Origin of the sequence: Rhodococcus sp. 5A-K4 (assembly GCF_046097995.1) — a bacterium.
In the GTDB taxonomy this organism is placed as follows: domain Bacteria; phylum Actinomycetota; class Actinomycetes; order Mycobacteriales; family Mycobacteriaceae; genus Rhodococcus_F; species Rhodococcus_F erythropolis.
The window spans coordinates 56843-112866 of the sequence record NZ_JBJURM010000007.1 but is presented as its reverse complement, the minus strand read 5'-3'; the positions used below and the strand labels follow the sequence as shown (position 1 = coordinate 112866).

Annotated in this window: 57 protein-coding genes, 2 tRNA genes and 1 riboswitch (2 of these 60 running past the window's edge); of the genes, 36 read left to right on the top strand and 23 right to left on the bottom strand. The window is 61.9% G+C overall.

What is annotated here, in order from left to right; genetic code table 11:
* The 3 genes from ACKAMS_RS11840 to ACKAMS_RS11830 all read left to right on the top strand — a co-directional run.
* Positions 1-333: the 3' end of a 16S rRNA (uracil(1498)-N(3))-methyltransferase gene (locus tag ACKAMS_RS11840; RefSeq protein WP_021333396.1), read on the top strand. Its footprint begins 429 nt before the window's first position; only the last 333 of its 762 coding nucleotides appear in the window; its start codon lies beyond the left edge, outside the window; it ends in the stop codon at positions 331-333.
* A 163-nt stretch (positions 334-496) separates the two neighbouring features.
* Positions 497-1735 (top strand): Ig-like domain-containing protein, encoded by a 1239-nt coding sequence (locus tag ACKAMS_RS11835; protein ID WP_020908192.1) that lies wholly within the window; start codon positions 497-499, stop codon positions 1733-1735.
* Between the two features lie 14 nt (positions 1736-1749).
* Positions 1750-2526, top strand: coding sequence for an alpha/beta hydrolase family protein (locus tag ACKAMS_RS11830; protein ID WP_408989069.1), 777 nt, complete (start codon positions 1750-1752; stop codon positions 2524-2526).
* Here ACKAMS_RS11830 and ACKAMS_RS11825 read toward each other — a convergent pair.
* On the bottom strand, positions 2518-4122 hold the full coding sequence (locus tag ACKAMS_RS11825) for an MFS transporter (RefSeq protein ID WP_021333394.1): 1605 nt from the start codon (positions 4120-4122) through the stop codon (positions 2518-2520). The two genes, ACKAMS_RS11830 and ACKAMS_RS11825, sit on opposite strands and share 9 nt — an antisense overlap.
* A gap of 128 nt (positions 4123-4250) precedes the next feature.
* On the opposite strand from ACKAMS_RS11825, the gene ACKAMS_RS11820 reads away from it, so the two are divergent.
* From ACKAMS_RS11820 to era, 5 genes are all read left to right on the top strand, one after another.
* Positions 4251-4946: a TetR/AcrR family transcriptional regulator gene (locus tag ACKAMS_RS11820; RefSeq protein WP_078377511.1), complete on the top strand. Its 696-nt coding sequence runs from the start codon at positions 4251-4253 to the stop codon at positions 4944-4946.
* A 112-nt stretch (positions 4947-5058) separates the two neighbouring features.
* A complete protein-coding gene (locus tag ACKAMS_RS11815; protein ID WP_019749020.1) occupies positions 5059-6147 on the top strand; it encodes a PhoH family protein in 1089 nt (362 codons plus the stop codon).
* A gap of 48 nt (positions 6148-6195) precedes the next feature.
* Positions 6196-6738, top strand: a complete 543-nt coding sequence (gene ybeY, locus ACKAMS_RS11810) for an rRNA maturation RNase YbeY (RefSeq protein WP_003944525.1) — start codon at positions 6196-6198, stop codon at positions 6736-6738.
* Between the two features lie 21 nt (positions 6739-6759).
* On the top strand, positions 6760-8064 hold the full coding sequence (locus ACKAMS_RS11805) for a hemolysin family protein (protein WP_019749019.1): 1305 nt from the start codon (positions 6760-6762) through the stop codon (positions 8062-8064).
* Positions 8065-8088: 24 nt separating this feature from the next.
* Positions 8089-9006, top strand: coding sequence for a GTPase Era (gene era / locus ACKAMS_RS11800; protein WP_019749018.1), 918 nt, complete (start codon positions 8089-8091; stop codon positions 9004-9006).
* Between the two features lie 49 nt (positions 9007-9055).
* Here the strand turns inward: era and ACKAMS_RS11795 are convergent, their stop codons facing one another.
* Both ACKAMS_RS11795 and ACKAMS_RS11790 read right to left on the bottom strand, forming a co-directional pair.
* On the bottom strand, positions 9056-9610 hold the full coding sequence (locus ACKAMS_RS11795) for a TetR/AcrR family transcriptional regulator (RefSeq protein WP_019749017.1): 555 nt from the start codon (positions 9608-9610) through the stop codon (positions 9056-9058).
* Positions 9611-9614: 4 nt separating this feature from the next.
* Positions 9615-11033 (bottom strand): amidase, encoded by a 1419-nt coding sequence (locus tag ACKAMS_RS11790; RefSeq protein ID WP_019749016.1) that lies wholly within the window; start codon positions 11031-11033, stop codon positions 9615-9617.
* Between the two features lie 329 nt (positions 11034-11362).
* Between ACKAMS_RS11790 and kdpF the strand changes: the two genes are divergently transcribed.
* Genes kdpF through ACKAMS_RS11760 form a run of 6 tightly spaced genes read left to right on the top strand, consistent with a single transcriptional unit; the run spans position 11363 to position 19130 of the window.
* The gene (gene kdpF, locus ACKAMS_RS11785; RefSeq protein WP_007731078.1) at positions 11363-11461 is read left to right on the top strand and encodes a K(+)-transporting ATPase subunit F; all 99 of its coding nucleotides are present in this window, start codon (positions 11363-11365) and stop codon (positions 11459-11461) included.
* Positions 11461-13146 carry a potassium-transporting ATPase subunit KdpA gene (kdpA, locus tag ACKAMS_RS11780; protein ID WP_020969964.1) on the top strand — a complete coding sequence of 562 codons (1686 nt, stop codon included), beginning with the start codon at positions 11461-11463 and terminating at the stop codon, positions 13144-13146. Before kdpF ends, kdpA begins: the two co-directional genes overlap by 1 nt.
* On the top strand, positions 13143-15248 hold the full coding sequence (gene kdpB / locus ACKAMS_RS11775; protein ID WP_020969963.1) for a potassium-transporting ATPase subunit KdpB: 2106 nt from the start codon (positions 13143-13145) through the stop codon (positions 15246-15248). The genes kdpA and kdpB overlap by 4 nt, the downstream gene beginning before the upstream one ends.
* A 6-nt stretch (positions 15249-15254) precedes the next feature.
* Positions 15255-15905, top strand: a complete 651-nt coding sequence (locus ACKAMS_RS11770) for a potassium-transporting ATPase subunit C (protein ID WP_019749013.1) — start codon at positions 15255-15257, stop codon at positions 15903-15905.
* Between the two features lie 7 nt (positions 15906-15912).
* Entirely contained in the window at positions 15913-18453 is a 2541-nt protein-coding gene (locus ACKAMS_RS11765) for a DUF4118 domain-containing protein (RefSeq protein ID WP_408989068.1), read from the top strand.
* Complete coding sequence (locus ACKAMS_RS11760; protein ID WP_019749011.1) at positions 18450-19130, top strand: response regulator; 681 nt, start codon at positions 18450-18452, stop codon at positions 19128-19130. The genes ACKAMS_RS11765 and ACKAMS_RS11760 overlap by 4 nt, the downstream gene beginning before the upstream one ends.
* 23 nt (positions 19131-19153) lie before the next feature.
* On the opposite strand, the gene ACKAMS_RS11755 is transcribed toward ACKAMS_RS11760, so the two are convergent.
* Both ACKAMS_RS11755 and ACKAMS_RS11750 read right to left on the bottom strand, forming a co-directional pair.
* A complete protein-coding gene (locus tag ACKAMS_RS11755; protein WP_019749010.1) occupies positions 19154-20134 on the bottom strand; it encodes a zinc-binding alcohol dehydrogenase family protein in 981 nt (326 codons plus the stop codon).
* Positions 20131-20592, bottom strand: coding sequence for a MarR family winged helix-turn-helix transcriptional regulator (locus tag ACKAMS_RS11750; RefSeq protein WP_019749009.1), 462 nt, complete (start codon positions 20590-20592; stop codon positions 20131-20133). Before ACKAMS_RS11750 ends, ACKAMS_RS11755 begins: the two co-directional genes overlap by 4 nt.
* 121 nt (positions 20593-20713) lie before the next feature.
* Here ACKAMS_RS11750 and dinB point away from each other — a divergent pair, with 121 nt between their 5' ends.
* Positions 20714-22012, top strand: coding sequence for a DNA polymerase IV (gene dinB / locus ACKAMS_RS11745; RefSeq protein ID WP_408989067.1), 1299 nt, complete (start codon positions 20714-20716; stop codon positions 22010-22012).
* Here dinB and ACKAMS_RS11740 read toward each other — a convergent pair.
* The gene (locus ACKAMS_RS11740) at positions 22009-23289 is read right to left on the bottom strand and encodes an LLM class flavin-dependent oxidoreductase (protein ID WP_408989066.1); all 1281 of its coding nucleotides are present in this window, start codon (positions 23287-23289) and stop codon (positions 22009-22011) included. The genes dinB and ACKAMS_RS11740 overlap by 4 nt on opposite strands.
* A complete protein-coding gene (locus ACKAMS_RS11735) occupies positions 23289-24080 on the bottom strand; it encodes a 3-oxoacyl-ACP reductase (protein ID WP_060939208.1) in 792 nt (263 codons plus the stop codon). Before ACKAMS_RS11735 ends, ACKAMS_RS11740 begins: the two co-directional genes overlap by 1 nt.
* Positions 24071-24164: riboswitch (TPP riboswitch) on the bottom strand. (Overlaps the previous gene by 10 nt.)
* Before the next feature lie 138 nt (positions 24165-24302).
* On the opposite strand from ACKAMS_RS11735, the gene ACKAMS_RS11730 reads away from it, so the two are divergent.
* Together ACKAMS_RS11730 and ACKAMS_RS11725 are read left to right on the top strand one after the other, a co-directional pair.
* Positions 24303-24743, top strand: a complete 441-nt coding sequence (locus ACKAMS_RS11730) for a DoxX family protein (protein ID WP_060939209.1) — start codon at positions 24303-24305, stop codon at positions 24741-24743.
* A gap of 104 nt (positions 24744-24847) precedes the next feature.
* On the top strand, positions 24848-25837 hold the full coding sequence (locus tag ACKAMS_RS11725; RefSeq protein WP_019749004.1) for a diiron oxygenase: 990 nt from the start codon (positions 24848-24850) through the stop codon (positions 25835-25837).
* Here ACKAMS_RS11725 and ACKAMS_RS11720 read toward each other — a convergent pair.
* Positions 25834-26583 (bottom strand): TetR/AcrR family transcriptional regulator, encoded by a 750-nt coding sequence (locus ACKAMS_RS11720; protein ID WP_019749003.1) that lies wholly within the window; start codon positions 26581-26583, stop codon positions 25834-25836. The genes ACKAMS_RS11725 and ACKAMS_RS11720 overlap by 4 nt on opposite strands.
* Before the next feature lie 96 nt (positions 26584-26679).
* On the opposite strand from ACKAMS_RS11720, the gene recO reads away from it, so the two are divergent.
* Genes recO through ACKAMS_RS11705 form a run of 3 tightly spaced genes read left to right on the top strand, consistent with a single transcriptional unit; the run spans position 26680 to position 28689 of the window.
* On the top strand, positions 26680-27495 hold the full coding sequence (gene recO / locus ACKAMS_RS11715; protein WP_019749002.1) for a DNA repair protein RecO: 816 nt from the start codon (positions 26680-26682) through the stop codon (positions 27493-27495).
* Complete coding sequence (locus ACKAMS_RS11710) at positions 27452-28270, top strand: isoprenyl transferase (protein ID WP_019749001.1); 819 nt, start codon at positions 27452-27454, stop codon at positions 28268-28270. Before recO ends, ACKAMS_RS11710 begins: the two co-directional genes overlap by 44 nt.
* Positions 28267-28689 (top strand): YbjN domain-containing protein, encoded by a 423-nt coding sequence (locus ACKAMS_RS11705; protein WP_019749000.1) that lies wholly within the window; start codon positions 28267-28269, stop codon positions 28687-28689. The genes ACKAMS_RS11710 and ACKAMS_RS11705 overlap by 4 nt, the downstream gene beginning before the upstream one ends.
* A 5-nt stretch (positions 28690-28694) precedes the next feature.
* Here ACKAMS_RS11705 and ACKAMS_RS11700 read toward each other — a convergent pair whose 3' ends face one another.
* Both ACKAMS_RS11700 and ACKAMS_RS11695 read right to left on the bottom strand, forming a co-directional pair.
* On the bottom strand, positions 28695-29126 hold the full coding sequence (locus ACKAMS_RS11700; protein ID WP_020908177.1) for a Fur family transcriptional regulator: 432 nt from the start codon (positions 29124-29126) through the stop codon (positions 28695-28697).
* An 11-nt stretch (positions 29127-29137) separates the two neighbouring features.
* Positions 29138-29521: a metalloregulator ArsR/SmtB family transcription factor gene (locus ACKAMS_RS11695; protein WP_003944457.1), complete on the bottom strand. Its 384-nt coding sequence runs from the start codon at positions 29519-29521 to the stop codon at positions 29138-29140.
* Positions 29522-29719: 198 nt separating this feature from the next.
* Between ACKAMS_RS11695 and ACKAMS_RS11690 the strand changes: the two genes are divergently transcribed.
* Both ACKAMS_RS11690 and ACKAMS_RS11685 read left to right on the top strand, forming a co-directional pair.
* Entirely contained in the window at positions 29720-31111 is a 1392-nt protein-coding gene (locus tag ACKAMS_RS11690; protein WP_003944491.1) for a glycine--tRNA ligase, read from the top strand.
* Positions 31112-31203: 92 nt separating this feature from the next.
* On the top strand, positions 31204-31785 hold the full coding sequence (locus tag ACKAMS_RS11685; protein WP_029255634.1) for a dihydrofolate reductase family protein: 582 nt from the start codon (positions 31204-31206) through the stop codon (positions 31783-31785).
* On the opposite strand, the gene ACKAMS_RS11680 is transcribed toward ACKAMS_RS11685, so the two are convergent.
* Positions 31760-32221, bottom strand: coding sequence for a MepB family protein (locus tag ACKAMS_RS11680; protein ID WP_020969952.1), 462 nt, complete (start codon positions 32219-32221; stop codon positions 31760-31762). The two genes, ACKAMS_RS11685 and ACKAMS_RS11680, sit on opposite strands and share 26 nt — an antisense overlap.
* A gap of 48 nt (positions 32222-32269) precedes the next feature.
* A complete protein-coding gene (locus ACKAMS_RS11675) occupies positions 32270-32635 on the bottom strand; it encodes a nuclear transport factor 2 family protein (protein WP_408989065.1) in 366 nt (121 codons plus the stop codon).
* Between the two features lie 137 nt (positions 32636-32772).
* On the opposite strand from ACKAMS_RS11675, the gene ACKAMS_RS11670 reads away from it, so the two are divergent.
* Entirely contained in the window at positions 32773-33576 is an 804-nt protein-coding gene (locus ACKAMS_RS11670; protein WP_408989064.1) for a helix-turn-helix domain-containing protein, read from the top strand.
* On the opposite strand, the gene ACKAMS_RS11665 is transcribed toward ACKAMS_RS11670, so the two are convergent.
* Both ACKAMS_RS11665 and ACKAMS_RS11660 read right to left on the bottom strand, forming a co-directional pair.
* Positions 33551-34288, bottom strand: coding sequence for a polyprenol monophosphomannose synthase (locus ACKAMS_RS11665; protein ID WP_003944487.1), 738 nt, complete (start codon positions 34286-34288; stop codon positions 33551-33553). The two genes, ACKAMS_RS11670 and ACKAMS_RS11665, sit on opposite strands and share 26 nt — an antisense overlap.
* A 99-nt stretch (positions 34289-34387) precedes the next feature.
* A complete protein-coding gene (locus tag ACKAMS_RS11660; protein WP_021344666.1) occupies positions 34388-36454 on the bottom strand; it encodes a TPM domain-containing protein in 2067 nt (688 codons plus the stop codon).
* Positions 36455-36634: 180 nt separating this feature from the next.
* Between ACKAMS_RS11660 and ACKAMS_RS11655 the strand changes: the two genes are divergently transcribed.
* Complete coding sequence (locus ACKAMS_RS11655; protein WP_128638009.1) at positions 36635-37213, top strand: YdcF family protein; 579 nt, start codon at positions 36635-36637, stop codon at positions 37211-37213.
* Positions 37214-37218: 5 nt separating this feature from the next.
* Entirely contained in the window at positions 37219-38517 is a 1299-nt protein-coding gene (locus ACKAMS_RS11650) for a deoxyguanosinetriphosphate triphosphohydrolase (protein ID WP_408989063.1), read from the top strand.
* A gap of 13 nt (positions 38518-38530) precedes the next feature.
* Here ACKAMS_RS11650 and ACKAMS_RS11645 read toward each other — a convergent pair whose 3' ends face one another.
* Positions 38531-40069, bottom strand: coding sequence for a serine/threonine-protein kinase (locus ACKAMS_RS11645; protein WP_408989062.1), 1539 nt, complete (start codon positions 40067-40069; stop codon positions 38531-38533).
* An 84-nt stretch (positions 40070-40153) separates the two neighbouring features.
* Between ACKAMS_RS11645 and dnaG the strand changes: the two genes are divergently transcribed.
* Positions 40154-42073, top strand: a complete 1920-nt coding sequence (gene dnaG / locus ACKAMS_RS11640; RefSeq protein WP_003941578.1) for a DNA primase — start codon at positions 40154-40156, stop codon at positions 42071-42073.
* Between the two features lies 1 nt (position 42074).
* On the opposite strand, the gene ACKAMS_RS11635 is transcribed toward dnaG, so the two are convergent.
* On the bottom strand, positions 42075-42326 hold the full coding sequence (locus tag ACKAMS_RS11635) for a hypothetical protein (protein WP_003941570.1): 252 nt from the start codon (positions 42324-42326) through the stop codon (positions 42075-42077).
* A gap of 136 nt (positions 42327-42462) precedes the next feature.
* On the opposite strand from ACKAMS_RS11635, the gene ACKAMS_RS11630 reads away from it, so the two are divergent.
* Positions 42463-42535: transfer RNA gene (locus ACKAMS_RS11630), tRNA-Asn, on the top strand.
* A gap of 56 nt (positions 42536-42591) precedes the next feature.
* Here the strand turns inward: ACKAMS_RS11630 and ACKAMS_RS11625 are convergent.
* Together ACKAMS_RS11625 and ACKAMS_RS11620 are read right to left on the bottom strand one after the other, a co-directional pair.
* Positions 42592-42828, bottom strand: coding sequence for an HAD-IA family hydrolase (locus ACKAMS_RS11625; protein WP_241896077.1), 237 nt, complete (start codon positions 42826-42828; stop codon positions 42592-42594).
* Between the two features lie 181 nt (positions 42829-43009).
* Positions 43010-43207, bottom strand: coding sequence for a hypothetical protein (locus tag ACKAMS_RS11620; protein WP_003941659.1), 198 nt, complete (start codon positions 43205-43207; stop codon positions 43010-43012).
* A gap of 177 nt (positions 43208-43384) precedes the next feature.
* Here ACKAMS_RS11620 and ACKAMS_RS11615 point away from each other — a divergent pair.
* Positions 43385-43458: transfer RNA gene (locus tag ACKAMS_RS11615), tRNA-Ile, on the top strand.
* 827 nt (positions 43459-44285) lie between these two features.
* Here ACKAMS_RS11615 and ACKAMS_RS11610 read toward each other — a convergent pair.
* Positions 44286-45248, bottom strand: a complete 963-nt coding sequence (locus ACKAMS_RS11610) for an HTTM domain-containing protein (protein ID WP_080910074.1) — start codon at positions 45246-45248, stop codon at positions 44286-44288.
* Positions 45245-45736, bottom strand: coding sequence for a hypothetical protein (locus ACKAMS_RS11605; protein WP_408989061.1), 492 nt, complete (start codon positions 45734-45736; stop codon positions 45245-45247). The genes ACKAMS_RS11610 and ACKAMS_RS11605 overlap by 4 nt, the downstream gene beginning before the upstream one ends.
* A 366-nt stretch (positions 45737-46102) precedes the next feature.
* Between ACKAMS_RS11605 and ACKAMS_RS11600 the strand changes: the two genes are divergently transcribed.
* Positions 46103-46819 (top strand): SGNH/GDSL hydrolase family protein, encoded by a 717-nt coding sequence (locus tag ACKAMS_RS11600; protein ID WP_024487644.1) that lies wholly within the window; start codon positions 46103-46105, stop codon positions 46817-46819.
* A 624-nt stretch (positions 46820-47443) separates the two neighbouring features.
* Positions 47444-47791, top strand: a complete 348-nt coding sequence (locus tag ACKAMS_RS11595) for a hypothetical protein (protein WP_141488784.1) — start codon at positions 47444-47446, stop codon at positions 47789-47791.
* Between the two features lie 193 nt (positions 47792-47984).
* Here ACKAMS_RS11595 and ACKAMS_RS11590 read toward each other — a convergent pair whose 3' ends face one another.
* A complete protein-coding gene (locus tag ACKAMS_RS11590) occupies positions 47985-48326 on the bottom strand; it encodes a hypothetical protein (RefSeq protein WP_259119345.1) in 342 nt (113 codons plus the stop codon).
* A 243-nt stretch (positions 48327-48569) separates the two neighbouring features.
* Between ACKAMS_RS11590 and ACKAMS_RS11585 the strand changes: the two genes are divergently transcribed.
* Entirely contained in the window at positions 48570-49088 is a 519-nt protein-coding gene (locus ACKAMS_RS11585) for a DinB family protein (protein WP_047887967.1), read from the top strand.
* Here the strand turns inward: ACKAMS_RS11585 and ACKAMS_RS11580 are convergent, their stop codons facing one another.
* The gene (locus ACKAMS_RS11580; RefSeq protein WP_408989060.1) at positions 49089-50561 is read right to left on the bottom strand and encodes a mannitol dehydrogenase family protein; all 1473 of its coding nucleotides are present in this window, start codon (positions 50559-50561) and stop codon (positions 49089-49091) included. It lies immediately after the preceding gene.
* 7 nt (positions 50562-50568) lie between these two features.
* A complete protein-coding gene (locus ACKAMS_RS11575; protein ID WP_031331962.1) occupies positions 50569-51579 on the bottom strand; it encodes an NAD(P)-dependent alcohol dehydrogenase in 1011 nt (336 codons plus the stop codon).
* A gap of 139 nt (positions 51580-51718) precedes the next feature.
* Here ACKAMS_RS11575 and ACKAMS_RS11570 point away from each other — a divergent pair, with 139 nt between their 5' ends.
* The 5 genes from ACKAMS_RS11570 to ACKAMS_RS11550 all read left to right on the top strand — a co-directional run.
* On the top strand, positions 51719-52717 hold the full coding sequence (locus tag ACKAMS_RS11570) for a sugar-binding transcriptional regulator (protein ID WP_021334180.1): 999 nt from the start codon (positions 51719-51721) through the stop codon (positions 52715-52717).
* A gap of 63 nt (positions 52718-52780) precedes the next feature.
* On the top strand, positions 52781-54133 hold the full coding sequence (locus ACKAMS_RS11565) for a sugar ABC transporter substrate-binding protein (RefSeq protein WP_019748979.1): 1353 nt from the start codon (positions 52781-52783) through the stop codon (positions 54131-54133).
* A complete protein-coding gene (locus ACKAMS_RS11560) occupies positions 54130-55080 on the top strand; it encodes a carbohydrate ABC transporter permease (protein WP_019748978.1) in 951 nt (316 codons plus the stop codon). The genes ACKAMS_RS11565 and ACKAMS_RS11560 overlap by 4 nt, the downstream gene beginning before the upstream one ends.
* Positions 55080-55946, top strand: a complete 867-nt coding sequence (locus ACKAMS_RS11555) for a carbohydrate ABC transporter permease (protein ID WP_408989059.1) — start codon at positions 55080-55082, stop codon at positions 55944-55946. Before ACKAMS_RS11560 ends, ACKAMS_RS11555 begins: the two co-directional genes overlap by 1 nt.
* Before the next feature lie 27 nt (positions 55947-55973).
* Positions 55974-56024: the 5' end (the start) of an ABC transporter ATP-binding protein gene (locus ACKAMS_RS11550; protein ID WP_019748976.1), read on the top strand. Its footprint extends 1044 nt past the window's final position; only the first 51 of its 1095 coding nucleotides appear in the window; it begins with the start codon at positions 55974-55976; the stop codon falls past the right edge of the window.

Genomic DNA, 56024 nt, shown 5'->3' with positions numbered 1-56024 from the left:
GCGTTCGTCCCGGAGATTTCGGATCTGCACAAGACGGCGGCGGTGATCGCGTTGGTTCGCGACGCCGTTGCCCGCGGCGCTGTGGTTGCGGTGCTTCACGAATCGGCGACGACGCCGTTGGCTGGCTTGCCGTTGGCGAGCGCGGACGAGGTATTTCTCGTTGTCGGTCCCGAAGGTGGCCTCGACGATTCGGAGATCAGTGCGTTGTCGGAGGCCGGGGCCACTCCGGTGCTTCTCGGGCCGACGGTCCTGCGCACGTCGACCGCCGGGGCTGTTGCTCTCGGCGCGATCGGAGTGCTGACCGATCGCTGGGGACCACGGCCACTGCACTGATCTTGTTGTGACTGCACTGATCTTGTTGTGACTGCACTGACGTTGGTGTGATCCCGAGCTGAATCGGATCCGGCGCTCAGCGAAGTGTCAGATTTGCGCACTATCGTAAGGACGTCGGGGGTCGCCTTCGGCGTGAGTTGGTTCGGGGATTTCAGGAGGCCAGATGTTGTCACGTGCGCATATGCGAATTGCCGGAGCGGTGTGTGCCGCGGCGGCGATGATGCTGGTTGCGGGGTGCACGGTCTCCACCGGAGACAACCCGGGCTCTTCCGGTAATGCCGTCACCACCACACCGACCAGCGAGGCGCTCGTCACCGTCACTCCCGCCGACGGCGGAACCCCCGTGAGCCCCCTCGATCCCATCGAGGTCCAGGTCGCGAAGGGAACACTGACGACCGTCGCGCTGACCAATCCCGAAGGTAAGGAAGTCGCCGGTATCACGACGCCTGACAAGACGTCCTGGAAGCCGAGCGAACCACTCGGATACGGCAAGACCTACAAGCTTGTCGTCGATGCCGTCGACGCGAATGGTGTTGCCACGACCAAGAACACGACGCTGACCACCGTCGCGCCGAGTAATCAGACTCGCGCGTACATCAACACCACCGGTGGCGCCTCGATTTCGGACGGTGGCACGTACGGCGTCGGCACGGTCGTCGCCGTTCATTTCGACGAGTTGATCGGTGACAAAGCCGCGGCCGAGAAGTCTCTGGTGGTCACCACCAATCCGCCCGTACAAGGATCGTGGTACTGGGTCGACGGTCAGAACGTTCACTGGCGCCCGCAGAATTACTACGCACCAGGCACGACGGTCTCGGTGAACGCGAACATCTACGGCAAGCAACTCGGCAACGGACTGTACGGCCAACAGGACGACACCGTGTCCTTCAAGATCGGCGACTCCCACGTCTCGGTCGCCGACGACAACACCAAGATGGTGACCGTCTACGAAAACGGTCAGGTGATCAAGGAGATGCCGACCTCGATGGGAATGGGCGGCACCGAAACGATCGGCGGCACGACGCTCTCGTTCTGGACCCAGCCCGGCACGTACACCGTGATGGACAAGGCCAATCCCGTCATCATGGATTCGTCGACCTACGGTCTGCCGATCAACTCGCGCCTGGGCTACAAGGAATCCATCAACTGGGCCACCCGCATCAGCACGGACGGTATCTATCTTCACGAGTTGGAGAGCACCGTCTGGGCGCAGGGAAACACCGACACCTCGCACGGTTGCCTCAATCTCAGTGCGGCCAATGCCAAATGGTTCTTCGATTTCTCGCAGCCAGGAGATGTCGTCGAGATCAAGAACACCGGCGGGGCTCCGCTGGAGGTGTGGCAGAACGGCGACTGGACCCTCTCGTGGGCAGACTGGGCCGCAGGCAGCGCCCTCGCCTGAGATAGATTTCCTCGGTGCCTCGATTCAAGATTCCGTACGGCCGACACGAGCAACAGTTCGGGCATCTCTACGTTCCCGACGAGGCGGTTGACGGCCCGATCCCGATCGTCATGCAGATCCACGGCGGCTTCTGGAGCGGGCAGTACGGATTGAATCTGGGCACCGCATTTGCCGTCGAACTCGCGCGGCACGGCGTCGCAGTGTGGAACATCGAATACCGCCGCCTCGGGGCGGGCGGTGGTTGGCCGGAAATGTCCGCCGACGTGAAAACGGCGTACGACGAAATCCCCGGACTGGTTGCCGCGAAGTCCTCGGCCGAATTCGATCTGAATCAGATTCGCCTGCTCGGGCATTCGGCCGGCGGACATCTTGCAGTGTGGCTGGCGGGAGAGAAGGACACGTTCACCCGGCCTGAACGGGTAATCGCGCAGGCTGCCGCACTCGATCTGGCGTCGGCAGGCGAGCGTGGACGACGGATCAGCTTCATCGAGGATCTGTTCGGCGTTCCGTTCGAAGCGGACCCGGATCTGTATCGCAATGCGTCGCCACAGCATCGACTGCCGATCGGCGTTCCCGTTGTGTGCGTCACGGGTGCGGAGGATCTGCAGGTGCCGGCCAAGGTGAGCTACCGGTATGCGAAGGCTGCCGAAGCGGCTGGTGATCCCGTGGCACTGCGTGTGATCGAGGGCGAAGGGCACGACGCATTTCTCTCACCCTCGACCGAGTCCTGGCGGGTCTCCCGCGAGTTGGTTCTCGCCGAAGACCCGCTGGCTCCGAGCACGTCAGACTGACACGGGGCCTTCTTGCACAGGGGCCTTCTTGCCCGGCAGGATGAACGCCACGACAACTGCCCCCACGAACAGTGCAAGGCCGCCCGCCCAGCTGGCCGCCGAAATCGCGTCGGCGTAGGCACTGCCGGCGGCGTCGAGCAACGGCGCTGCCTGAGCTGCAGCCAAGGGGTTGCCTGCCATCTCTTCGGCGACCAACGAAGCGCCGCCGACGGATTCTCCCGACACCTCCATCGCGTACGCGGCCTGTTGCGCCAGCTCACCCGTCAACTGTGGAACCTGCATACCGCTGATGAATCCTGCGATCGAATCCTTGTAGCTCGCAGCGAGGATCGAGCCCAGGATCGCGATTCCCAGAGAGCCGCCGAGTTCGATGGCGGTGTCGTTGAGGCCACCAGCAGCGCCGAGATCGTCCTCGGAGAAGTTGTCCATGATGGCGTCGGTGGCCGGCGGTTCACTCAAGCCGATGCCCAGGCCGAGCAGGATCAGTGGGACAGCGAACATCCAGTAGCCCGAATCGCCGTCTACCTGCGTGAGAATCAGAACACCGACCGCGGCGACGACCATGCCGCCGACGATGGATGCCCGGACGCCGATCAGCGGAGTGATCCGGCCACTGACCACGGCGCCGATCGAAACGGCAATTGCCAAGGGCAGCAGACGAACACCGGTTTCGAGTGCGCCGTAGCCGAGGATGAACTGGAACTGCTGTGAGATGAAGTAGATGGCACCGAAGGCGGCCAGGAAGAGCAGAAGTACGGCGAGTGTCGCGCCGCCGACCATGCGCTGGCCGAGTTTGCGGACGTCGAGCAGTGGCTGCGGGTGACGCAGTTCCCAGACGACGAACGAGACGAGACCGATCGCAGCGAGCACGGCGGTGCCGATGGGTCCGCCGGTCCACCCGAAGTGGAATCCGTTGATGATCGAGTACACGAGCGAGCCGATGGTGACCACCGAGAGTGCGCCGCCGATCCAGTCGATCCGGCCCAGGTGCTCGGCCTTGCTCGGCGGCACCAGGATTACGGCGGCGACGGCAGCGACGGCGGCGATCGGGACGTTGATCAGGAAAGTGATGCTCCAGGAATGACTGTCGAGAATCCAGCCGGCCAGTAGCGGACCGAGGGCAATCGCCAGACCCGACGTCGCCGCCCACGCCGCGATGGCGCGTGATCGCTCCGCTTTGGGAAAGGTGGCGACCAGAAGCGAGAGCGTCGCGGGCATGATGATCGCGGCGCCGACGCCCATGATCATTCGTGCCGCGATGACGGCGTTGGTGGTGTCCGCGATACTGCCGAAGACGGCGCCGCCGGCGAACACGGCGAGTCCGGCCAGAAGCGCTCCGCGGCGACTGTACTTGTCACCGATCACGCCGAACAGCAACATCAGCGCGGCGTAGGGGACTGTGTAGCCGTCGATGACCCATTGCAGTTGAGTGCTGGTGAGCCCGAGGTCTCTGGTCATGTCCGGCGCCGCGACGATCAGCGCGGTATTCGCCATCACGACGATCAGCAAACTCAGGCATAACACCCCGAGCGCGGCCCACCGCCGTGAGTACGGCTGGTCCATCTCCGAGACAGGTTTGCTCATGAGTGTCGTCATGACGCGACTCCGTTCCTGATGATCGAAGAGACTCCTCGATCTATTTGCACACTGATGTGTAAGTTAATAACTTGCACACCGATGTGCAACTATGATTGACCTAGATCACAGTTGGGCAGTCGAAAGAGGTGGAACGCGCGTTGACGCATTCGGGCACAGTCGTTTCGGGAACTGCCGAATCGGGCGGAAGGCAGCGTCGTAGTCAGGCCGCGGCGAATCGCAATCGCATCATCGAGGCGGCGATCACGGCGTTCGCTGCTGATCCGGATGCGAGCATGGACGACGTCGCAAAGGCTGCCGGTGTGGTCAGACGAACCGTGTACGCGCATTTCGACAGCCGTGAGGCGCTGATCAACGGCATCGTGGACGAGGCGTCGACCGATCTCGTTGCTGCGCTGAGCCAAGCCGGTGAGCCGCCCGAGCGCCCCGATCTGGCGACTGCCGTACTGGCATTGCTGTCATGGCCGGTCGGTGATCGATTCCGGATGCTGCTCAGTTTTGCCCGCAAAGAGTTGGGGGAGCAGCGGATTCTCGATTTGATGGAGCCCGCGCGCGCCGTGAGTGTCAGCGTCGTCGAGCGAGGTCAGCGTGACGGCACCTTCTCGACATACCTGCCGGCCGAGACTCTGGTAGCGATGACCGAGGCGATCACGATCACTTTGTTCGATCAGGCCAACAGTGGGCTCATCACCGACTCTGGCGAATCCTTTGCCGCCGTATGCCTGGTCATCGCGGGTATCAGTCCGGACAGAAGCGCCGAGGTCGTCGCCGAAGCGTCGGAATGGATCCGAGAATCGCTGCCGTCCGGTCGCCGCGAGGATTAGGCCGGGACGATTAACAAGTGGGCCGTGTCCGACTCTGGCGCTAGACTTCGAAGTATCGAGGCTCACGAGTCGAGTGGGCTGATCGGACCAGAAAGCAGGCCATATTCACCACGTGAGTGAACACAGTGAACTCGACGGGAACCGTGTAACCACCATCACCGATCGCGCTCTGCCCGCAGAGCGCACCGTCCGTTCGAGTATGGATCTGGCGCCGGAGACCGTGCGCCAAATCCTGGGGGCGACGGACGAGAATCTCACCGCGATCGAACGTGAGCTTCGTGCCGACATTCACGTACGTGGCGGAACTGTCTCCTTGTCGGGGACGGCTGCAGACGTTGCGCTGGCAGAACGTGTGTTCAGTGAATTGGCGTCGCTGGCCGGTCGGGGGCAACCCATCGCACCGGATGCTGTTCGACGAACCATCGGCATGCTCACCAACGAGGTCGGCGAGTCTCCGGCCGAGGTGCTCTCCCTCGACATTCTTTCGCGTCGGGGCAAGACGATTCGGCCCAAGACCCTCAACCAGAAACGCTACGTCGACGCCATCGACGAGAACACCATCGTGTTCGGAGTCGGCCCGGCCGGTACCGGCAAGACCTACCTCGCCATGGCCAAGGCCGTTCAGGCGTTGCAGGCCAAGCAGGTCTCTCGGATCATCTTGACCAGGCCGGCAGTCGAGGCAGGCGAGCGACTGGGCTTTCTGCCCGGCACGCTGCACGAGAAGATCGATCCGTACCTGCGCCCGCTGCACGACGCATTGCACGACATGATGGATCCCGAGGCGATTCCGAAGTTGATGCAGGCCGGAGTCATCGAGGTCGCTCCGCTCGCCTACATGCGCGGCCGGACGCTCAACGACGCCTTCATCATCTTGGACGAAGCGCAGAACACCACGGCCGAGCAGATGAAGATGTTCCTGACCCGTCTCGGGTTCGGTTCCAAGATCGTGGTCACCGGAGACGTGACCCAGGTCGATCTACCTGGTGGGGCCCGTTCGGGTCTGCGTGCGGCATCCGAAATCCTCACCGGGATCGACGATATTCATTTCGCCACCCTCGACAGCAGTGACGTCGTACGGCATCGGCTGGTCTCCCACATCGTCGACGCTTACGAGCGTCACGAATCGGATCGGTCCGGCGAGTTAGCGGTCGGAAACCGGGCGCAGCGCCGCGCTGCACATGCTCATTCACCGCGACGGTAGGCTGATCGACGCATCAACCCCTACTTTTCCCAGGAAAGAGCGTCGCACATGAGCATCGAGGTCTCGAACGAATCGGGCATGGACATCTCCGAACCGGAGTTGATCAGCGTTGCCCGTTTCGTGATCGCTCGGATGGATGTCCATCCGGCGGCCGAGCTGTCGATGGTTCTCGTCGACTCCGCGACGATGGCGGATCTGCACGTTCGCTGGATGGACCTGCCGGGCCCGACCGACGTCATGTCGTTCCCGATGGACGAACTCGAGCCGGGTGGCCGTCCTGATTCCCCGGAGCCTGGACCGTCGATGCTCGGCGACATCGTGTTGTGTCCGTCTTTTGCCGCGGATCAGGCTGACAAGGCCGGGCATTCACTGGCTCACGAACTTGCCCTCCTGACCGTCCACGGTGTGTTGCACCTCCTCGGCTACGACCATGCGGAGCCGGAAGAGGAGAAGGAGATGTTCGGCTTGCAGAACAGCCTCCTCGAAGAGTGGTACGAAGACCTTCGCCGTATCGACCGCGAAGCAGCACTGGCCGAACGCGATCAGAAGCTGCTCGGCAAGACCGGTTTCGTCGACGGAGTGGACCGATAACAGTTATCCGGGGGTTCTGTAGTGAGTAGCGCCATAGCGCTCTTTGTTCTGGCGATTGCTCTTGTCCCGGTCGGTGGTGTCTTCGCGGCCGTCGACTCGGCGCTCAACACCATTTCGTCGGCGCGCATCGACGAGATGGCAAAGGAAGAGCGAGCCGGCGCCGCGCGCGTGCAGCGCATTCTGACCGATCGTCCGCGATACGTGAACCTGATGGTCCTGCTTCGCATTTTGTGCGAGATCACGGCCACCGTCGTACTCGTGGGCGGTCTGATCGACATCCTCTCGTTGGGCTGGGCGCTGACCGTCACCGCGGTGATCATGGTTCTCGTCTCGTACGTGGTCATCGGCGTCGGACCGAGAACGCTTGGGCGCCAACATGCGTACTCCATCGCGATGGCCGCGTCGTTGCCACTGCTGTGGATCGGTGTTCTGCTCGGGCCCATCAGTCGCGTCCTGATCCTCGTGGGTAACGCCTTGACCCCGGGTAAGGGCTTCCGCAACGGTCCGTTCGCTTCGGAAATCGAGTTGCGTGAACTCGTGGACATGGCGCAGGAACGCGGCGTCGTCGCCGACGAAGAACGCCGAATGATCCAGTCCGTCTTCGAACTCGGAGACACGTCGGCACGCGAGGTGATGGTGCCTCGCACCGACATGGTGTGGATCGAAAATGACAAGAATGCCGGACAGGCGACGTCGTTGGCCGTGCGCAGTGGTCACTCGCGCTTGCCGGTCATCGGGGAGAACGTCGACGACGTGCTCGGTGTCGTCTACCTCAAGGATCTGGTCAAGCAGACCTACCACCTGCCCGACGGCGGCCGGAACGTCAACGTCTGCGACGTCATGCGGCCGGCGGTCTTCGTTCCCGATTCGAAGCCACTCGACAGCTTGCTGGCCGAGATGCAGCGCGACCGCAATCACATGGCGATCCTCGTCGACGAGTACGGCGGAATCGCCGGGCTGGTCACGATCGAGGACGTCATCGAAGAGATCGTCGGTGAGATCGCCGACGAGTACGACGAGGACGAGACGCCGCCCATCGAGGATCTCGGTGACGGAATGTTCCGCGTATCCGCGAGACTTCCCATCGAAGACCTCGGCGAATTGTTCGATCTCGAACTCGAACTCGACGAGGTGGAGACCGTCGGCGGGCTGATCGGATACGTACTCGGCCGAGTTCCGCTTCCTGGTTCCGAGGTGGAATACGACGGTTTGATCCTGCGCGGTGAGGGAACCAATACGGGCCGAGGCCGGGTACGCATCAGCACGGTGTTCGTGCAGCGCATCCCGCGGTCCGAAGACGAAGAGACAGAAGACACCGATGACTGAGCGAGTGTTCAGCGAGGAGCAGTTATGAGCAAGAACGAATTCCGGTCAGGCTTCGTGTGTTTCGTGGGTCGACCCAATACGGGTAAGTCCACGCTGACCAATGCGTTGGTCGGCAGCAAGATCGCGATCACGTCCTCGCGCCCGCAGACGACGCGCCATACGATTCGTGGCATCGTTCACCGCGAGCATGCGCAGCTGATCCTGGTGGACACCCCTGGACTGCACAAGCCGCGCACATTGCTCGGGCAGCGCCTCAACGACCTGGTTCGCGACACGTACTCCGAGGTCGACGTCATCTGCCTGTGCATCCCGGCCGACGAGGCCATCGGGCCCGGAGACCGCTGGATCGTGCAGCAGATCCGTCAGATGGCGCCCAAGACCAAGCTGGTCGGCATCGTCACCAAGATCGACAAGGTCAGCCGCGACGCCGTCGGAAAGCAGTTGCTTGCGCTGTCCACCTTGCTCGGTCCCGAATCCGAGGTCGTTCCGGTGTCCGCGAAGTCGGGCGAACAGGTCGAGATCCTGGTCGACGTCCTCGCCGGTCTGATGGACGAGGGCCCGGCCTTCTACCCGGACGGTGAATTGACGGACGAGCCCGAAGAGGTGCTCATGGCCGAACTCATCCGTGAGGCTGCGCTCGAGGGTCTCGGTGAGGAATTGCCGCACTCCCTGGCCGTGGTGATCGAGGAGGTCATCCCGCGCGAAGGACGCACCGAGAAGCAGGGCGAGATGCTGGACGTCCACGCGTTGCTCTACGTCGAGCGGCCCAGCCAGAAGGGCATCGTCATCGGTAAGGGCGGAGCGCGTCTGCGGGAAGTCGGTACCAGTGCGCGCCTGCAGATCGAGAAGCTGCTCGGTGTGCGGATCTTCCTGGAGTTGCACGTCAAGGTCGCCAAGGACTGGCAGCGCGACCCGAAGCAGCTCGGCCGGTTGGGCTTCTAGGGCCTCCGGCCCCGTGAGCGGTTAAGGAGTCCAGGGACTGCCTAACCACTCACAGGGGCCGGAGGACCCTGAGGATCGCCGCGCCGATGTCCTGCTCGTCGACGCCGGTGGCCAGGCGTCGGAGTTGGAGTCCAGTGATGACGGCGACGAGCGTCGATGCAATCGATTCGGGATCCGGTACGCCGAGTGCCGTCAGAATCGTGACGGTCAAATCGTCGTAGGCGGCAAAGCATTCGACCGCCACTTCATGGAGTTCGTGGTCGCGGCCGGCGGCGATGTACATCTCGAACGGCGCGATCCGCTCGGCCGAGAACGAAAGATCTCGCGTCACCTTCTCAGCTATTGCCGCGGCATCCTCGACGCTGAGACCTTTGTCGCGGTACTCCTCGGCCAAGGCGCGCAGGCGCGTCGTCTCGTCTGTCACGAAACGAGACAGAGCAGCGCGGAGCATGTCCGACTGGCTCGCGAAGTGATACGTGATCGATCCGAGTGAGACGCCGGCCTGCGCGGCGATGCGCCGGTTGCTCACACCCGGGATGCCGTCGGTACCGACGACGTGCAGAACGGCATCGAGTATTCGCTCGCGAACGTCCCGGTTACTCATCGGGTCACCACCACGGCTCGGGGCGGACCTGATCCCAACGCAGGACCGATTCCAATTGTGAAGCGAGGGAGACCAACAGAGGTTCGGTGTTCTCGTTGCCCATCAACTGCGCACCGATGGGCAGGCCGGCCTTGCTGAATCCGGCCGGCACGTTGACCGAGGGCCAGCCGAGGACGTTCCACGGCCACGCGTACGGGCAGGCGCCGGTCATGACCTTGTCGGTGTCCCAACCACCGATGCCGTCGATCGCGGTCGCCATGATCGGTGGAGTTGCCGTCGTGGGTGCCAGGACGACGTCGTAGGTGTCGAAGATCGCCCCGATCCGCTTTCGCATCCGCGGTTCGGCCGCGCGGGCCGCGCGCAGTGGCGCACCACGAAGTAGCTTGCCGTTCTGTGCATTTCCGCGTGTTCTGGCATCGACCAGTGTCGGGTCGGGAACGCGTCCGAGCCAGTCGTGGACCCCGACGAGTGAGCGGGGCAGAAAGTTCAGGCCGAAGATCAGGCCGTATGCGGGATCGTCGACGACGACGTGGTGTCCGAGTTCCCGCAGCGTGTCGGCGATCGAATGAACCGCCAGGCGCACTTCCGGGTCCAGCTTCACAGGAGTGGCGGTGAACGGATTACGAAGGGAAAGAGCGATTTTCAGTTTTCCGGGGTCGCGTCCCACCGCGTCGCTGACGGTGACCGGTGTCGGCTTGTGGAGATCGCCGTCATGGTTGCCGGCAGCGACGTCGAGCAACAGTGCCGCGTCGGCGACGGTGCGAGCGAGCGGGCCGTTGACCGTCAGGCCGTAGAAGGCTTCGGCGTCGGGCCAGGTGGAGATGCGCCCGCGCTGCGGCTTGATTCCGACGAGGTTGGTCCAGGCCGCGGGGATTCGGATGGAACCGGCTCCATCGGAACCGATTCCGGCGCTGACTAATCCGGCAGCGACGGCCGCCGCGGTGCCGCCCGACGATCCGCCTGGAGTGTGGTGACGCGACCACGGATTGCGCGTGTAACCGAAGGCTGAACCGCTCGTGAGCGGCCACTGGCCCAGTTCCGGGCTGTTGGTCTTGCCCACGATCACTGCGCCGGCGTCGCGGAGGCGTCGAACCATCTCCGAGTCCTCGGTCTTGGCCGGGAAATCGCCAGGGCAACCGAAGGCGGTGGGTTCGCCGGTGATGTCGACGTCGTCCTTCACTGCGATCGGCACGCCGAGAAGAGGTAGGCGCTCGCCGAGTGCGAGACGCCTGTCGGCCTCGGCAGCTTCTTCGAGTGCCTTCTCGCGCCGCACGATCTTGAACGCATTGAGGTGAGGCTGAGTGGCCTCGATCCGGCTCAGCGTTGCCTCCGTGGCCGCGACGGACGAGGTAGCACCCGAAGCCAGACTCGCAACCTGGTCGACAAGGCCGGGGGCGAGATCGTGGTCGGTTCGAGAAGTCATCAGGTTCCCTTCGCAAAACTGTTCGTTCGAACGAACAGTAACTTGTTTCAGTATTGGCGAACTTGGGTTCCGCGTCAAGATCGCGTCAAGACGCCAGGTCAGTGCGTAAGTGGATCGTCAGAGACACGGAATCGGCCTCTCTGGAGGTCGAAGCTGAGAGAGCGCATCCGGTCGAGGGCGACCGAGCGTCATGGCTGCGATGCACAGCAGCACGGCAAAAGATTTCGAAGAGGGAAGCTCATGGCCGATCTGGCCTACGTTGCTCTGATTCTCGGTGGTTTTCTCGTGTGCGCGCTGGTGCTGCGCGCCCTACAGGCGAGCGCTCCCAAATGACGGTTGCCGGTGTGGTCAGCGTGGTTCTGATCGCCGTCGCCGCGGCATTGGTCATTTATCTGCTCGTTGCACTCGTAGATCCTGAGAGGTTCTGATGTCGCCCGCTCTTGCAGCCGGCCTGCAGATCGCTTTTGTCCTCGCCGTTCTGGCAATTGCCTACGTTCCGGTGGGCGACTACATGGCACGCGTTTACACGTCGACGCGAGATCTGCGGGTCGAGAGTGTGATCTACCGCGTCGGCCGGATCGACTCGCGGGCCGAGCAGACGTGGTACGGCTACGCCGCAAGCGTTCTCGGATTCTCGTTGGCGAGCGCATTGTTCTTGTACTTTCTCCAACGGATTCAGGGTGTACTACCGCTGAGTGACGGACTGTCCGGCGTCAGCCCTGCCGTTGCCTTCAACACCGCGATTTCCTTTGTGGCGAACACGAACTGGCAGTCGTACACGCCGGAAACGACGATGAGCAACTTCGTTCAGCCCGTCGGCCTGGCGGTGCAGAACTTCGTCTCTGCCGCAGTCGGGATGGCGGTGGCCATCGCATTGGTTCGTGGCTTCATTCGGGTTGCCCGGGGCGGCGAAATCGGCAACTTCTGGGTCGATCTGACGCGTGGTTCTCTGCGCATCCTCCTCCCGTTCTCCTTCGTGATCGCCCTGATCCTGTTGAGCCAGGGAGTGATCCAGTCGTTCCACAGCGGTTTCGCCTCCACTGGCCTCGACGGCAATGCGGTGACCAATGCACTAGCTCCCGTCGCGTCCCAGGAAGCGATCAAGGAACTCGGCACGAACGGCGGCGGGATCTTGGCTGCCAACTCGGCGCACCCGTTCGAGAACCCCACCCCGCTGAGCAATATCGTCGAGATTCTGGCGATCCTGTTGATTCCGGTCTGCCTCACACGAACATTCGGAACGCTCGTCGGTGATCGTAGGCAAGGCCTCACCCTGCTCGCAGTGATGGGAATCCTGTGGAGCGGACTGCTCGCGGTGACGCTCGCTGCCGAATCCGGCGCACGCGGTGTTGCCGCCACAGCAGCTGGTTCGATGATGGAGGGCAAGGAAGTTCGCTTCGGAATCCCCGGATCGGCATTGTTCGCGGTGGCGACCACGGGAACGTCGACGGGTGCGGTGAACTCGGCCCACGACAGCATGTCGCCCCTCGGCGGCGGCGCGGTCCTGCTCAACATGTTGCTCGGCGAAATCGCGCCGGGCGGAGTCGGAACCGGCCTCTACGGGATTCTCGTGCTGGCGCTGATCGCAGTGTTCGTCGGCGGACTGTTGGTCGGTCGCACGCCCGAATACCTCGGCAAGAAGTTGGGTCGTCGCGAGATAACCCTTGCGGCGCTGTCGATCCTGGTCATGCCCGCACTGGTCCTGATCGGTACCGCCATCACCGTGATCCTCGGTTCGACCACCGGTTATCAAGGCAACGGGGGAGATCCGGGCACGCCGGGATCGATCCACGGGTTCAGCGAGGTCCTCTATGCCTTCGCTTCCGCCTCGAACAACAACGGCAGCGCGTTCGGCGGTCTGACCGTCACCAGCGACTGGTTCCAGTCGTCCCTCGGAATCTGCATGCTTCTGGGCCGATTCCTGCCCATCATCTTCGTTCTCGCTCTGGCCGGTGCGCTGGCCTCTCAGAAGAAGGTGGCGCCGACGGCGGGCACCCTCCCCACATCCGGCCCGATGTTCACCGGCCTGTTGACCGGCACCGTCGTTCTTGTTGCTGCACTTACATTCTTCCCGGCCCTCGCGCTGGGCCCGCTAGCGGAGGCTCTTCAATGACCGTGCGTATCAGTGAGAAACCCGTGGTAGCGCAAGACGCTGCCGACAAGGTTGATCCAGGGCAGTCCCGTCAAGTACACGCAGGCGTATTCAACCCGCGGCAGATGATCACCGCGTTGCCGGGGGCCGTACGCAAACTCGATCCACGCCACTTGGCGCGTAACCCGGTCATGTTCGTGGTGTTCGTCGGTTCCGTCATCACCACCGTCATGGCGATCGCCGATCCCTCGGTGTTCTCATGGGTGATCACCCTGTGGCTCTGGTTCACGGTGATCTTCGCGAACCTCGCCGAATCCGTGGCCGAAGGGCGAGGCAAGGCTCAGGCGGCCAGCCTGCGCAAGGTCAAGCAGGACACCACAGCACATCGGATCACGATGAGCGGCGCGATCGAATCGGTTTCCGGCACCGAACTGGTGGTCGGCGACCGGGTGATCGTGGTTGCCGGCGAGGTCATCCCCGGCGACGGCGACGTGGTCGAAGGTATTGCCTCCGTGGACGAATCGGCGATCACCGGTGAATCCGCCCCGGTAGTCCGTGAATCCGGTGGCGACCGCTGCGCCGTCACCGGTGGTACGACGGTTCTCTCCGACCGGATCGTCGTGGAAATCACCGCAGCACCGGGCAGTTCGTTCGTGGACCGGATGATCGCGCTCGTCGAAGGCGCCTCGCGTCAGAAGACACCCAACGAGATTGCGCTCAACATCCTGCTCGCGTCGTTGACGGTCATCTTCCTCCTCGCCGTCGTAGCCATCGGCCCGATGGGCTTGTACGCGGGGCACGAGCAGGATCCGATCAAGCTGATCGCACTCCTCGTCTGCCTGATCCCGACGACCATCGGAGCGCTGCTCTCGGCAATCGGTATCGCGGGCATGGACCGCCTCGTCCAGCGCAACGTTCTCGCGATGTCGGGGCGTGCCGTGGAAGCTGCGGGCGACATCGACACCCTGTTGATGGACAAGACCGGAACCATCACCTTCGGCAACCGCCGGGCGACCGCGCTCCACCCGGCACCCGGCGTATCCGCCGACGATCTTGCTGCGGCAGCGCGCTTGTCGAGCCTGGCCGACGGAACTCCCGAGGGACGGAGCATCGTCGAGTTGTGCGCAGCAGAGTTCTCTCTCGCGGCCGAACCGACGCTCGACGAGGAACGCGCCGAGTTCGTTCCCTTCACGGCACAAACGCGGATGAGCGGGCTCGACCACTCCGGACGCCAAATCCGAAAGGGTGCAGCAGATGCGGTGATGAACTGGGTCGTCAGTGGCGGTGGACATGCAGAGACCGCGGTGACCGACACCGTGAACGACATCGCCCAAGCCGGCGGAACACCACTGGTAGTTGCCGTCAAACACGGTGAGAGCACCTCGATCCTCGGCGTGATCGCGTTGTCCGACGTCGTCAAGCCGGGAATGGCTGACAGGTTCGCCGAACTCCGGGCGATGGGTATTCGCACGATCATGATCACCGGCGACAATCCGTTGACCGCGAAGGCGATTGCCGATGAGGCGGGCGTCGACGACTTCATGGCGGAGGCCACCCCGGAAGACAAACTGGCCCTGATCCGGAAGGAGCAGGAAGGCGGACGTCTCGTCGCGATGACCGGTGACGGGACCAATGATGCGCCCGCCCTTGCCCAGGCAGATGTCGGGGTCGCGATGAACACGGGAACCTCGGCAGCCAAAGAGGCCGGGAACATGGTCGATCTCGATTCTGATCCCACCAAGTTGATCGAGGTAGTGGAAATCGGCAAGCAATTGCTGATCACCCGCGGCGCCTTGACCACATTCTCGTTGGCGAACGACCTGGCGAAGTACTTCGCAATCCTGCCGGCATTGTTCAGCGGCATCTACCCGCAGCTGGACGCGTTGAACATCATGCGGCTCGCCACCCCCGAATCCGCGATCGTCTCGGCCGTGATCTTCAACGCCTTGGTGATCATCGGGTTGATTCCGTTGGCACTCAAGGGTGTTCGATACCGACCGTCGACAGCATCGCAGTTGCTCGGACGTAACCTGCTCGTCTACGGTCTCGGCGGTGTGATCACACCGTTCGTCGGTATCTGGTTGATCGATCTCGTCGTGCGTTTGATTCCTGGAATTGGGTGACCTGACATGCGTTTCACTATCGGTTTTGCCAAACAGGTGTGGGCGGGTTTGCTCGTATTACTTGCACTCACGGTCGTTCTCGGTGTGATCTATCCCGCCGCGGTGTGGGGGGTCAGCCGGATCAGCTCCGGATCTGCCGAAGGCTCACCGGTCACTGATGCCGCCGGTTGCGTGGTCGGCAGTGCCTGGGTGGGTGTTGATCCGCAGGTTGCCGAAGGGCAGCAGGACCCGTTCTTCCACAACCGCGTTGTCGGATCCGTTTCGGACGAGGATCCTTTTGCCACCGGTGATCCCGCTGCGGCACTACCGTCCAACCAGGGGCCGAGCAGCGAGATTCTGGCCGGATTCATCATCGAGCGCCGGGCAGCCATCGCGGCACGTGAGGGCGTCGACCCGGCATCGGTTCCCGTCGACGCAGTCACCGGTTCGGGCTCGGGTATCGATCCCCACATCAGTCCGGCGTACGCCGAGCTGCAGGTCGCGAGGGTGGCGGCGAACAACGGCATCTCGGAAGACCAGGTGCGGGACTTGGTGGCTGAGCACACCGACGGTCGGCAACTCGGATTTCTCGGAGCCGAGCGAGTCAACGTCCTGGAATTGAACCTGGCACTCGGATTGACGGCACCTACGTGTGCTGCGCCGACGACTGGTGGATGATTGTCACGTGAGTTCTTCGGAGAAGGTCGGTCAATCTTTCGGTAGGGCACGCAAACGTGGTGAATTGCGTATCTACCTCGGCGCTGCCCCCGGCGTCGGAAAGACCTTCGCGATGCTCGGTGAGGCTCATCGACGTCGAGATCGTGGCTGTGACGTGGTCGCGGCTGTTGTGGAGACACACGGCCGCGCCCGCACGGCGGCGCAGATCGGTGACCTCGAGATCATTCCGCCGAAGCTGGTGGACTATCGCGGAACACGGATGCCGGAACTGGACGTCGAGGCCGTGTTGGCTCGGCGGCCGGCCCTTGTCCTCGTGGACGAGTTGGCACACACCAACACGCCGGGGAGTAAGAATCACAAGCGCTGGCAGGACGTGCAGGAACTGCTCGAAGCCGGGATCGACGTCCTGTCCACGGTCAACGTGCAACACCTCGAAAGCCTCAACGACGTTGTCGCGCACATCACCGGCGTGGTTCAGCAGGAGACGGTTCCGGACGCGATAGTGCGTAGTGCGGCGCAGGTCGAGCTGGTCGACATCACTCCGGAGGCGCTGCGCCGCAGACTTTCTCACGGCAACGTGTATTCGCCGGAGCGTGTCGATGCGGCATTGGGTAACTACTTCAGACGCGGAAACCTCACGGCGCTACGCGAACTGGCTCTGCTGTGGGTGGCCGATCAGGTGGACGCCGCCCTGGCGAAGTACCGGGCCGAGAACAAGATCACCGATACCTGGGAGGCGCGCGAGCGTGTCGTCGTTGCCGTGACCGGGGGACCGGAGTCGGAAACGCTGGTACGACGCGCATCCCGTATCGCGTCGAAATCGAGTGCCGAGCTGATGGTGGTCCACGTCGTGCGCGGTGACGGACTCACCGGCGTCTCGGCTCCGGAGATGGGCAAGGTGCGCGCGTTGGCCGTCGGGGTCGGCGCCACGCTTCACACCGTTGTCGGTGACGACGTACCGTCGACGCTTCTCGAATTCGCCCGCGAGGAGAACGCCACACAGTTGGTTCTGGGAACGTCTCGACGTTCTCGGCTGGCGCGCATCCTCGACGAGGGGATCGGCGCCGCGGTGGTTCAGCAGTCCGGCGGCATCGACGTTCACATGGTCACCCATGAGGAAACGACCGTCCGTCGGCGGATCTCGTTGTTCGGCCGATCCGAGTACCGCTTGCTGTCGTGGATTGCGGCAGTGGTGGTTCCGACGGCCGCAGCCGGACTCATGGGTCTGATCGACCGGATCTCCGGCGTGCCGGGCGAAAATGCGTTGTTCTTCGTGGTGGTGGTTCTGGTCGCGCTGCTCGGTGGTGTCGGGCCGGCAATGCTGTCTGCTCTGTTATCGGGACTGCTGCTCAATTACTTCTTCACCGACCCCAGGTACAGCTTCACGATCGCCGAACCCGACAACTTCATCACGACGGTGGTGCTGCTGATAGTGGCTGTGGCAGTGGCCGTTCTGGTGGACGCTGCCGCCAAAAAAGCTCGAGAAGCGAAGCGCGCTTCGGAGGAAGCGGAACTTCTGACACTGTTTGCGGGGTCGGTTCTCCGCGGTGCTGACCTGTCCACGCTGCTCGAGAAAGCTCGCGAAATCTACCGTCAACGGGGGGTTTCAGTGGTGCATCATGAGGATGGCGTAGTCGCGGCCGTGGGTGCAGAACCGCCGGCACGTGAAGCTGACGCGGATTCCGTGTGCGAGGTAAACGACGGCGAATACGCACTGATGCTGTCGGGGCCGGAGTTGAGTGCGCGTGATCGTCGGGTGTTGACCGTTGTCGCGCACCAGGCGGTCGGCATGATCCGTCAGGACAAGCTCACGGTCGAAGCGAGCAAGGCGGCTGCATTGACCGAGGCTGATCAACTGCGCCGAGCATTGCTTTCGGCTGTGAGCCATGACCTTCGGACACCGCTCGCCGGCGTGAAGGCTGCTGTGTCGAGCTTGCGCAGCGACGACATCGAGTTCTCACCTGAGGACACGGCAGAACTACTGGCCACCATCGAGGAGTCTGCGGATCAGTTGACCGCGCTGGTCGGCAACCTTCTTGATTCGTCCAGACTGGCTGCGGGAGTGGTCAAGCCGACGTTGCGGGCGGTGTACCTCGACGAAGTTGTTCACCGGGCGTTGCTTGGATTAGGCATCGGCGGCCGGTCGGACTCCCGGTCCTACAGTGTGATCGTCGACGTGGGTACTGTTGCCGTGCAAGCCGATCAGGGTTTGCTCGAGAGAGTGATCGCCAACCTCGTCGACAACGCATTGCGGTACGGCGGCACAACACCGGTGCGAGTGGGAGCAGCACGCGTCGGAGACCGCACCGTCATCACCGTCGCAGATACCGGCCCCGGTGTACCCCGTGGTGAAGCCGAATCGATGTTCGAGCCGTTCCAGCGGATGGGAGATCGCGACAACACCGGCGGAGTGGGCCTCGGGCTGTCCGTGGTTCGTGGATTTGTCGACGCGATGGGCGGAACGGTCAGTGCCACCGACACTCCGGGCGGTGGGTTGACGATGATGGTCGAACTGGCCGGTGCAGGAACGAATGGAAGCGAGTCATGAGCCGGATACTGGTTGTCGACGACGAACCGCAGATCTTGCGGGCACTACGCATCAACCTCACTGTGCGTGGATATGACGTGGTGACGGCGTCCACCGGAGCAGGGGCCCTGCGCGCTGCAGCGGAACGGCCGCCGGACGTGGTGATTCTCGATCTCGGACTGCCGGACATGGACGGCACCGAAGTACTTGCAGGCCTGCGTGGCTGGTGCACGGCGCCGGTCATCGTGCTGTCGGCGCGCACCGACTCCGCGGACAAAGTCGAGGCCCTCGATGCCGGTGCCGACGATTACGTCACCAAGCCCTTCGGGATGGACGAGTTTCTGGCCCGCGTGCGCGCAGCGGCGAGGCGTGGAACCTCGGCGGCCGATACCTCGGAACCGTCGGTCGAGACTGCGTCGTTCACGGTGGACTTGGCTGCCAAAACGGTGAGTCGGCGCGGTGAACAGGTGCATCTGACTCCGACGGAGTGGGGCATGCTCGAGATGCTTGTGCGCAACCGCGGAAAGCTGGTCGGGCAGAAGGAATTGCTTCGGGAGGTGTGGGGACCCGCTTACGACACCGAGACTCACTATCTGCGTGTCTACCTGGCTCAACTTCGTCGCAAGCTCGAGGACGACCCGGCCAACCCCAAGCATCTGATCACCGAGGCGGGGATGGGTTATCGATTCGTGGTGTGAGAAACCAGGTGTGAGAAACCAGGTCAGATCATCACCACCAATTTGCCACGAGCCGTACCGGCTTCCATCTTGGCATGCGCTTGCGCGATGTCCTCGAATGCGAATACCTCGTCGATCGGTACCACCGCCTCGCCTGACGCGACAGCGGAGAGGAAGTCTTGCAGTACGTCGGCAGGCAGGTCGGACGCGTCCCCGCCGTACGAGGTCAATCGCACTCCGCGTGGAATGTAGTCGATCGGATAGAAGTCCTTGACTGTCCACTCGTTGGACAACATGCCCGTGAAACACACGGTCCCGTGAACGCGAGTGGCGCGCAACGTGTCGGGAAGTGTTGGTGTTCCGACTAATTCGAGAGCCAGATCAACACCGTCCGGGAAAATGTCTCGCACCTGGCCTGCCACGGCACCGTCGTCGAGGACAACGTGGTCGACCCCGATCGCGGTCAACGATGACGTCTTGCTCGCATCGCGGGTGGTCGCAAGGACCGTGAGCCCCCACTGCTTCGCCAGGACTGCGGTTGCCATGCCGACCGAGGAGGTTCCGCCTCGAATCAGTAGGGATTGACCGGATTTCGCATCCAGTCCCACCGTCAGCGAGCCGTACGACGTCTGCAGCATCTCGGGAACAGCTCCCACTGTCGACCAGTCCAGTTTGCTGGAGAAGGGAACGACCTGGCTGACGGGAACGCATGTGTACTCGGCATATCCGCCGTCGAAGACCCGACCCATCCCGCCCATCATGGCGGCGACCTGCTGCCCTTCGGTCAACTCCCCGCCGGGGCAGTTCACCACTTCGCCGACGGCCTCGATGCCCAGCACCCTCGGGAACGTCACGCCTTCGGCGAGGCCGAGGCGGGTGTGCAGTTCGGATCGATTGAGACCGAAGGCCTTCACACGGATGAGGACCCAGCCGATGGTAGGCGCCGGTATGGGAATCTCCCTGATCGTCAATGCTTCTGGCGGGCCGGGGGCGTCGAGCACGATTGCGCGCATTGTGTCGGTCATGCTTTCTCCTTGGTGATGAGTGTCAGTCGACGGTTGACTTCGCGCAGCGTGGCCAGTGTGGCGCCGAACCGATCGAGAGCCTCGGGCGTCAGCACGGAACCGAGACGGCGTGCCAGTTCGTCGTCGAACGTGGACTTCGCCCGCTGCAAGAGGCCAATGCCGTCGGGGGTCAACGCGATGAGTGAGGATCGTTTGTCGGCGGGATTGGATTGTCGACGGCAGTGCCCCGAGGACTCGATCCGATCCACTAATTTGCTCGTGCCACCGACGGTGATCGCGAGCGCTTCGGCAATGTCGAAGACCCGACAGGAACCTAGCCTGTCGATGATCTGCATCGGCTCGAATCGACTCAGTGGCAGGTCGTGCTCGATTCGGAGTCGCTGGTCGACGGCCGTCCACAGTTCGGTTTCGAAGCGGACGAGGTTGTCGAAGTGACCGCTCAGGTCCGACCCCGTCATGAGCAGACCCCGAACCGATATGCATTCCGTGGAATCATTCTTTCACCGTACGCCCGATTCGTGATCAATTCCATGGAATCTATTTGCGGCCTTTCGTTGTGTCGGTGGCGCATGGGAACATATGTTCGTGTCGCATGAACCGCTGGATCGAGAAACGCCAGGTAATCACCCTGGCGGTGCTCGTTCTGGCGGTAATCATTCTGGGGGTGGTCGACCTACGGGTGACGCAACGATCCTCCATGCGGACCTCGATTCGTTCTACGCATCGGTCGAGCAACGTGACGACCCGACTCTGGCGGGCAGGCCGGTCATCGTCGGTGGTGGCGTGGTCCTGGCGGCAAGCTACGAGGCCAAGGCGTTCGGGGTTCGAACTGCGATGAGTGGTGGTCAGGCTCGATCACTGTGTCCCCAGGCGATCGTCGTTCCCCCGCGAATGTCGGCGTACTCGCAGGCGAGCAAAGACGTGTTCGACGTCTTTCACGACACGTCGCCGCTGGTCGAAGGAATCTCCATAGACGAGGCCTTTCTCGAGGTCGGCGGGCTCGCCAAAATCGTGGGAAACCCGCTGCAGATCGGGGCCAACCTCAGGCGCGACGTGGCCGAGCAGGTCGGACTCCCGATCACGGTCGGGATCGCACGCACCAAGTTCCTGGCCAAGGTCGCGAGTGCATTCGCGAAACCCGACGGATTGCTGCGAGTGCCGCCGGAGGGCGAGACCGAATTCCTGCATCCGTTGCCGGTCGAGAAGCTGTGGGGCGTCGGCAAGATCACGGCCCAGAAGTTGCGAAACTTCGACATCGTGACGGTGGGTGACATCGCTCGGCACGACGAATCCTCGATCGTCTCGATTCTCGGGGGCGGCGCCGGTCGCCATCTCTACGCGCTCTCGCACAATCGAGATCCGCGCCCCGTCCGCGCCTATCGTGGCCGCAGTTCGATGGGTGCTCAGCATGCGCTTGGTCGCGGATCCCATTCCCGCGCAGAACTCGATGCGTCGTTGATGTCCCTTGTCGACCGTGTCAGTCGACGCATGCGTTCGGCGCAGCGGACGGGGCGCACGATCACGCTCCGGCTTCGCTTCGCGGATTTCACGCGGGCAACTCGATCTCACACACTGCGCCGGTCCACCGCCGACACAGTGGAATTGCTGAACGCCTCGATGGTGCTGCTGGACGAAGCGATACCGATGATCGCGGACAAGGGCATCACGTTGATCGGTGTCGCTGTCTCCAACCTGGATCGGGACGGCGCCGAACAACTCGAATTGCCCTTCGACGGTCCAGGATTCGCGGGTCCGGACACTGCCGCCCTCGACTCGGCGATGGACAGCGTCCGGAAGAAGTTCGGCTCGGCGGCTCTCACGAGGGGAGTGCTCCTGGGACGCGATCCGGACCTGTCGGTGCCGCTACTGCCGGACTAGGTGAGGTTTTCTCTCAGAGTCGCTCCCTCGTATTCGTGTCGGAACAACCCACGCGCCTGCAGCACTGGAATCACGTGATCGACAAAATCTTCCAGGCCCTGCGGATAGGTCGGCGGCATCAGATTGAAACCGTCGGCACCGCGGCCGTCCAACCAGGATTCCATCTCGTCGGCAATCGACTCCGGTGTGCCGATCATCGTTGCGTGACCACCACCCGCAGCGAGCGTCCCGAGGAGTTCCCGCACAGTCGGTGCGTCCTTCTCGACGATCCGCAGAATAGTTGCGTAGCGTCCTTGCGGCCCGCTGAATGCTTCGAGTGGAGGCAACGGGGGCACGGGCCCGTCGAGATCCCAGTCCTCGCAATCCTGTCCGGTGAACAACGAGAGTTGGCGTATCGACTGTTCGGTGGGCAGCAGGCGATCAAGTTCGGCCTTCTTGGCCCGTGCCTCGGCGACAGTACTTCCGACGTAGGTGACCAGCCCCGGCATGACGGCGACCGAGTTCGAATCCCGGCCGGCGCGCTCGATTCTCGACTTCATGTCCGCGTAGTAGCTCTGCGCGCTGGGTAGGTCGTAGGCAACTGAATAGATCGCCTCGGCGCGCTGCGCAGCCAGATCGCGACCCTGCTCGGACGCCCCGGCCTGAAACAAGACCGGCCTGCCCTGCGGGGATCGAGGAACCGTCAACGGGCCGTCGACACGAAAATGCTTGCCGTCGTGATCGATGCGAGAAATCTTGCCTGCGTCGGCAAAACGTCCCGCCCGGTCGAGGATCAGCGCGTCTTCCGACCACGAATCCCACAATGCGAGGGCCACTTCGACAAATTCGTCGGCTCGTTCATATCGGGATGCGTGATCGGGCATCGCCTCGAGTCCGTGGTTGCGCGCCTCCTGGTCGAACATCGAGGTCACGACGTTCCATCCGGCCCGTCCGCCGCTGATGTGGTCGAGCGATGCCAAAAGTCGTGCCGCGTGGAATGGCGTGTAAAAGGTCGTGGAGATGGTGGTGACCAGGCCGACGTTCGCCGTCGCTCGTGCCATGGCAGTCAACGCGGTGATCGGTTCGAGAAACCACGACGCACCAGACTCGGGTTCTCGAACACTGTGACCGTCAGCGAAGAAAACGGCGTCCAGCTTGCCGCGTTCGGCGATCTGCGCGAGCGACTCGTAATACGTGATGTCACCGAGACTTTCGACCGGTGAGTCGCGGTGTCGCCACGCCGCACTGTGATGCCCGCAACCGAGCAGGAACGCACCTATCCGTAGCTGTGCGCCCATCAGTTCTTGACGAGTCCGCCGTCGACAACCAGATTCTGGCCGGTCACGGCCCGCGACCATGGGGAGGCGAAAAAGAGTGCAGCGTCGGCAAATTCGTCCGGCGTCGTGACTCGGCGCAGGGGAGTGCTTGCCGCGATCATGTCGAACACGGCTTCCGGTGTCGCGGCACTCGCATCGGTGGTGCGGAGCAAGCCGCCGGAGACCATGTTGACTGTGATCCCGTCCGGACCGAGGTCGGCGGACAGCGTCCGTGTCAGTGCCAGCAGTGCGGCCTTGGCAGCGGTGTAGTCGTGGTACGGAACTACCGGATTCTGGACCAGATTGGTTCCGACAGTGATGATTCGGCCGAAGCCGAGTTCGCGCATGCCTGGTAGCGCTGCCTGGGTGGTATTGAGTGTTCCGGCAACAGCTCCGCGTAGTTGAGAGTCGAAGTCGGCCCAGGTGATCGTGTCCGCGTTCGGCCGGGCATCGCCGTTGAACGAGAAGTCGACCAGTGCATTGTCGACCACGGTCGAGATCGGTGCGTCGAATCTCTCGCGTGCAGCGGAGAACAACTGGTCGACGGAACTGCGGTCCGTCACGTCCGCCTGGACTGCGAAGGTGCGATTCTCACCCAGTTCGGCGACCAGGGCCTCGGCGGCATCGCGGCTCTTGTTGTAGTTCACGATTACGCGGGCGCCCGAGCGGGAGAATGCTCGGCTCAGTGCGGCGCCGAGCCCGCGGGCGCCACCGGTGATCAGAACGATCTGCTCGTCGAGGTTCAATGCGCGCTGAAATTGCTGTTCGGTCATGTCGACATCCCTCCGCCAGTGCTAACTGGTCAGGTTCATCGGGTCTGATCTCAGCCGACTTTTTCGGCACCCCGTGTCACCGTCCATCAGACCACGTGAGGTGAATCGTCCTGAACGCCGGGTGCGTAGTAACGGCCGGCGCGATGAGTTTTCGATCGCTCGGGAGTCGTAATTGCAAGCGAAGTGGCAACCGGCCGCTCGCCTTCGCCCCAGGAGATTCCGATGACCACCCAGCCCGTCCACAACGAAACTGTTTCCGGTAACGCCACGACGACGACACCTTCGGCCACGGCTCGCAAGGTCGGATTTGTCCTGAGTGGGCTGTTCGTCGTTTTCATGCTCTTCGACGGCATCATCCACATTCTCAACCTTCAGACCGTCAAGGATGCCTCCGCCGAACTTGGGTTGCCGGACTCGCTGGCATTGACGGCTGGGGTGGTGCAACTGATCTGCCTTGCGCTGTACGTGATTCCGCGAACGTCGATACTCGGCGCGATTCTGCTCACCGGTTACCTGGGTGGAGCCGTGTTGACCAACCTTCGAGCGGAACAGCCTCTGCTGAGCACGACATTGTTTGCCGTCTATACCGGAATCGTCATGTGGGCGGGTCTGTATCTCCGAGACGAGAAGGTTCGCGAGATCATCCCGGTGCGGCGGGCCTGAAATCAGGCCCCTGAAGGGGTTGCGTGGGACGCGGTGTCCCATTATGTTTGACCTCATTCAAGTCCGTCGACTCCAATCGACGGACTGGCCGTGAGGAGACACCGATGGCTCGGTCAGCGTCGATCGAAGTGGAAAAGCCGTACCGCCAGGTACTGCAGACTTTGTCCGAGGGCTCAGTTGCCCGCAGTTTCGATCCCTATCTCGACATCGACTGGGATTCACCAGAGTTCGCGATCGATCCGCATGATCCGAGGTGGGTACTCTCATCCGTGTCGGATCCGCTCGGAGCGACGCAGTGGTACCAGGATCAGTCGTTGGAGCGTCGAATCGCCATGGGAATGTGGCGTCAGGCGAATGTGACCAAGGTGGGTTCGGCATTCGAGAGCATCTTGATCCGGGGAATGCTGCAATACATCATGGCGCTACCCAACCAGTCGCCTGAGTTCCGGTACTGCCTGCATGAGATGACCGAAGAGTGCAATCACATCCAGATGTTCCAAGAGCTCGTCAATCGTATGGACATCGACGTACCGGGTATGCGTCCGATGTTCCGGCGGCTGTCGCCGATCATCGGAGTGCTGGGAGCAAAGTTCCCGGTCATCTTCTTCATCGGCATTCTGGCTGGTGAAGAACCGATCGACCACTTCCAGAAGGATCTCATCCGCGAGGGTAAGGACACGCCGCCGGCGATGCTCCGCACCATGGAGATTCACATCGCCGAAGAAGCGAGACACATCTCGTTTGCTCACGAGTTCCTGCGCAATCACGTCCCCAGACTCAGTCGTACGAGTCGCGCCATCACATCGGTCGCCTTCCCCGGCACGATGCGTTGGCTTGCGGGCGAAATCATGTCACCGCCAAAGGAATTCGCCGAAGAATTCGGAATCCCGGACGAGGTGATGAAGAGCGCCTTCTGGGGGAGCCCACATTCACGCCGCATCCTGGGTAACTACTTCGGTGAAATGCGAGCCCTGGCAGACGAACTCGGATTGATGAATCCGGTGTCGAAGCGTGCGTGGCGAAAGCTGCGCATCGACGGCGACTACGCCCGCTACCGCGGCGAGCCGAAGCGTTCCGACAAGACCCGGATCTAGTCCGGCCGCGAAGTTCCTCCGTCGGAGGACACCAGCTCGGCTATGAGCGTGGACAATTCGACATGGGGATCTATCTGTAGCCCGCTCGAGCGGGCGACGCCGTCGAACATGTACCAGGTGTATTTCGCGAGGTCGGCGACGATCTCTTCGCGGCTCGGTTTCGGATCGGTGCTTCGGACCCAGTGGGTGAGCGTGCCCTCGACCATTGTCACCACTGCGAACGGTAGTGAATCGAAGGGTGAGGAGTCGATCCCCACGGATCGACCGACTTCGGTGATAGTGGTGAGGGCCGAGTCGGCGATTGTCGCCTTCAGGCTGCTGATCGCGTCGATGCTCTCGTCGTCGTAGTCGGTGGGGCCGGTACCCATGAACTCGTGAATCCGTGGATGCTCAGTGATCCACTCGGCGACGGCGCTGATGGTTCGGGTCAGGATCTGGTCGAGAGTGCCTACCGAAATGCTCATCGACGCATCCAGGGCCGCCGCAAATTGGCCGAGCACAAACGCTCGGACTCGTCGATCGAGGTCGTCTCGGCCGCTGAATTGTCGGTACACCACCGACTTGGCGAGGCCTGCACGGTCGGCGATCTGCTGGACGGACACCTCGGCACCTGCCGCGCGCTCTTCGATCAGTTCGACAGCCGAGGTGAGTATCCGTTTCTGACGCTCGGAGTTGTGTCGCTCCCACCGCGCTTCGCGACCGGTCAACTCTGCAGTGACAGGTTGCGCAATTGCGTCGCTCGGCATCGGGCCAGTCTATCCGGACGGACCCGCCGTATTTCCGACTTGTCATCGGGCGCGGCATCGGGATCGGTCGTCGGTACAACGTGGGACACTGGTCGAGTGAGGTTGTATCGAGACACGGCGGTGGTGCTGCGCCTGCACAAACTGGGCGAAGCCGACCACATCGTCACGTTGCTCACCCGTCAGTTCGGGTTGGTACGTGCCGTGGCCAAAGGTGTCCGCCGGACCACCTCCAAATTCGGTGCCAGACTCGAACCGTTTGCTCACATCGACGTGCAACTACTTCCGGGCAAGAATCTCGACATCATCACTCAGGTGCAGACGGTCGATGCCTTCGCCACTGACATCGTCGACGACTACAGTCGGTACACCACGGCCTGCGCCGTACTCGAAACTGCCGAGCGGTTGGCCGGCGAGGAACGCGCGCCGGCCCCGCAGCTTCAGCGATTGACGGTGGGAGCACTGCGTGCGATCGCCGAGCAGGCGCGGCCGGTCGAGTTCGTGCTCGACGCGTTCTTGTTGCGAGCCATGGGGTACGCGGGTTGGGCGCCTGCCCTCGAAGAGTGCGCCCGCTGCAGCGCTCCGGGACCGCACCGTGCATTTCATGTCGCAGCAGGCGGAGCCGTCTGTACCTACTGCCGCCCGGCGGGTGCTGCGACGCCGTCGCCCGGAGTGCTCGACTTGATGGAAGCCCTGCTCCGAGGGGAGTGGGAGGGCACCGATTCGGCGCCCGCGACGCTGCGGACGCAAGCCAGCGGACTGGTCGCGGCACACCTGCAGTGGCATCTCGAGCGTCAATTGCGGACGTTGCCGCTGATCGAGCGTTCGAGGCCGCATGCAGCCGTCGAGGTCGACTTGTCCGTGAGGCAGGATGGAACCCGTGATTCGACGACGCGAACCGCGAACTCCGCTTGATCCTGCTGCTGAACGGGTGATCCGGCCACCGGACCCACATCCGTCCGGGGCGACCCCGCCGATCCTGCAAACCGAACTCATCCCGCGCCACGTCGCGTTGGTGATGGACGGCAACGGACGGTGGGCGCAGGAGCGCGGTCTGCCGCGAACCGCCGGGCACGAACGCGGTGAAGCTGTCCTGATGGACACCGTGTGCGGGTGCATCGAGATGGGTGTCGAGTGGCTCTCCGCCTACGCCTTCTCCACCGAGAACTGGAAGCGCAGTCCCGACGAGGTTCGATTCCTGATGGGCTTCAACCGTGACGTCATCCGCCGCCGACGCGACGAGATGAACGAAATGGGTGTGCGTGTTCGCTGGGCCGGTCGTAAGCCGCGCCTGTGGGCCAGTGTGATCAAGGAACTCGAGATCGCCGAAGAACTGACCAAGAACAACACAGTCATGAACTTGACCATGTGTGTGAATTACGGCGGGCGGGCCGAAATTGCCGATGCGGTAAAGGAAATCGCGAAGCGTGTCGCGGCCGGTGAGATCAATCCGGACAAGATCACCGAGGCGACGGTTGCCAAGTACCTCGACGAACCCGACATGCCCGACGTCGATCTCTTCCTGCGTCCGTCGGGGGAACAGCGGACGTCCAATTTCTTGATCTGGCAATCCGCCTACGCCGAAATGGTGTACCAGGAGAAGCTGTTTCCCGATTTCGACCGCCGCGATCTCTGGGCCGCCTGCGTCGAATACGCCTCACGCGACCGTAGATTCGGTGGCGTCAAATGACAGGGGAGAACATGACCGACACCACCGACGAAGCAGCCCGCCTACAAGAACGCGCGGCCGCCTCGCTGGCGCATTTCGTGACGGTCGATGTGGCTGCGGACGGCTCGCTTGGTTTCCAGTACTCCGGCGCGCTGTGCTCGATCCAGGCGATGAATTTGTCCGAGGGTCTGGACGTGCTGTCCATGACGTGTGTCCTCGCGTGGGACCGACCGGTCAGCGCGGCACTGCATCGCAAGGTGGCCGAGCGGAACCGGACCATCCAATTCGGTTCGATCGCGGTATTCGGCCACGGCAGTCTGGCGGACGTGATCCTGCGATACACGTTCCCGGCGGCCGGACTGGACGACGAGGCACTGACCACGATGTTGCTACTCGCGCTGACCGGCGCCGATACCGCGCGTCAGGGTTTGATTCCCTGACGCTGTCAGCTGGCGGCGCAGTCGCGGCAGGTGCCGAAGATCTCGACTGTGTGACTCACTTCGGTGAATCCGTTGTCCTCGGCTATGGTCTGTGACCACTGCTCGACCGTCGGGCCCTCGACCTCGACGGTGAATCCGCAGTTGCGGCACACCAGGTGATGGTGGTGTCCGGAGGAGCAGCGTCGGTAGACGGACTCACCTGTGTCGGTGCGCAGGACGTCGATGGTTCCGGCGTCGGACAGTGCCTGGAGCGTGCGGTAGACGGTGGTCAGGCCGATCCCTTCACCGCGCTTGCGCAGTTCGTCGTGCAGTTCCTGTGCCGACTTGAATTCGTCGATGTCGTCGAGCAGGGCGGAGATGGCGCTGCGCTGTTTCGTGGAACGAACGCCGACGGTGGCCGGTCCACGTTTCGAGGTCGTACTGCCCGGGGTGTTCATGCGGTGGAATCTCATCCTTCTTCGGCGTGGGCGACAGCGTCGACGACGATGTGTGCGAGGTGATCGTCGACGAGTCGATAGAGAACTTCTCGTCCGTTGCGTTCGCCGCGGACGACGCCCGCTGCTTTGAGAACGCGCAAATGCTGGCTGATGAGTGGCTGAGTGACGCCGAGAGCGCCGACGAGTTCGTGAACGCAACGCTCCGACTCGTGGAGTTGAAGCACGATCGCGATGCGAACGGGTGCAGCCAGCGCCCGCAGAATTTCGCCGGCGGCCGCCAAAGTTTCCTTGGGCGGCACGGGCGCGGGGGGTGCGGCTTCGAACGGGTCGTGCGTGTGTCCGAGGTCGGAATGATCATGGCTTTTGTGGAGATCGCCGGTATCCGCAATGCTCACAGCGAGGCTCCTTCGAGGGGTAGATCATGATGTCCGGGCATAGCCATCTCACCACATTATTGCAAATCACTTTCATTTTGATATGCACAAGTATGCATGTCAACCTTGGACGGAAGTGCGTGGCAGCCGCCAGATAGGCTGATGGTGCGAAAAGCGCACGAAAATCATGCATCTATTACCCAGATGGAGAGCAATCGAGTGGCACCCAAGTCCAAGATCGAAGCCGTTGTCAATCTCGCCAAGCGGCGAGGCCTGGTCTACCCGTGCGGTGAGATCTACGGCGGTACCAAGTCCGCATGGGACTACGGCCCATTGGGTGTCGAGCTCAAGGAGAACATCAAGCGTCAGTGGTGGCGCAACATGGTCACCAGCCGCGAGGACGTCGTCGGCCTCGACTCCTCGGTGATCCTGCCCCGCGAGGTGTGGGTCGCATCCGGTCACGTCGGTGTCTTCAACGACCCGCTCGTCGAGTGCCTCAACTGTCACAAGCGTCACCGTCAGGATCACCTGCAGGAGGCGTACGCGGAGAAGAAGAAGCTCGACAACCCGGACGACGTCTCGATGGATGTCATCGGTTGCCCCGATTGCGGCACCGTCGGCCAGTGGACCGAGCCGCGCGACTTCAACATGATGCTCAAGACCTACCTCGGCCCTGTCGAGAGCGAAGAGGGCATGCACTACCTGCGCCCCGAGACCGCACAGGGCATCTTCGTCAACTTCGCCAACGTGCTGACCACCTCGCGTAAGAAGCCGCCGTTCGGCATCGGTCAGATCGGCAAGAGCTTCCGTAACGAGATCACCCCGGGCAACTTCATCTTCCGCACCCGCGAGTTCGAGCAGATGGAGATGGAATTCTTCGTCAAGCCGGGCGAGGACGAGCAGTGGCATCAGTACTGGATCGACTACCGCCTGGACTGGTACACCGGCCTCGGCATCAACAAGGACAACCTGCGGCTGTACGAGCATGCGCCGGAAAAGCTTTCGCACTACTCGAAGGGCACGACCGACATCGAGTACCGCTTCCACTTCCAGGGCAGCGAATGGGGCGAGCTCGAAGGTATCGCGAACCGTACCGACTTCGATCTCTCGACGCACTCCAAGCACTCGGGCACCGAGCTGAACTACTACGACCAGACGACGGGTGAGCGGTACACCCCGTACGTCATCGAGCCGGCGGCAGGTCTCACGCGTTCGCTGATGGCCTTCCTGGTCGACGCGTACACCGAGGACGAGGCTCCCAACTCCAAGGGCGGCGTCGACAAGCGCACGGTGCTGCGACTGGATCGTCGACTCGCTCCCGTCAAGGCCGCAGTGCTGCCGCTCTCGCGCAATGCGGATCTGACGCCGAAGGCAAAAGATCTTGCGGCGCAGTTGCGTCAGAACTGGAACGTCGAGTTCGACGACGCCGGTGCCATCGGTCGTCGTTACCGTCGCCAGGACGAGATCGGCACACCGTTCTGCATCACGGTCGACTTCGACACTCTCGAAGATCAGGCTGTGACGGTGCGTGAGCGTGACTCCATGGCGCAGGAACGCGTCGCCCTCGATCAGGTGGAAAGCTACCTGGCTGCGCGGCTGATCGGTTCCTGATTCGTTCGAAGCTGACGGGCGGTTCTTCTCATTCGAGAAGGACCGCCCGTTTTCTCTATCCTTGACGGATCTTCAGGCGCAGGATCGAAGCTATGAGAAAACTCAGCGTGACCAACAGCGTGACTCTCGACGGTGTCATGCAGGCACCTGGTGGGCCGGACGAAGACCGTCGTGGCGGATTCGAGCACGGTGGATGGGCGGCACCCTTCAACGATTCCGTCATGGCACAGAAAATGGGGGAGGGCATGGCGAAGAAATCGGAGTTGCTCTTCGGCCGCCGAACCTATGAGAACTTCGCCTCCTACTGGCCGTTTCAGACCGACAATCCGTTCACCGAGGTGCTCGACAACACGCAGAAGTACGTCGCGTCAAGAACTTTGGGTGAACCGCTGCCGTGGAAGAACTCGACTGTGTTGAAAGGCGATGCCGCCGACGCGGTCGCCGCGCTGAAGGAAAGCGATGGCCCGGATCTGGTGGTTCTGGGCAGTGGCGACCTGATCACGTCATTGGCCGAACGGCGTCTCGTCGACACCTACACTCTGCTGATTCATCCGCTGGTTCTCGGAACCGGGCGCAGATTGTTCCCCGACGGTGCTGCGCTCGCTCAGTTCACCCTCACCGAAAGTGTTCCTACGACAACAGGCGTCATCATCGCGACGTATCAGGTGAGTTGAATACATCAGGGAACTCGCCGAAATGCTGCTTCTGCCAACGCTGGGTTCTGACGGCTTGCACACTGGTCGGCGTGACCCAGGGCGGATAGACCCGGATAGCGCGCTTGCCGCCCGAGAAGTTCGTCGACACGATGTCGTGTTCGACGAGGGTTTCGGTGGGAAAGACGAAGTGACCCAGATGTTCTTCGTCGTAGACCTTCACCACAAACAGTGCGACGCCGTCGCTGGTGTCGAAGGGGCGGATGGGCCCGGCCTCGGAACGGCGCCACAGCGTGACGAACTGACCGAGCTTGGTCGGCGTCGTCTTGGCGGATCGATAGACGGAGGGGAGGCCGTTGACGGTCAGCGTGTGAGCGCCGTACTCAGCACCCTCGGACTCGGGAATCGGTGTGGACCAGGTAAATCCGTCGGCGTTCATCGGCAACGATGATGCCACGGACCACCGACAGCCTTCGTGGCGAACGCTGTCGGTGGTAGTCCCGATTCAGGCCGTAGGTACCTTGTCGAGAAACCCGAGGACAAGCGTCACCCGGCCGTCGTCGTCGCGTTCGAGTACGTCGAACCCGTCGATCAGTGACTCGGCCCCCGCCGGGCCGAGAGCCCAACCGAATCGAGCCTGTCGGTGGTGCGCGTCCACCGGCCCGATGAGGGTGAAGTGCATGCCCGGAAATTGTTGCTGCACAGCGTTGATCATCGCGTCGATCTGATCGTGTCCGGTGACGTCCGTGAGCGGATCGGTGTAGCGGCCGCCGGGTGCGAACAATTGCTCGATCCGTGCTCTACGGGCGGTGGTATCTGTTTCGTTCCACATGTCGATATAGGCGTCGGCGATTGCGTCGAAGTCGCTCATGGTCGCTCCCTTGATCAGTTCCGGTGGTGAACATCCGGCGGTCTCGCCGGCTGAGACCACTGTTCCTCCGAAACTGCTTCGGGTCGATTACCTCCGAGGTCATGGTCTCGGCTACCTCGGGTCGCTAACTTGAAAGAATGACCTTCGAGACGATGGACGTTGGCACCGAACTCAAGCGGTGGCGGGAGCGACGAAGGCTCACTCAGTTGGGCCTCTCGGCAGCGGCAGGAGTGTCGACCAGGCACCTGAGCTTCATCGAAACCGGCCGCTCCAAACCCAGCCGGGACATGATCCTTCACCTGTCCGAATGCCTGGATGTTCCTCTACGGCAACAGAATACGCTTCTGGCAAGTGGCCACTCGCCGGAGTACTCGCAAAAATCGTTGGCGGAAGCGCCGATGTCAGCGGTGAGCGAGGCCATCGATCGCATCATCGACGCGCATGACCCTTATCCGGCCGTGGTGGTCGATCAGCAATGGGAGATGATCGCCGGGAACCAGGCCGTGAGAATCCTGACCGAGGGGGCCGCTGAATTCCTCCTGGAACCACCGGTGAACGTATTGCGTTTGAGCTTGCATCCCGAGGGCATGGCGCCGCGGATCGTGAACCTCGCGCAGTGGCGGACCCACCTGCTCGCCAGGTTGGCGCGGGAAGTGGAGGTCAGTGCGGATGCGCAGTTGGCGTCGTTGCTCGACGAGTTGCGCACCTATCCGAGCGGCGGAGACTGGCACGACGACCGCGCGAATTCCCTGCTGGTTCCGTTGCGCGTACGCGCGGGCGATACCGAATTGGCGATGTTCAGCACCACCACCGTGTTCGGTACGCCGCGCGACGTCACGCTTGCAGAGATCGCGATTGAGTCGTTCTACCCGTCGGACACGCAGACCGCCGATTATTTTCGATCAGCCGCGCAGGTCAGAGAGACTTCTTGCCGAACTTGAGCTTCCACGGCACCAGAGCGGACTCCAACTGAACCGAGAGGCTCATCTTGGAGACACCTTCGGTGCGTTCCTCGAAGCGGATTGGCGTTTCGGCGATCTTCATGCCGCGCTGAACAACTCGGTAGTTCATCTCGACCTGGAACGCGTAGCCGTTGCTCTGCACCGATTCGACGTCGATGTCGCGCAAGGTCTTTGCATGCCACGCCTTGAAGCCTGCAGTTGCATCCTTGACGTGCAGTCGCAGAATAGCGTTGACGTAGAAGTTCGCCCAGGCGGACAAAGCCTTGCGATGCCACGGCCAGTCGCCGGCAACTGCGCCACCCTCGACGTAACGGGAGCCGAGAACGACTGCCGCATCGGTCGTGGTGAGGATCTCGATCATGGCGGGGATCGCTTCGGACGGATGGGAGAGATCCGCGTCCATCTGAATGACGATGTCGGCGTTCTCCGCCAGAGCCCGGCTCATGCCCGCGACGTAAGCACGGCCGAGTCCGTCCTTGACCGTGCGGTGAAGCACTCCGACCGGGATGGGTCCATCGATACCCAACTTGTCCGCAACCTCGCCCGTGCCATCGGGGGAGTTGTCATCCACCACGAGGACGTGCAGGTTCGGGATCTTCAACGCGGCGAGGCGATCGACGAGCTTTGGCAGGTTCTCACGCTCGTTGTATGTAGGTACAACGACGGTTATCTGCGGGGCGACGCTTTCCATAACACCTTCGTATGATCTGTGATCCCGACTTGCCGGATGAAGCGTACGACGAGTGCGGTCGTGAACAAAGTAGGGATTTTACTACCTCGACGGGATCCGTCAGAACCGGCCGCCGCCGCCTCGGCTGGTTCGGCCGCCGCCGCCACCGCCGAATCCACCGCCGCCGCCACCGCGACCTGAGCGTCCGCTGCTGCTCGGTCCGCCGTACGAGCGGGGCCCGCCGCCACCTCGCAGAATGCTGTTGATCAGGATGCCGCCGAGGATCGCTCCCGTCGCATCGCCGCCGCCACCGCGGGGTCGTTGGTTTGCTTCCCAGGTGTTGACGTCGTTCTGCGCGGCGCGAAGTGAGTGCGTCGCCAAGGTTGTAGCGGCCTGGGCGTGTTGCAGTGCCTTCGACGGATCCGAAGCCTGCAATTGCTGGGCCGCCTGCAGGTGCCGCTGAGCCTCCGCGTAGCGAGTGCGCGCTTCCGCCCCGATCGCGCCGCGCCTGGTTCCGAGGAAGTCGCCTGCAGCGGTCACCTGAGCCTGTGCGGCCAGAATGTCCTGGGCGAGGCGCTGCTGTGCACGTTCGAGCTGCTGCTTCTGCTCCTGAGCGTCGGCAAGCAGCGCGTCGAGTTGGGCGTCGGCCGCGACGATCTGGTTGAAGGCTGTCAGCGGATCGCTGTCCTTCGACGTCTGAGCATTCGCCAACGCTGCCTGGGCCGCGGCCTTCGCGTCCGCCAACTTCTGCCCGCCCTGCGCCAGGTAAGCGTCCGCAGCAGTGATGCCCTGCTGGACGTCGTCCATCGCGGACGGAAGTGTCGCGATGGCGTTTCGGATGTCGTCGGCGGCGTGATCGACGCCGTCGAGCAGTTTGCGTGCCTGATCGAGAGCCGCTTCGGCAGTGCGAATCGCGGTGACGGCAGCGCCTTGCTTACCGGCCGGCAGCGCGGTGGCATCGCGGCCTTCCTCGATCGACTTCTCGGCGAGCGTCAGGCGTTCGCTGGCCATGGTGACGTTGTTCACGACAGATGCCAGCGTCGGCGCGGGGAACTGATCCTTCAATTTGGTCAGAATCGCCTCGGATTCGGGCAAGCGCACGCTGAGAGAAACAACACTCTGCGTCAACGCATCGAGACGTGCGGGGGCGTTGATGAGAAGGTCGCGAAGCCCGTCGAACTCCTCGACGCGAGCTTCGAGTTCTTGGTCGGCTCGACCGCACGAGGAAATGATGTCGATCAGCATCTGGCGGCGTTGATCGGGAGTTTCCGGGATGGCGTCGTCGAGTCGCTGCCTGATCGCGAAGGCTTCGGCGAGGGTGGCCTTGGCCTTGTCGAATGCTGCCGAGAAGGGTGCGACGGCGGAATCTCCGAACTCGCTGCGGGCCAGATCGAGCTCCTCCTGGCTGCCGGCGATCGCGTTGTCCGTCTCGACGAGGATCTCCTTCGCGCGTTCGTCGAGCGTCGGCAGCGGGAGTGCGTTGAGGCTGGCGATGTCGTCGGGGGAGATGTTCTTCGCGGCTTCGACGCTTGCCTTGTTCTTGTCGTTCTTGCGCTTACGTGAGTACAGGACCACGCCGCCCGTCCCGACCACCACAGCGCCGCCCGCGATGAGGAGTGTTCCGACTCCCATTCCGCCGCTCGTGTTGTTCGCGTCGCCGAGTGCTCCAGCTGCAGCAATTGCCGCGCCGGTCCAATCATCCTCGGCAAGAGCCGGTTCCACCGCGTCGGAATTGATCGATTCGATGTCGGAATCCGTGATGTTGCTCAGCTCGGCAGGGACGTCGAGGTAGTAAGCACGCTCCGCCGTGGCAACTGCAAGCAGGACGGACTTGGTACTCAGCGTCGACTTCGTGGCTGTCTGCTGTGCCCACGCCTGGCCACCCAGGTTGTTGAAATCGGGGACGAACGCGACCCACAGATCGATCTGGTGGTCCTCGCTGAGTTGATCGATCGCGGCTTGTATGTCGCTGCGTTGCCCGGCGTCGAGAACCCCGGAGGTGTCGGTGATGTGATTCGGCAACACCATCGGGGCGTCTGCCGAGGCGAGCGCAGGACTGAAGACGAGCGCCAGCAGAGCGAAAATCGCAGCGACGGCGGCGGCGCTTCCCCGACGGCGAACGGGTCGGGTGATTGTCCGACTCTGCTCTACCGAGGACAACTGCGCGAAGTGTGGTGCGAGGGCCATGACGCAAATCTATCCGTTGTGGCGCGTCGGCATCGGAGGTGATCGCCGCGAACTGGCAGAATTGCGGGAGTGAAACCTGCTTTCGGTAACCGCCCCCACGACCCATCACCCTCACGGGCGGGCGGCTTCGGGGCAGGATTGGCTCGCTGGACGCGCCGACTGATCGCCGGTGCCGTGTTGATGGCCGTGGTTCTGGTCGGGGGTACTGCGTTCCGGGTGTGGCAGGTGGCGCGCATCGACGACACGCGGCCGGCCGACGCGATAGTCGTTCTGGGCGCGGCTCAGTATTCCGGCACTCCGTCGTCCGTCTTCGAGGCCCGACTCGAGCAGGCGTACAAGCTGTACAAGCGCGGAGTGGCGCCGCAGATCATTACTGTCGGCGGTAAACAAGAAGGTGACGAGTACACCGAAGCGGCGTCGGGAAAGATGTATCTGACCGATCGCGGAATTCCGTCGAGTGCGATCACTGCTGTGGAGACCGGTTCGGACACACTGCTCAGTATCGACGCGGTGAGCGCCGAGATGTCCTCGCAGGGAATCAATTCCGCTGTCCTGGTCAGTGACCCGTGGCACTCCTTGCGAACGCGGACGATGGCCCGCGACACAGGACTCCAGGCGTGGACCGCACCTACTCGTCAGGGCCCGGCTGTCTTCACCCGCGAATCCCAGTTGCACGGAATCGCTCGCGAAACCGGCGCGCTGCTCTGGTATCAGCTCACGCACTTCTCGGCAGACTTCCCCTACACGGCAGGGCAATAGAGACCATGACAGCTCACACCACCTACGGAGGCGGCATATACTCCGAACACGACCTCGAACGTCGTGTCGTCGAGGCGCCGAAGCGTGCGGGGTTGCCGGGTTCGCAGATCGCAGCGGCGCAGCATCGTTCGGACTTCTCGCGAGATCGGGCGCGTGTCCAACACTCCGCGGCTTTGCGGCGCTTGGCCGACAAGACCCAGGTTGTCGGCCCGCGCGACGGTGACACACCTCGCACGCGGTTGACGCACTCGATGGAGGTCGCACAGATCGGGCGAGGGATCGCCGACGGACTCGGTTGCGATCCGGACCTGGTGGACCTCGCCGGTCTCGCGCACGACATCGGGCACCCGCCGTACGGTCACAACGGCGAGAAGGCCCTGGACGAAGTCGCCAAGGACTGCGGAGGTTTCGAGGGCAACGCGCAGAATCTGCGGATATTGACCAGCCTCGAACCCAAGATCCTGCGCCCCGACGGTCTGAGTGCCGGCCTCAATCTCACCAGGGCATCACTCGACGCAGCCATCAAGTACCCCTGGACCCGGCCGCAGCCCGGCGCGAAGTTCGGGGCATACGACGACGACGCAGAGGTGCTCGCCTGGGTTCGAGACGGGGCGCCCGAGCGTCGGCAATGCCTGGAAGCTCAGGTCATGGACTGGGCCGACGACATCGCGTATTCCGTGCACGACGTGGAGGACGGGGTGATCGCAGGCCGTATCGACCTTCGCTCGCTTGCCGATCCGTCCGAGCAGCGCGCACTGGCAGAACTGGGGGCCTCCGAGTTTCGGGGATTGGTAGTCGACGATCTGATCGACGCCGCTCAACGGTTGTCCGAACTCCCCGTCGTACGCGGGGTCGGAAGTTTCGACGGCACACTCGGAAGTTCCGTCGCGTTGAAGAATCTCACGAGTGAATTGGTGGGTCGCTTCGCTACCGCGGCGATCGCCAGCACCCGGCTGACACACGGTGACCGACCCCTCTCGCGGTATCAAGCCGACCTCGACATACCCGAGGCCGTCGCATCCGAGGTGGCGTTGCTCAAGACCGTGGCGCTGTACTACGTGATGTCCGACGCCGGACACAAGGCGCGTCAGGATCGGCAGCGTGATCGTGTTCATCGCGTCGCGGAATGGCTGCTGGCAACTGCGCCGGCCGGGCTCGATCCGATCCTGCTGCCCGCGTGGGAACGCGCCGCGGACGACGGTGCTCGGGTCCGGGTAGTGGTGGATCAGATCGCGTCGTACACGGAGAGTCGGCTGGAACGGGTGGACAAAGCGAGCCTGGGCGCGCAGGCCAGCTGGGGCTGAGCCGCTTACGCCTTCAGCAGGTCATCCGCGTCGACGGGTCGGTAGTGGTATCGAGCCACTTGCCGTAAGCGTCGCCGCCTGCTGCGCGAACGTCCTTGCAGATCTTCGACTCGGTGTTCCCGGATTCGCGATACACCGTGTAGATCGCCGTCCCCGAATCGGAGACTTGACGCAGTGACGGGCAGGACTGGTCTGTGCGTAGGTATTTCGAGCCGGGGAACGCGTCGAGGTAGTTCTGGATCTCGCTGGCGTACGTTGCCGGATCGGTGGCATTGGCCAACACCACGATTCCGGTTCCTTTGCACGAGGGGACAGTGATCGGCTTGCTGACCCCGAGGTCGCCATTTCTCGCGGACGGGTTCGACGCCCGGGTGGTCGTGGTCGCCTGCAGTCCGGCGGTGGGTAGCGGCTCGAGCTTGGGCGTTCTGGCCGGCTCCTGAGTGGGTGCCGGTGCCGACGTGGAGATGGAAGCTGCTGCAGTGGTGGGTGATTCGGGTCCCGAGTTCCCCAGCATTACCCAGGCCGCCGTGCCTCCTGCGGCCAGAACGAGTGCAACTCCAGCCGCACCGATCGCGATCGGGGCTCGGTTTCGCTTGGTCTTTGTCGCGATGTGCGTGTAGTTCCCGTGAGCGGGATTCGCCGTGGTGTAGATGGGCGGCGCGACGATCGTGGGGTGCAATTTGCCGGCGGCACCGGGGGTGTCGGTCGTCGAGAGGGCCTGCCGCGCTTGGAGTGCGAGCGCTCCCGTAGTCGGATAGCGGTGTGCGGGATCCTTTGCCATGCCGCGAGCCACGATGGCGTCAAAACCTTGCGGGAGCGATGGAACCGTCAGCGTGGGGCGTGGCGGCGGAGCGTTCAGGTGCGAATTGACCAGATGCTCGATGCTTGTGGTGTTGAAAGGTGTTGTTCCGGTGAGTGATTGGTAGAGGACACAAGCCAGGGAATAGACATCCGCTGCGGCCGTCGGCGTTTCGATTCCGAACCGCTCCGGCGCCATGTACGCATAGGAACCGACTGCGCTTCCCTCGGTGGTGATCTTCGTGTCCGTCTGTGAGTATGCGATTCCGAAGTCGACGAGGTAGGCGAAGCCGTTGTTCGTGAGAATGATGTTGTCTGGTTTGACGTCGCGATGGATGAGCCCGCGGGCATGTGCGGCGTCCAACGCCGAGGCGATTTGCGAGACGATGTCGACGGCTCGTATAGGCGTGAGTCGGCCGAATTCGGCCAACTCGGCGCGCAACGTATGACCTTCGACCAAACGCATGTCGATGAAGAGGACTCCGTCGATCTCGCCCCAGTCGTGCACCGGGATCACGTGCGGTTCGTTCAAGGCGGCGGTGGTGCGAGATTCTCGGCGGAAACGAGCTTGGAATGACGGGTCGGCCGCAAGTTCGCGATGGAGCAACTTGAGTGCGACCAGGCGATCCTTCGAGGTGTCGTACGCCTCGTACACTTCACCCATTCCGCCTCGGCCGAGGAGGCGACGCAACTCGTACACGCCGAATCGGGTTCCTGATCGCCCTTCGTGCGAGCTCGAGGCGTTTTCAGTCATCGTCGGTCCCATCGCTGCGGTGCAGAGTCGGCCATCAACATATCGTTGTCAGGAGGTGCCGGGGGACCGCCTAGACTGATGTACGTGGCGGGCCGAATTTCTGACAGAGACATCGCGGCCATTCGCGAACGCACTCGCATCGAGGACATCGTCGGTGAATACGTTTCACTCAAGCGTGCCGGTGGCGATTCGATCAAAGGTCTGTGTCCCTTTCACGACGAGAAGTCGCCGTCGTTCCACGTGCGACCCAACCACGGCCTCTACCACTGCTTTGGCTGCGGTGAGGGCGGGGACGTGTACTCGTTCCTGCAGAAGATGGATCACATCAGCTTTGTCGAGGCTGTCGAGCAGTTGGCGGATCGGCTCAGCTACACGATTTCGTACGAGGGTGGTGGGCCGTCCGTTCAGCGCGATCGCGGCACTCGTGCACGCTTGATCGCGGCAAACGCGGCGGCTCAGGAGTTCTACGCCGCTCGTCTGCGCGAACCCGATGCCCAGGCGGCTCGCGACTACCTCACCGAGAGAAACTTCGACGGTGCCGCAGCACTGCAGTTCGGGTGTGGATACGCGCCCGAAGGTTGGGACACTCTCACAAAACACTTGATGTCCAAGGGCTTCGAATTCAAGGAACTCGAAGCAGCCGGGCTGTCCAAAGAGGGGCGACGAGGTCCGATCGACCGGTTCCATCGCCGTCTTCTGTGGCCGATCCGCAGCGTCGCCGGTGACGTCATCGGCTTCGGTGCCCGCAAGCTTTTCGACGACGACACCATGCCGGGTAAGTACGTCAACACGCCGGAAACGATCCTCTACAAGAAGTCTCAGGTCCTGTTCGGCTTGGACCTCGCCAAGCGCGACATCGCCAAGGGGCACCAGGCGGTAGTCGTCGAGGGCTACACCGACGTCATGGCGATGCACTTGGCCGGCGTCAAGACCGCCGTCGCTTCGTGTGGAACCGCCTTCGGTGAGGAGCACCTCGCGATGCTCCGCCGACTCCTGATGGACGACAGCTACTTTCGCGGTGAGATCATCTACACCTTCGACGGTGATGCCGCAGGGCAGGCCGCTGCGATGAAGGCGTTCGAGGGTGATCAGAAGATGGCCGGGCAGACGTTCGTCGCCGTCGCGCCCGATGGAATGGACCCGTGCGATCTGCGTCTGAAGTCTGGTGACGCCGCCGTTCGCGACCTCGTGGCACGGCGCACTCCGATGTTCGAGTTCGTGGTGAAGTCCATCCTCACCGAACACGATCTGGAGACCGCTGAAGGTCGCGTCGAGGCACTGCGTCGTACCGTCCCCGTCGTTGCACAGATCAAGGAATCAACTCTGCGCGACAGCTATGCGAATCTGTTGTGCGGATGGGTCGGTTGGGACGATCTTCCGTCGGTTCGACGACGAGTGCGTGACGAAGCTCGCAAACGGGCGTCGACGCGCGGATCTTCGCCGGCGCCCAAGCGTCGTCAGGTTGTCGAGGCACCTGCCGCCGATGCGCTTGCGCTGCCGATCGGAATCTCCAGGCCCCGGCCCAACGATCCGGCGCTCTCGACGCAGCGAGCTGTCCTCAAGGCCGCATTGCAGCACCCTGGCATCGCCGGCAGTGTCTTCGACTCGTTGCCTCCCGAGACATTCACCCACCCCGCCTACGTTGTCATCAGACAGGCAATGGCTGACGCCGGTGGAACGAGCAAGGGGCTCGGTGGCGCCGAGTGGATCGAAGTCGTCACCAAGGGCGTCGAGGACATGACGGTGGCCTCGGTTGTATCTGAGCTGGCCGTCGAACCGATGCCGTGCGACGAAGACACGGTTCCGCGCTACATCAACGGAGTGCTCGCACGACTGCAGGAAGCGTGGGTGGGCGAGCAGGTTGCCGACCTCAAATCCAAGCTTCAGCGCGTTTCACCTGCTGCGGCCCCCGAGGAGTACAACTCACTGTTCGGAGACCTCGTGGCCCTGGAGCAGTATCGCCGACAGCTGCGTGAGCAGGCTGTCGGCGACCAAAGCGTCTGACCTAGCGGTTTTTCTTCAACTGGTCGTGGGGGACCAGAATCGTGGTCTCCTCGTTGATCGGCTTCATCGGCTCGAGCTTGGGCTGAGTACTCAGTGAGTCGGCCAGCTTCTGCCGTGACGCGTCCAACACCTTCTTGGTGGCCGGACTAGTGGCCACCGCCTTCGCGGCCCGGCTGATCTGCTCGTATCGTGCGCGGCCCGCTTTGGTTCCCAGGACGTACCCAGCTGCAACACCGATCAACAAACGCATCATTCCTGCTTCCCTCCAGCACCGATCGTCCTGACTCCATCCTGCCTGATGACTCGCTGGGCAGGCGATTTGGTACTTCGGTGGAGGATTCGCTACAGTTTCTCAGGCAACGCCGGAACGGGCGAAGCGAGCAAGACAATCCCCTGTAGCTCAATTGGCAGAGCTTCCGACTGTTAATCGGACGGTTGCTGGTTCGAGTCCAGCCGGGGGAGCAGCAAAGCCCCTCACCTGAGAAATCGGGTGGGGGGCTTTCTTGTATTCGTCGCCGCTAGTGCGTTTGCAGCAGACCCACCGATCGAAGTGCCGATCCGACGTCTGCCGCTTTGTTTGCTTGTTCTGCGAGAATTCCCAGCCGTCGAGCGCTGAGGACGTTCACCGGGTTGTCGTCGACGAAGAAGGTCTGCTGTGGACGCGCATCGAGAAACTCCAGCGCAGCCAGGAAGGCCGCAGGGTCGGGTTTGGTAGCTCCGAGCATGCAGGAGAAAACATGCTCGTCGATTGCCACTGGAGTTACAACACTTTCGATGGCGGCCAACAGGACAGGCCCATTGTCGTTTTCAGTGACGCCGATGGCCGCTGCACCCGTGAACGCGACGCGTAGATATTGGCGACAGATACACCAAAGCCCGACGCAAGTGTCTGCGTCGGGCTTTCGGTGGAACCGTCGAACTGTCTGACGGGTGCGCTTACTTCGCTGCGCGATCCGACGGCTCGAACAGCCGGATGATGTGGCTGGGGTTGATGTAATAGACACCATTCGGAGAATTGAGGACGAGAGTGTCTTCGGTGAAATCGGTGACGGTGCCGTTCAGCTTCGCGCCGTCGGACATGATGATCCGGATCGTGGCCTTCGAGTTCTTGAATTCGGTCAGTGCAAGCTTCATGTGGTGATCCTGTTCCGTGGGGTGTGCACTCCCACGGTATCGGCTCATCGCTCCTGCGCCGACCAACCTTGGAAGACTCGACTCGAAAGAGTGCAACGCGTCACCGCCTGCCCGATTGTGATCCGCGTCGGATGTGCCGGTAACATTCGGATTCGCCGCGATGCATCGCATCCGGATGGGGCGGTAGCTCAGTCGGTTAGAGCCGTGGACTCATAATCCATTGGTCGCGGGTTCGAGCCCCGCCCGCCCCACGTTCAGGTGCCGTGAGCCCGCGGGTCAGCCCCAATGACTTTTGTCGAAGATCATGCTGCAGACGATCGCCAAGGCGACTAGTGCGCAAAGTGCAATCACCAGGACAGTTGCCCACACGTTGTTGGGATTGAATCGCCTGGCAATGCGCCTGCGGTTGCGTCTGAGTCGAGCGTTCGTGGTCACACAACGAATCGTCGCATCATGATCGTCGATCGCAGATGAGGTGAAAGTCTCGGATCCAGATGACCAATTTCCCGACAGTGTCGGATGTGCAACGCTTCTGGACGTGACCGAGATGGCGACCACTCGGAAGACGAAGGAAAAGTAGGTACCTATCCAGGTATTTCAGCGTATGTGCTCAACCAGCCGAAGTGTCACGCTCTAGATGTACCTACGCACGGCGATCGAAGGTGATTTCGACGATCGAACTCAGGGGTCACTGAACAATTGTCTGTACCTGCCGACGCGAGCCCGGCCCACAGGTGACGACGATGCGTTCCAGTGACCCCCTGAGCGTCGACGCACGCTGGTTAAGCAGATAGCTGGCACGAAACCTTCTTCGCCTGGTGTAGGTGCAGGCAGTCGAGCCGACCCCCCGCGGCTCGGCTGCCCTCAACACGCGATGTGGGGTCCGAATGGCGGCGCCGAATTGGCGATTAGGGCGCCCGTCTGCGAACCGAATGTCAGTGAATGTAGAAGTTCTCGGAATTTCATTGGGAGACAGTAGGTTTGTTTGATCCCCAGGTTGAGGGAGTCTGGGGATCGCCTACCTGTGATTGGGGCACTCACGAACTGTGACGGAAAGGTCCGCTCCCGGATATTAGATTTACGGTGCGTCCGAACTGGCCGGAGATACTTGACGTGGAGTTTCCGGCGCCGACGTTCTACCGATATCGGGCCTTCTGCCCAGGACTCGCTTGGTGACCCATACGGCAGGTGCCGACAGGAACGGCAGATACACGAAGATATAGCTGTCGAACTCGATGCCCAACGCGAGATAAACCCCAAGGTGAAACCCGAGTAAGACGACGATCCCGATTCTGAACAAGACAGGGAAGAGCACGGCAACGATCAACCAGCCTTCAGCGAAGACAGTGGCGTAGTCGAGTGCCTTCCATAGCCACTCCGAATGGATGTCGAATAGTTCGTGGGTCAGCGGACCGAGCTTGGTGGGGTCAGCGACGTCTCGTGCAACGTAGCCCCGGGTTGCCTGCAATTCGGGGTTCAGCCAGCCGGACGCAGCTTTGGGTAGTGCCGCTGTAAACAGGGCGTAGGCGACCGTCACTGCCCAGATGAGCATGGGCAGTCCGCGGGTTTGAAGTGCTTTGCGTTGTGTGCGTGAACGTCGTGCGTCGAGGGACCATGCGGCGCCCCATCCAGCGGCTGCCATGGCCACCGGCAAGATTTCGAAAAGAATGAAGTGGTCGACCTTGCCGAAGGAATTGACCAACCCGCTGCCGGTCATGAGCGTGAGGGTCATTGCGATGGACGCGGCCGTCGTTCGATATCCGACCAAGATGGCGATCGCCAGGATGAATCGGGCGACTTCGAGTCCGACGAGGAAGTTCTCGGAGGGTGGTGACGACAGCAGGGAGAACGGACCGGATTGCGGATGAAACAGAATCGAGGGAACCTCGCCCGCCCACGTGTAGTCGATGGGAAACGCGATCACATATAGCGCGAAGAGAATTCGAATGACAGCGAGGAACCTCGCATCCCCGCGGTACGCCTCGCACAACTGATCGATGTGGTCGCGCAGGAACAACAGAGTTCCCGCACGGGCACTCATAGATCAACCCTTGTCGTTTCGCACGGGTCAGTTGACGCATCGGTTCCGTCGGTGATGTCGATAATTGTTTTGCGCCAGCAGAACTCGATACTGTCCGGGATGGCACCACTTCCGACTTCGACGCTGCGGTTTCGGAGCCATTCGACCAATTCAGGGTCCGCGGTTCGGGTGTTTCGGTCGCCTGCCCCGCTGGGGCGGAACGCATAATCGAGTGATGCTCTCGCGGATGAGTAGCGAATATCGCCGGCGAGATCCACTGGGTTGGGACTGATCGTGGATCCGTCGGTGTAATGGAGAGTGATATCCAAGCCACTTCCACTGAACTCGCCGTCTGCATTGGGCACGTCACCGAAGCTGGGCATGCGAATTGTCGGGTACGGCTCAGGGCGGACACCGAACGAGTAGGCGCCTTGCACGAGGAGTACGACTGCGAGTGCTGCGATCGCGATCAGTCGCCGATTGCTGCGCTTTGCTTCTGTTTCCGGCATGTCGACGTTCTTCCTGGCACCTGGTGCCGGTTTCTTCGAATGAGAAAAATAGAGGGGATTGCCGAGCGAGGGGACTGGGTGTTGTCGCGCGTCCGTGCAGATGTGCCGAAAGTAGTTGAAGTGTCGACGAAATATAGCTGCGCGATTGCCGCTTGTCGCAGTGTTGATTTGAAAATGGACTTTGGTCCGTCGAATGGGGGACAGTGGGCCCTGAATGCTTTGCCGCGCCTTAACTTCCAGCAAGCTTGGCCCCAGTCTGCTGTGAGAGCGGGATTTCACTCCTTCGTTGATGGCCGATTCAAGCGGAACGACAGATGCTTGACACTCGCTCAGAGGCAACATGATTCGACCCCGTATGTTTACGGGGTGACCAAACCCAACAAGCGAACTGTCGCCGTCATCGGTGCCATGGTTTTCACCGTCGTAGCGGTGATCGTAGGATTTGCGTACGAGCAATCCCGAGACAGTCGGGCAACTGCCTCTGTATCGCAGCCTGACAGTTCGGCGCCGGCGCTGAATGCCCCTACCGACGACTTCGACACGGTCGCAATTTTGGGGGACTCGTACTCGATTCCGAACACGACGGGAGATCATTGGCCGGCGCTGCTCGCCTTCGATCGTCGCTGGTACCTGGCAGATTTTGCGAGCGGTGGCACCGGCTACGTCCAGGGAAACGAGGAAAAAGGCAAGCTACCGTTCGGTGCGAAAATTGATCAGGTCGTTGCGGTGAATCCCGAGGTCGTCATCATCGCCGGCGGTCGGAACGATGTTTCGTACCCGCTCGAGGTGCGAGATGCGACTCGGGAGTTGTATGCGCAGCTACGAGATCGGCTTCCTCACGCCAAGGTTGTCGTCATCGGCCCCATCATGGACAACCGGCCTCCATCCGAGACCGCTGTCAATGTCAACGATCGAATCCGTTCCGCCGCTGAGCAGTACAAGCTGCCTTTCATTGATGCGCTCGCCGAGAACTGGCTGTCGGACCCGACGTTACTCAAGGAAGACGGCATGCATCCCACGCCGGCAGGTCAAAGGCTCATGTTCGAGAAGATCAGCGAGCACCTTCACTCGCTCGGTCTCTAGCTCTGAAGGAAAGCGAAGAGGACCCCGCAGGCGCGGGGTCCTTTTTTCGTGAAAAGTATTGTCGGACTTAGGTCATCAGTAGCGAGGACTTTGGGTGCAGTCTTGGATGGCCGGCTGCCTCACACGATGATGGAAAAGTTCGGGTAAGAAAGCTCTCGCGGGCTGTGTCGCCGCCCCTATCCGCGTTGCGGCTTGTGTGCATCGCAGTTCACCGCAGGTGATGCACGCGCGGCGATATCTACGCTGGGAGCTCGTCGGCGGAATGTCGTTCTTGTGCCTTGCCGGTGGCTCGACCATCACTGCAGTCTGAACGGAGATGGCAGGGATGGCGTAGATCATGTCGACAAGTTGGCCACCCTTGATGTTCTGCGCCACCCGTGATCAAACCGGGCAATCGGAACAAAGTGCTTGTCGAAGAGTTACAGTTGATGTTAATATGTAACGATAAGTCGCAAATGAACAGCGGCTTCGAGGTCGCGCTACCGGAAGCCGATGGGCGCCGGGGGAGATTGGTCTGCTGTCGATGGACGCGACGCCGTTGGGCGGCACAGATAAAGGCTCTGCGAGTTGCTCCCGGTCGCACCCCTGATCAACCTGACAGACCAACGTAACGGAGAACGTACTGTGACAATCAAGAACTCGATCGCGCCTGGTGTCATAGCCGATCATGGAAACAGGCTGTTCGGCAACACTATTCGATCAGCTGAAGGTGAGGAACTCGTCCAGCGGCTGAATGCCATGTTCGAGCGAGCGAACAGCACAGGTCAGGTGGTGAATCAACGAGAACTCTCGACCGTGCTTTCTGCGCGGAGACCCGAGGGTGCGCCGGGCGACCGGTCGATTCCGGCGTCTGACAGGCTGATGCGTGCGACCGAGGGACTCTCTTACGAATCCCTCTCCTTGTTGATTCGTGCGGCCGAGCATTTGCTGCGTTCGGAGGGGGTACATGTCGACTCGACGCCTTTCACCTGAGGGACGACGAGACCAGTTGAAGTCTCGGCCAGAGTCGCGTCACAGGATCTTTGACGTTGAACTGAAAGCTCTGGGGAATTTCAAGTGACCGGCCGTCGCAGACGAACGAAAATTTGTCACCAACGGAATGGCGTTGATACGTCGCTGTCCGGAATTCCGTTGTGCGAGGGGCGAACCAGACGTCCAGTGTTGCTCAACCGCAGGATCCTGATTCTGCCTTCTCGAATGCCTCCTCGATGCGCTGACGCCCCTCAGCGTCGAATCCCCTCCAGTCGCGGTATGGTCCGCTCATGTATTCGCGGACTCGATCGATCGGTGACGCGGAATCGCTAGGAGTACGTCCCAATTCTTCGGCCAATCCGAGTATCGACTGGCAGATCTTTTCGACGGAGTCTGGTACTTCGAGCCTTCGGACCCACGTTCCGCCCGTTTCGGTTGTTGTCGTTGCGGTGTCGGGTTGCTGCACTGTCTGCGACCCGCAGCCCGCAATCAACAAGCCGGCAGCGAGAGTGGACAAGGCGAGCGAAGAGCGCATGTTACGAATCAAACCAGATGCCGCAAACGATGATGGAAATACGGATCAACATTCGCCCCGGGCACTCGAATGAAGTGAATTGACGACCACCGCCTGCTCTTGCTGTTGCGCGGCTTGGGTGCGCCCACTTCCGCGCCACACGCGGAGAGTGTCAGCACGAAGGTAACCGAAATACCGAGCACGATTCGCTTCATCGGCCGATCGAAGCAGACTGACCCCGCCCTGGCGGACTATTCTCGATCCATGCCGATCACCCCGGATACAAAGAACTGGACCTGGGTCCTCGAACGCCCATGCGGCGAGTGCGGGTTTGATTCGTCCGCTGTTGCGTTCGCGGATGTTCCAGATCTTGTGCGTAGCAATGCCGTCTCGTGGGCCGAGGTACTGGAGCGCGAGAATGTGACGGAGCGACCGGACAGCGAAACATGGTCAGCGCTGGAGTATTCCGCCCACGTACGCGACGTGTTCAGGATCTTCAAGGTGAGGTTGGAACAGATGCTCGAATTCGACGATCCGCAATTCGAGAACTGGGATCAAGACGCAACAGCTGAGGCCGAGCGGTACAACGACCAAGATCCGGCAACGGTGGCATCGGAATTGTCCGACGCCGCGGCGGAAGTCGCGAACGCCTTCGAAACCGTGCCAGAGGGTAGCCGCCAACGACGGGGTCTCCGCAGTGACGGATCGGCGTTCACCGTCGAATCGTTGGCGGCCTACTTCATTCACGATCCGATCCATCACCTGCACGACGTCTCGGCGTAGTCAGAGCCCGCGCACCTCCTCGAGGGTTCTTCTGGCTCCGACGGAGTGCAACGAGTCGAGGGTCTTTCGGAAGCTTGCGACAAATCGGCGATCGTCCACGAGATCGCCGAACACTTGGCGGTACCCGATGAAGGCCAACGGGTCGCTCGATTGTTTCTGGGCGAGCGGCACCAGAGCATCCGACAGCTGATCGACGACGGTGATGGGATCTCCGTTCTCGTCTGTGCCCTCGGCGTAGCGGGCCCAGCTGGCGACAATTGCGGTGGACAGGTTGATCGACCCACCGGTGTCGAGTTGGGTCCGGATGACGGGCAACAGCCACTTGGGAATTCGATCGGACGACTCGGCGCACAGACGCGCAATCGTGTCGCGGACCTGGGGGTTCGAGAATCGTTCGATGAGGGTCTTCTTGTACTGATCGAGGTCGACGCCGGGTACCGGATCAAGGGTCGGCGTCGCTTCCAGATTCATGTAGTCGAGCAGGAACCCTGACAAGAGTTCGTCCTGGCATGCCTCGTGGACCAGGCGGTATCCGGCAAGGTAGCCGAAGTACGCGATGCCTTGATGGCTGGCATTGAGAAGGCGCAGTTTCATCAGTTCGTACGGGCGAACATCCGGCACGAGATTGACGCCGGCATTCTCCAGAGGTGGCCTGCCTGAGGTGAACTCGTCCTCGAGGAACCACGCGGTGAACGGCTCAGCTGCGACCGGCCACTGATCGTCCACGCCAAACGTCTCGGCGATCTCGGTGGTCACCTCGGCTGTCGTGACGGGTGTGATCCGGTCGACCATGGAGTTGGGGAAGGCGCCGTTCTCGTCGATCCACTCCGCAAGTTCGGGATCCTTCAGGGCGGCGAACGCTCCGACTGCCGTCCTGGCGACCGATCCGTTGCCTTCGATGTTGTCGCAACTCATGATCGTGAAGGGGGCGAGGCCCCGGTCGCGACGGAGTGCGAGTGCCGCACAAATCAGACCGAAGGTTGTGCGGGGGAGTGTTACCGGCTCGAGATCGTGCATCACATCGGGATGGGACGCGTCGAACTCGCCCGTGGTGTGCGAGATGTTGTATCCGCCCTCGGTGATGGTGAGAGATACGATTTTCGTCGATTCGGATGCCATCTTTTCGATCACCGCCTCCAGATCGTCGGGCGCGAACAAGTACTCGACGATCGACCCGATGACCCGGCCTTGGAGGGTTCCGTCAGCATGCTTGAGCGCCAGCGTGTAGAGGCCGTCCTGCGCGCGGAGTGCGTCTTTCATTTGCTTGTCCGACGGCATCACTCCCACTCCGCAGATTCCCCAGTCGAAGGCTTCACCTCGTCGCAGGAGGGTATCGATGTACATGGCCTGGTGTGCACGGTGAAAGCCTCCGACACCGAAATGCACTATGCCGGTAGTGACTTTGCTCCGGTCGTAGTTCGGCACTTCGAGTTCAGCATCGAAGTCGAGCAAGGTCTTCGTATTGAGTTCCATGAAAGTTCTAGTCTCCTTCGGCGACGATGACTACGGCTTTGATGCTGCCGGGAATGCGATCGGCCACCAGGGCCTCTTGCGATCGTTCGAGTGAAAAGCGTGCTGTGACCATCGAATCCAGATCGACGCGCCCGGCAGCGACCAGTGCGGCGGCGATCGGCCACGTGTTGGCGTACCGGAACACTCCGGTGAGCATCAGTTCGCGATTCTGAATGATCGGGACCGGCAACGGTATCTCGTCGGCACCCATTCCGACCAGAACGACGGTCCCAGCGGGCCGAACTGCGTGAATCCCGTCGATCACTGCGGCCGTGGCACCCGACGCGTCGATGAACGCATCGACGGCCAGCGAGCGTACGTCGCTTTCACGAGGATCAACGACGGTTGTTGCGCCGAATTTCAGTGCCACATCACGCCGGGCCGCATCGATGTCCGAGACGATGACTTCCGTCGCGCCGAATGCCTTGGCCACCTGCGTCGTCACGATTCCTACCGGGCCGGCGCCGGCGATCAACACACGAGAGCCGGCAGTGATTCCCGCTTTCTGGGCTGAGGCGATCCCTACGGAGAGTGGCTCGAACAGCGCAGCTGCCTCGTAGGACACGGAATCTGCGATGGGATGGGCGAAGTCGGCACCGATCGTGACGTAGTCGGTCAGCGCACCGTCGATCGGCGGCGTCGCGAAGAACTCCATATGAGGGCAGAGGTTGTATCTGCCTGCCTTGGATTCGGGACTTGTCGGATCGGGCTTCTGAGGCTCGATGGAGACGCGCTGCCCGATGCGTCTTGGGTCGACGCCGTCACCGACTGCGGCGATGCGTCCAGATGCTTCGTGTCCGAGAACGAGCGGTGAGTTGACTACGTAAGGGCCGATGCGACCTTCGTGAAAGTAGTGCGCGTCCGACCCGCACACGCCCACTGCATGGATGCGAACGAGGACTTCACCCGTCTTCGGGGACGGTCGTGGTCTCTCGACCATCTGCATCTTTCCGGTCTCAACGAGGACATTTGCCCGAATTGTCGCAGGTAGATCGACGGATTCTCCGGAAACTGTTGTGTGGGTCACAACGTAGATGTTAGCTTAATGAGCATAAGAACATCTAGTGAGCATCTGCTCACGATCAAGAAACATTGAACCTGATACACAAGGAGACCGTGTGAACCAGTCGGCTCAGCCCGCAGGACTCAAGTCGTCGAAGTTGCCGGCTTCCGAGGATGTGCGGCTCGCCTTGCGGGCAGCGACCATGTATCACCTCGAAGGCGCTACTCAGGCGGAGATTGCAGCGAAGTTGGGCGTCTCGCGGCCTACGGCCGGGCGGCTGTTGGCCAGGGCGCGGACGCAAGGTTTGGTCAGGGTCGAGATTATGGTGCCGCCGGAGCTCGAAGGTTCGGTGAACACGGAGTTGGAATCGAAACTGGAGAAGCACTTCGGGTTGGCCGAAGTTTTGATTGTGCCCGAAGCAAATTCGGACTCGGACGATCCGGACTTCGACGCGCTCGGCCGACGAGCAGCGGAAGTTCTGGTTCGTCGTCTGCAGCCGTCGAGCGTTCTCGGGTTTACCTGGGGTCCGGAAACCGTTGCGGTAGCAGGATCTTTGCCAGACAAGGCGGCGAAGTGCTCGGCTGTGGTACAACTTGACGGCTCCATGACGGTGACCGACTACCAAACCGGTGTCGACTTCACCATCGGCCGATGTGCACAACAGTTGCAGGCCAATCCTATTCGCCTCAATGCTCCGCTATATGCCGACCCGGCGACTGTGGAGTCGATGCGAAACGACTCGGTCATCTCGAAGGCGCTGCAAGCCGGAACTGATTCCGACATCATGGTTTTCGGAGTTGGTGCCGTCTCGACTGCCACGACCTTGTTTGCCGGTAGCTTCGTCGACTCGACCATGCTGGACGAGTTGGAAAGTCGAGGCGCTGTCGGTGAAATCGGCGGCCGTTTCTACACGATCGACGGCAATCCAGTGGAGGGGCCACTGCCTGAGCGAACGGTCTCCGTATCGCTCGACGCAGTGAAATCCTGCGATCAGACGATTCTGATTTCGGGGGGAACACACAAACGCCAGGCCGTTCTGGGCGCATTGCGCGGAGGTTTGGCAAACGTACTCGTCACCGACGTCGAGTGCGCCCAGTGGCTGCTCGAAGGCTAGCGATCTCACGAGTTTCGCTGTCCGAGCGCGCGACTGACACGCAAGTGTGAAGGAAGGTAATCCGTGAAAACAGGAAGACGAGTGTGGGGCGCTGCCGCGGCGGCGCTCTGCCTCCTGGTGTCGGGATGTGCGGGCGCTGGTGCGCTCGGTGGTTCCGGCGAACGAACAGTCACCATCGCGATGGTGTCGAACTCGCAGATGCAGGACGCCATCAAACTGGCGCCGGCTTTCGAAGCCGAGAACCCTGGCATCGACCTCAAATTCGTCAGCCTTTCCGAGAACCAGGCGCGTGCCAAGATCACAGCGTCGACGGCAACCGGCGGCGGTGAGTTCGACGTCGTGATGATCAGCAACTACGAGACACCTCAGTGGGCCGCCAACGGTTGGCTCACGAACCTGTCCGAGTATGCAGACAAGACGCCCGGTTATGACGAGGACGACTTCATACCGTCGATCAAGACTTCTCTGTCATACGAGGACAGTATGTACGCGGTCCCGTTCTATGGGGAGTCGTCGTTCCTGATGTACCGCAAGGATCTGTTCGATCAGGCGGGGATAACAGTTCCCGAAGACCCGACGTGGCAAGAAGTCGCAGGTTGGGCAGCGCAGTTCGACAACCCGGATGCCAAGATGGCGGGAATCTGCTTGCGCGGAAAGCCTGGCTGGGGTGAGGTACTCGCGCCGCTGAACACCGTGATCAACACCTTCGGTGGACGCTGGTACGACGAGAATTGGAATGCGCAGCTGACCAGTCCGCAGGTCGAGGATGCGGTTCAGTTCTACGTGGACACGGTCAAGGAGCACGGTCAGCCGGGCCCTGCCACAAGCGGATTCGGTGAATGTGCAACACAATTCGCGCAAGGCAACACGGCGATGTGGTACGACGCGACGTCGGCTGTGTCGGTTCTCGAGGATCCTGCGTCGTCGAAGGTAGTCGGCAACATCGGATATGCGAAGGCCCCGAAGGTCGAGAAGTCCGATCCTGGTTGGCTCTACACCTGGGCGCTCGGAATCCCGGAGTCGGCAAAGAACAAAGATGACGCCTGGAAGTTCATTTCCTGGATGACGAACAAGGACTACATCCAGAAGGTCGGAACCGAACTCGGCTGGTCGAGAGTTCCTCCGGGAAGTCGCCTATCGACCTACGAGATTCCGGAATATCAAGAGGCCGCACAGGCATTCGGTCCGATCACCCTCGAATCGATCAACAATGCAGATCCGAAAAACCCGACAGTGCAACCGGTTCCGTACACCGGCGTCCAGTTCCTCACCATCCCTGAGTTTCAGGACCTGGGCACTCGCGTCAGCCAGCAGATCAGTGCTGCCATCGCGGGTCAGAAGAGCGTGAAAGAAGCACTCGAACAATCCCAGCAGTATGCCGAGGTGGTCGGCAAGACCTATCAGGAGAACCGATGACTACGGTTGCCGAGCCCAGAACTACGGTGGACGACGCGCCACCGGTCCGTGTCGAAAAGAAGATCTCCCGCGCCGAGGGTTGGCGTCGTAGAGGTCCCCTGTTGCCGGCGTTGATCTTCTCGATCGTCGTCACCCAGATTCCGTTCCTGTTCACCCTCTACTACTCGACGCAGTCGTGGAACCTTGTCCGGCCGGGATCGCGGCACTTCAACGGGTTCGACAACTACATCGAGGTTTTCAAGGACAGTCAGTTTCGGGAAGTCGCGGTCAACACGGTCATCATGATCGTGGGTACGGTCATCGTTTCGGTGATCCTCGGACTCGCGTTGGCACTCCTACTCGACAGAGCCTTCCTCGGTCGCGGGATCGTGCGGACACTGCTGATCACGCCATTTCTCATCACCCCCGTCGCTGGCGCATTGCTCTGGAAGACAACAATGTTCGACCCGGTATTCGGTATCGTGAACTTTGTCCTCCAGCCTTTCGGTGTCGGCCAGGTCGACTGGGTCAGCAAGTTTCCACTCGCCGCCGTCATGATCAATCTGATCTGGCAGTGGACGCCTTTCATGATGCTGCTCATTCTGGCCGGCTTGCAGTCCATGCCCCGAGACATCCTCGAAGCCGCACGGGTGGACGGAGCCAAGCCGTTTGCGATGTTCCGCGAACTGACACTGCCGCACCTGCGCCGTTTCATCGAACTCGGTGCAGTTCTGGGTGCGATCTACCTCGTGAACACCTTTGACGCGGTGTACATGATGACCTCGGGCGGGCCAGGCGTGGCCAGCTCGAACCTGCCGTTCTACATCTACCAGCGCGCATTCCTCGGCTTCGACGTAGGTCAAGCTGCGGCGATGGGTGTCGTGACAGTGATCGCGACCATCATCGTCTCGACACTCGCGCTCCGATTGATCTTCAAGAGCTTCACCGGCAACGAGGAGGCGGCGTGATGACTGCCGTAGAGACGACAAGCGCGACGACCGACAAACCCGTCGTCAAGAAAACGAAGAGCAGTAAGTTCAGTCCGTGGTCGGTCGTGGCGTGGATCGCCGCTCTCGGATTCTTCTTCCCGGTCTTCTGGATGGTCCTGACCGCGTTCAAGACCGAGGCAGACGCCTACACGGACCCGCCGAAGCTGTTCTTCACTCCCACCCTCGAACAGTTCCGTGCCGTCCTCGATTCCGGTCTGGGTACAACGCTGGCGAACTCGGCATTTGCCACAGGAATGTCGACGATTCTTGTTCTGCTACTGGGTGTTCCGGCTGCGTTTGCATTGTCTCTTCGCCCGGTGAAGAAGACGCAGGATGTGCTGTTCTTCTTCATCAGTACCAAGATGCTCCCAGTCGTCGCTGCAATCGTGCCGCTGTACGTGATCGTCAACGACATCGGATTGCTCGACAACATCTGGGCGCTGGTCATCTTGTACACATCGATGAATCTGCCGATCGCAGTGTGGATGATGCGTTCGTTCTTTCTCGAAGTCCCCGCCGAGCTTCTCGAAGCCGCCAGCATGGACGGCGCGAGTTTGTGGACCTCGGTTCGAGAGGTGATCCTCCCGCTGATCTCGCCCGGAATTGCTGCGACTGCGCTGATCTGCGTGATCTTCTCGTGGAACGAATTCTTCTTCGCAGTCAACCTGACAGCTGTTCAAGCGCAGACGATTCCGGTCTTCCTGGTCGGGTTCATCACCGGCGAGGGACTGTACTGGGCTCGGCTCTCCGCGGCAGCGACCATGGCGGCATTGCCCGTCATCCTGGCCGGTTGGTTCGCCCAGAACAAACTGGTGCGCGGCCTGTCCTTCGGTGCAATCAAATAATTCTCCTCACCCTCTCAGGAGTTCGTCATGGCTGAAATCTCGTACCAGAAAGCGTCTTGCATCTACGAAGGTGCCGGG

Excerpts from the sequence above, each read along its gene's own strand:
- ACKAMS_RS11835 (WP_020908192.1), top strand. The coding sequence starts at position 497 with ATGTTGTCACGTGCGCATATGCGAATTGCCGGAGCGGTGTGTGCCGCG.
- ACKAMS_RS11825 (WP_021333394.1), bottom strand. The coding sequence starts at position 4,122 with ATGACGACACTCATGAGCAAACCTGTCTCGGAGATGGACCAGCCGTAC.
- ybeY (WP_003944525.1), top strand. The coding sequence starts at position 6,196 with ATGAGCATCGAGGTCTCGAACGAATCGGGCATGGACATCTCCGAACCG.
- era (WP_019749018.1), top strand. The coding sequence starts at position 8,089 with ATGAGCAAGAACGAATTCCGGTCAGGCTTCGTGTGTTTCGTGGGTCGA.
- ACKAMS_RS11795 (WP_019749017.1), bottom strand. The coding sequence starts at position 9,610 with ATGAGTAACCGGGACGTTCGCGAGCGAATACTCGATGCCGTTCTGCAC.
- ACKAMS_RS11790 (WP_019749016.1), bottom strand. The coding sequence starts at position 11,033 with ATGACTTCTCGAACCGACCACGATCTCGCCCCCGGCCTTGTCGACCAG.
- kdpF (WP_007731078.1), top strand. The coding sequence starts at position 11,363 with ATGACGGTTGCCGGTGTGGTCAGCGTGGTTCTGATCGCCGTCGCCGCG.
- kdpA (WP_020969964.1), top strand. The coding sequence starts at position 11,461 with ATGTCGCCCGCTCTTGCAGCCGGCCTGCAGATCGCTTTTGTCCTCGCC.
- kdpB (WP_020969963.1), top strand. The coding sequence starts at position 13,143 with ATGACCGTGCGTATCAGTGAGAAACCCGTGGTAGCGCAAGACGCTGCC.
- ACKAMS_RS11770 (WP_019749013.1), top strand. The coding sequence starts at position 15,255 with ATGCGTTTCACTATCGGTTTTGCCAAACAGGTGTGGGCGGGTTTGCTC.
- ACKAMS_RS11760 (WP_019749011.1), top strand. The coding sequence starts at position 18,450 with ATGAGCCGGATACTGGTTGTCGACGACGAACCGCAGATCTTGCGGGCA.
- ACKAMS_RS11755 (WP_019749010.1), bottom strand. The coding sequence starts at position 20,134 with ATGACCGACACAATGCGCGCAATCGTGCTCGACGCCCCCGGCCCGCCA.
- ACKAMS_RS11750 (WP_019749009.1), bottom strand. The coding sequence starts at position 20,592 with ATGACGGGGTCGGACCTGAGCGGTCACTTCGACAACCTCGTCCGCTTC.
- dinB (WP_408989067.1), top strand. The coding sequence starts at position 20,714 with ATGTTCGTGTCGCATGAACCGCTGGATCGAGAAACGCCAGGTAATCAC.
- ACKAMS_RS11740 (WP_408989066.1), bottom strand. The coding sequence starts at position 23,289 with ATGGGCGCACAGCTACGGATAGGTGCGTTCCTGCTCGGTTGCGGGCAT.
- ACKAMS_RS11735 (WP_060939208.1), bottom strand. The coding sequence starts at position 24,080 with ATGACCGAACAGCAATTTCAGCGCGCATTGAACCTCGACGAGCAGATC.
- ACKAMS_RS11730 (WP_060939209.1), top strand. The coding sequence starts at position 24,303 with ATGACCACCCAGCCCGTCCACAACGAAACTGTTTCCGGTAACGCCACG.
- ACKAMS_RS11725 (WP_019749004.1), top strand. The coding sequence starts at position 24,848 with ATGGCTCGGTCAGCGTCGATCGAAGTGGAAAAGCCGTACCGCCAGGTA.
- ACKAMS_RS11720 (WP_019749003.1), bottom strand. The coding sequence starts at position 26,583 with ATGCCGAGCGACGCAATTGCGCAACCTGTCACTGCAGAGTTGACCGGT.
- ACKAMS_RS11710 (WP_019749001.1), top strand. The coding sequence starts at position 27,452 with ATGGAACCCGTGATTCGACGACGCGAACCGCGAACTCCGCTTGATCCT.
- ACKAMS_RS11705 (WP_019749000.1), top strand. The coding sequence starts at position 28,267 with ATGACAGGGGAGAACATGACCGACACCACCGACGAAGCAGCCCGCCTA.
- ACKAMS_RS11700 (WP_020908177.1), bottom strand. The coding sequence starts at position 29,126 with ATGAACACCCCGGGCAGTACGACCTCGAAACGTGGACCGGCCACCGTC.
- ACKAMS_RS11685 (WP_029255634.1), top strand. The coding sequence starts at position 31,204 with ATGAGAAAACTCAGCGTGACCAACAGCGTGACTCTCGACGGTGTCATG.
- ACKAMS_RS11675 (WP_408989065.1), bottom strand. The coding sequence starts at position 32,635 with ATGAGCGACTTCGACGCAATCGCCGACGCCTATATCGACATGTGGAAC.
- ACKAMS_RS11670 (WP_408989064.1), top strand. The coding sequence starts at position 32,773 with ATGACCTTCGAGACGATGGACGTTGGCACCGAACTCAAGCGGTGGCGG.
- ACKAMS_RS11665 (WP_003944487.1), bottom strand. The coding sequence starts at position 34,288 with ATGGAAAGCGTCGCCCCGCAGATAACCGTCGTTGTACCTACATACAAC.
- ACKAMS_RS11660 (WP_021344666.1), bottom strand. The coding sequence starts at position 36,454 with ATGGCCCTCGCACCACACTTCGCGCAGTTGTCCTCGGTAGAGCAGAGT.
- ACKAMS_RS11655 (WP_128638009.1), top strand. The coding sequence starts at position 36,635 with ATGGCCGTGGTTCTGGTCGGGGGTACTGCGTTCCGGGTGTGGCAGGTG.
- ACKAMS_RS11650 (WP_408989063.1), top strand. The coding sequence starts at position 37,219 with ATGACAGCTCACACCACCTACGGAGGCGGCATATACTCCGAACACGAC.
- ACKAMS_RS11645 (WP_408989062.1), bottom strand. The coding sequence starts at position 40,069 with ATGACTGAAAACGCCTCGAGCTCGCACGAAGGGCGATCAGGAACCCGA.
- ACKAMS_RS11635 (WP_003941570.1), bottom strand. The coding sequence starts at position 42,326 with ATGATGCGTTTGTTGATCGGTGTTGCAGCTGGGTACGTCCTGGGAACC.
- ACKAMS_RS11620 (WP_003941659.1), bottom strand. The coding sequence starts at position 43,207 with ATGAAGCTTGCACTGACCGAATTCAAGAACTCGAAGGCCACGATCCGG.
- ACKAMS_RS11610 (WP_080910074.1), bottom strand. The coding sequence starts at position 45,248 with ATGAGTGCCCGTGCGGGAACTCTGTTGTTCCTGCGCGACCACATCGAT.
- ACKAMS_RS11605 (WP_408989061.1), bottom strand. The coding sequence starts at position 45,736 with ATGCCGGAAACAGAAGCAAAGCGCAGCAATCGGCGACTGATCGCGATC.
- ACKAMS_RS11590 (WP_259119345.1), bottom strand. The coding sequence starts at position 48,326 with ATGCGCTCTTCGCTCGCCTTGTCCACTCTCGCTGCCGGCTTGTTGATT.
- ACKAMS_RS11585 (WP_047887967.1), top strand. The coding sequence starts at position 48,570 with ATGCCGATCACCCCGGATACAAAGAACTGGACCTGGGTCCTCGAACGC.
- ACKAMS_RS11580 (WP_408989060.1), bottom strand. The coding sequence starts at position 50,561 with ATGGAACTCAATACGAAGACCTTGCTCGACTTCGATGCTGAACTCGAA.
- ACKAMS_RS11560 (WP_019748978.1), top strand. The coding sequence starts at position 54,130 with ATGACTACGGTTGCCGAGCCCAGAACTACGGTGGACGACGCGCCACCG.
- ACKAMS_RS11555 (WP_408989059.1), top strand. The coding sequence starts at position 55,080 with ATGACTGCCGTAGAGACGACAAGCGCGACGACCGACAAACCCGTCGTC.